Consider the following 57,030-nt stretch of genomic DNA (forward strand, 5'->3'; position numbering starts at 1 on the left):
TGTTCAAATCCTGGCCGAAGCCAAGCGGGCCCTGATTCTTGTGACGCAGGATTAGGGCAGCTGGCAACCCCGGGGTTCGAGTTCCATGCGTCCCTCATACCCAAGGTGCTGCTGCCAACTGACAACGGGGCCCCGAATACCGGAAGTCCGCCACTTTCATGATCGCCGCCGGAAAGCGGGGTGAACGCCGTGACAAGAAACCACCGTTCCGCAAAAACAGCCGATCGAGACGGCCCAGACCCCGCGCTGCCGGCAACGGGCACTCTCGTTATCCGCACCTGGTACGAACCGGACCAGGCCACCGGGTTCCGAGCCAGGATAACGTATGGCCTGACACGGGGACATGAACAGTACACTTTGTCCACTGCTGATCCTGGCGAAGTGCTACGGGTTGTGCGGGAGTGGCTGGCGGCCCAGCCAAGCGGGCCCGGCAAGAACTAGGCGCTCATTGGCGGTATGGGTCCTGCCGCCATGAACATCAGCGACGAGCCGCCGGAGCGTTTCCGAAGGCTCAATGCCCATGTCCTGCCTAAGTTGTCTCTGATACCTTTCGAAAGCCAGAAGGGCGGATGCGGTGTTCCCTTGGTGCATTTCGGCCTGAATGTAGAGTCCGACCGCAGTTTCGTAGAGGGGCTCGATTTCCACTGCTGCTACTGCCGCTTCCACGGCGGCCTCATAATCACAGCGATTGAGCGACTCGCGGGAGATCAAGGTGAAAGCGTGGAGCCTATCCTGGCGCAACCGGATCTGTTCAAACAGAACCCAGTCCTCATACCAGCCCGGAAGCAGTTCCGCACCGCGTAAGTCATACAGCCACGGGGCGAATTTCCCGTTGGGACGAATCCTGTCAAGGTCCCGGATTTGCGCCCGGACTCGGTGCAGGTCAACGTGGACCTCCTTGCTGAGTGACAGCACGTTCCCGTCCTTGACCAACAAACCAGGTACCTGCCTCGAGACCAGATGCACGCTCACGCGCAGGCTTTCCAATGCTCTGGTTTCGGGATACTCGGGCCACAACAAACCCACGAGATAACTTCGGAGGCTCGGCCCCCGGATCGCCAATACCGCGATGAGCCGCTGCTGGCGTGCAGCAACGTGCACAAGGTCCCTGTCACGCCGAAGTTGCCATGACCCAAGCAAATCTACCTGAAGATCTCCATAGCCGTCGTTGCCCATGGGTGGCCTGATTTCAGCTGGGGTCTGAAGAGATGAACACGTAGCAATGACGATCCTCACCTTGACCCGGCATGTCAATGGTCGCCCATCGTCTCCCGGATTCTCCGGTCAGCAGCCCGCACGGCCTTGGCAACCGTCCAGCATTGACATCAGGGCTTCCAGTTCATGCTGTGACCCCGTTTCCATTCTGCCCAGAACCTTGACCGCTGCAGCAGCTTCTCTTTCCCGGGCGTCCCTCCAGCATCCTAGCGCTGTGCCTTTTGCCCGTCAGGCGTGATTCTATGGAAGCATGACAGCTGCTCCCGACATAGTCAGCCAGGACCTTAGCAGGCTCAGCCCGGCTCTCGATGCCGTCATCGCGCCCAGAACAACATCGAATCTGCTGGTTGCCACATGGAATGTGAGGGCGTTTGGGGACCTCACTCAGAAGTGGCTGGCGATGGCAAAGGACTCACCCAAACGTGACTGGCATGCCGTGGCGTGCATCGCCGAGATCGTCTCTCGTTTTGACGTGGTCGCGCTGCAGGAGATCCGGCGGAGCACCGAGGCCCTTCAATTCCTGCTAGAGCGTCTCGGCCCCGAGTGGCGGGTCATCATCTCGGACGTGACCGAGGGCGCGGCAGGAAACGGTGAGCGCCTCGCGTTCCTGTACCGCGCCGACAGGGTCCAGCCCTCCGGGCTGGTCGGAGAAATCGTGCTCCCTCCCTTCGGTGACGACCCCCAGCGCCAGTTTGCCCGCACACCCTACGTTGCAAGTTTCAGCAGGGCCGGAATCGAGTTCACCTTGGCCTCCGTGCACGTGCTGTGGGGCAAAAACCCGGCCGAACGGCTCCCGGAAGTAACCGCCTTCGCCCAGTGGATGCGTGCATGGGCCGACCGTCGCAACGACTGGAACAAAAACCTCATGGTCCTCGGGGATTTCAACCTGGACCGCATCGGTGACCCCCTCTTTGAGGCCTTCGTCAACACGGGGCTGTGGCCCCCGACAGAACTAAACCACGTCCCGCGGACCATCTTCGACGATGACAACACCCGGCACTTCTACGACCAGATCGCTTGGTTCTCCCAGCCAGACGGTTCATCGCTCCTGCAGGACATGACCTACTCTCAAAAAGCGGGCTCATTCGATTTTATCCCTTACATAATGACCGGACTGACCCGAAACGAGGTCTCCTGGCGGATCTCGGACCACTTCCCCCTATGGTGCGAATTTCGCCTGTCCCCAAAAGCTGCGCCATCGGTATGAACTCATAGGCCAGGTCCGCTTGCCAGTAAATGGGCCCACCGAAGCGATTAACGGCGTCATCGAAACCACCCGCAGAATCGCTCGCGGCTTCCGCAACTTCACCAACTACCGACTCAGATGCCTACTCGTTGATTGTGGCCACCGGCCGTACCGGAGTAAACAGACCAACCTCACTTTCGTATCAAGCCATCTCTTCCGGGCTCCACTGGCAGCGCGCTTGGCAGCGGTCAAAGCGATGGCCGGGTACGGGCCGAGGTGGCCGGAGCAGCAGAATGGCACCCGGAATTTACCCGCCAGGTCCCCGGCATAGTCCCGCCACTCAGCTGACCCCGCCCGGCCGAAGGCACCGTGGATGGCCGCGGCATCGACGACGGCTGCACAGCCGTAGCCTTGGACCTCTGCCAGGGCGATGGGTCCGGTAACGCGGGAACGGTCGTTCCAGCAGCGAAGCAGCAGGGCCGCCAGCCTGAGCATTGTCCATTTGAGTTAGGTTAGGTTTACCTACTAAAGTGCTTCGGTGACCATTAAGCCAGTTTTGGCGGGTGTCTCGTTTGCCGCTCGCCTGGCTGCATTCGGAGACCGGACCGCTGTACACGTCCAGGGCGAATCTGTGAGTTACGGCGAACTCGCCGACCGGGTGGACGCTGCCGCCCGGTCCTTGGGGACGGTACGCCGCCTGGTGGCCCTCCAGGCAGACAATTCCCTGCCCTCACTTGTGGTGTATCTGGCGGCCCTGTCATCCGGACATCCGCTGCTTATTCTGCCGACCGGTGGCGGCCAGGCTTCTGAATCGCTTGTTTCTGCGTACGACCCGGACGTTCTGGTACGCGTTCAGGGTGGCGAAGCCATGTTTGAGGTGCGGCGAGAAGGGTCCCGCCACGCCTTGCACCCGGAACTGGCGCTCCTGGTGAGTACCTCCGGTTCTACGGGCTCGCCGAAGCTTGTCCGTCTCTCCGCCGAGGCTGTCCAGGCCAACGCGGCCGCGATAGCCGAGTACCTGCAGTTGCGCCCCGATGACCGGGCCGCCACCACTCTTCCCTTGTCCTACTGCTACGGCATGTCGGTCGTGAACAGTCACTTTTACGCTGGGGCCTCCGTGGTGCTCACCGACCTTTCGGTAGTTGACCCGTGCTTCTGGGAGCTGTTCCGCAGAGAGCAGGTGACTTCCTTCGCCGCAGTGCCCTACACATTCGATCTGTTGGAGCGGGTGGGCTTCGCGGACAAGGACCTGCCAAGCCTGCGCTACATCACCCAAGCGGGTGGCCGCCTGGACCCGGACCGGGTACGTGGCTACGCGCAGTTGGGCCGGCGCCGGGGCTGGGACCTGTTCGTCATGTACGGGCAGACGGAAGCCACGGCCCGGATGGCTTATCTGCCTCCTGACGTCGCGGCAGAACACCCACACGCTGTTGGCATCCCGATTCCGGGCGGCCGGTTCCGCCTGGCCCCGGTCCCTGGGCTGGATGATCGCGAACTTGTCTATTCCGGACCCAATGTCATGCTCGGCTATGCAGAAAAGCCCGAGGATTTGGTGCTGGGACGCACGGTCGCCGAACTTCACACAGGCGACTTGGCCCGCCGGACCGCCGAGGGTCTCTATGAGATTGTTGGCCGCCGCAGCCGATTCGTGAAGATCGCCGGTCTTCGGGTGGACCTTGGCCAGATCGAGCGGATCCTCAAAGACTTGGGTCTTTCCGCGGCGGTCGCGGGCACAGACGGCCAGGTGATCGCCGCCGTCGAGTCCGGGCATGACCTTTCCCTGATTGCCAAATCGGTCGCTCAGGACGTGGGTTTGCCGCGCGCGGCCATTTATCTTCACTCCGTGGCGGCTATCCCGCGATTGAGCAGCGGGAAGCCGGACTATCCCGCGATCCTGGCCCTGTACGCGGAAGGTGAAGAAGAAAGGGCAAAGGGCCGGGACGACGACCCGGAGGGGGCCTCCCAAAATGCGCGGGGCATTTTCGCGGAGGTCCTCGAACGGGACGACATCCGTGAGACGGACACGTTCGTTTCGCTGGGTGGCGATTCGCTGTCCTATGTTGCCGCATCAGTCCGGCTCGAGCGTGCGCTTGGAGGCGTTCCCCTTGATTGGCATCTGACGCCGGTGGGTGAGTTTGAACGGGCCGGCGTCATCGATGCAGATACCGACGCTGCAGGTCGCGTAGGGGCGGTCTTCCAGAAGTGGGGGAGGCGCCTGTTCGCACCCATGGACACAGGAATCGTGCTGCGCGCCCTGGGTATCATCTTCATCATCTCTACCCATATCCGGTGGTTCTCATGGGAAGGAATGGCGCACGTGCTGGTGGCCGTCGCTGGATTCAACTTTGCCCGGTTCCAGCTAAGTGGCCCGCCCCGTGTGCGGTTACGGCGGCAGTTGCGGACAGTCGCCCGGATCGTGGTGCCAAGCGTCGCGGTGATTGGCTTCGCGTTTGCGGTGACTGACACGTACAGCTGGGCAAATGTGTTCCTCCTCAACTCCCTTCTCGGCCCGGAAGGATGGACGGACTTCTCCCGTTTTTGGTTCGTGGAGGCGCTGGTGCACATCCTGCTCGGCGTGACTGTTCTCTTGGCGATACCCGCAGTCGGGCGCGCGGAACGCCGGTGGCCATGGGCCGTCCCGCTGGCTCTTCTCGGCGCGGACCTCCTGCTGCGTTTTCGCGTCGTCGACCTCCCGTACCCGGGCCAGGGTCCGGTGCTGTGGCTGTTTGCGCTTGGTTGGGCAGCAGCCGCGTCCCGAACACTGCCGAAGCGGACCCTCGTGACCGTCCTCGCCGTGCTGACCATCCCCGGGGTGTTCGACGACGAACTCCGAAACGCCACGGTCCTCGCCGGATTCCTCATCCTTCTCTGGCTCCAGACAATGCCAGTGCCCCGCGTGCTCCACTCGATCACAGGCCTCCTGGCCAGCGCCTCGCTCTACACCTACGTGACGCACTGGCTCGTTTTTCCACTTTTTGATCAAGCCAGCAAGGGCCTGGCGGTCGTAGCCTCCCTGGCGGTCGGCATCGCCTACTGGGCAGTGGCTACCCGGGTCATGGGCGCCTCCGAGCGCTGGCTTCGGAAACGGCTGGCCACCCGCCGTCACCGAAGGCAAGCAGCCCCCGGAGCCGCCCTTGAAGACCGGGACCGATCACCAGCGGCATCGATGCGTGAATAGTCCCCGCGGCTTCCGGCTTTCTTACAGGCCGATCCGTGATTGACAAGCTGGAGCTCAAACTGGCTGAGTGGATCTTGGGAGTCGCCGCATGCCCGCTGTCACCGGCGAACGCGGCGGAGATGACAGATACTCAGCATGCGCCAACACCGGCAAAGTTCCCGGGGCCAGTGCTGGGCCGGCCCCCGGGTCGAGTGTGGACGTGTCCCCGTATCAGCGTTGGTCGGGTGCCGAGGTGGTCTAGGACGGCCCGGGCGACGGCCGCCGGTGAATCTTCGGTGGGGATGTGTTTGCCGTCCACTTCGACGAGGTCCGATCCACCAATTTCTCTGACGTCGCGGCGGGCGAAGCTGATTTTTTGGAAGTCGTCCTCCCGGCACCAGACAAGACGGGTCGGTATTTGAACCTCCTGCAGCAGCGGGACGAGGCTCACGGTGTACCGGGCGTCGGTGTAGGCGGCCATCGCCATCCAGGACCTGTGCCGTGCCGGTTCTTTCCAGGGCGAAATATAGTCGGCCAGTTCTTCCTCGCCGAGGATGCGCTTAACGGCCCGCTGCGTGGAGACAGCGCGGGGCTTGTGCCCGTTTGGCAGTGGGGTGAGTTGCAGCCAGGAGACCAGGTTCAGGGCCAGGGCGGCGATGGTGGCCCAGGCCTGGTTGGCGGGGAAATCGAAGAACGGCAGCTTCCCGAGCCTGGTGTTCTTCAGGGTTTTGATCGGTTCTCGCACCGTCCCCGGGCCCGGTGCCGGGCATCCAGGGTGGGTCCGTGCCAGCGCGGGGAGTTCGTTCAGAACGCGGTGATGCGGTGCCCGTCCGCGTCCAGCAAGGTCGGCTGCGCCCCGGGGTGGGGGGTTCGGCACGCAGGTGCAGGTTTGTGTCCGCCGGGTAGTCGGTGAGCCCGAGGATCTCGGTGGCGTTGATAACCCACGCGTCGGTGCGTTCCTTGCCGTTCTGGTTTAGGGCGCGTTGCCAGTACTTTTTGTCGTTGTTTCAGCCGATCATGTGGGCCTTGAGCGCCGGTACCGGGTAGGACACCGTGAACTGCACACGGAGGGATGCGAGGTGGTGCAGGAATTTCCGGGACGCCCCGGCACTGTCGGTCCGGACCAGCACCTTCTCACCGATCAGCTGTCCCTGCTGGTCGTAGAAGGCATCGGGGAGCTGTTCGATGGCCCGGGTGAACACTTTGATGTGGTCCTCGGCGCTGTTGGCCCCGGCATTGCCCGGACGCATCACCGCAGCCAGGATCTCCCCGGTCCCGTTGCCCGCGCCGTAATCGACGCTGGCGATGAAAGGGGCGAAGCCATACCCGCCCTTGTACGTGCCGACGGCATGATCCTTGTCGCTGTGGGAGGTCACGAGCGTGGCGTCCAGATCCACGATGAGCGGATCCAGGGCGGTGGCCTTCAAGGCCGGGTTCCGGTCCCCGCCCGCTTCCCACGCCCGTGAACGCAGCTCCCGCGTCAAGGTGGAGAAACCGTAGCTGAAGACATCCGGGTTGGTCACGGTCCGTTCAAAGAACCGCGAGATCGTCGCGTTCGAGGTAACGTTCCCGAAAACCCCGGCACCGGTCCGCAGGATGTCCAGGTTGGAGACGTGTTCCCCGCCGCCGACGAGCATGACCGCCAACGACCCTAGGATCGTGCCGGGCCAATGCCCGGCCCCGGAGGGGCGAACTGGCCCAAACGGTCCTCGCACAAGTCCCGGAACCCCAGCGCATCCACAAAAGAGCTCACCACGTTCAGCCCGGCAAAGGAGTGGTCCTAGTGGTCAGCAGTAGCTGTCCGCGAGGTCCCGCCATCAGATGATTATGCCGGGGGCGGGCCGAGGCGGAGGTGTTCCCACGCGGGAGACGACTCCGGGACGGATGTACCGGACTTGTGCCGGTCGTAGTCGACGTCCAGCGAGCGGTAGCTCAGGGCTCCATGTCGGGTGCGTCTGATACTTCTGGATCTCCTTAGTACCCTCGATTTCCCGTTCGGGCTGGCCTCCGGAGCGAGGTCCTTGTGCACCGAAAATAGTGTGCCTTCGAGTGCCGTTTCGCCGGGCCGACGAGATGGGCTCCTATCGAGCAGGAACCCCGACTTCGCTACAGGGACCCTGCGCGACGTCCCGTTACGACGGAGCGCGCTGATGGAACGCTACTCCGACTCCCGGCCAGCGGTCACGCCGATACCGCGGGTGGGCCGATTCGCCACGAGCGGGTGGGGGCCGGTGAACCCATCACGGACGGCGGCGATTTCCATGATGCGGTCCCGGCAGAGGCGCCAGCCGAGCATCAGGAGCGGCACGATGACTACCAGGGACGCGATGGTCCACGTTCCCACAGGGGAGTCGAATGCCATCAGGATCAGCACCGCCAGGAGGAAGGCGAGCGTGACCCAGCCCGTGACGGGCGCGCCGGGCATCCGGAAAGTGGGCCGGCGCAGTTCCCCGCGGGCCGCGAGCCGGGCAAGCTGCATCTGGCACAGGACGATCATGGCCCAGGTGCTGATGATGCCCAGCGATGCCACGTTCAGAACGATCTCGAAGGCCTCGGCCGGGACGAGGGCATTCAGGATGACGCCCAGGACGGCCACGGAGGCGGTGAGGGCGATGCCGCCGTAGGGGACACCGGCCTTGTTCATCCGGGCTGCGAATTTCGGCGCAGAGCCTGAAATGGACATGGAACGCATGATCCAGCCGGTGGAGTAGAGGCCGGCGTTGAGAGAGGACAGGGCCGCTGTCAGGACCACGAGGTTCATGATGGCGTCCACGCCGTCGACCCCGGTGGAGCCGAAGAACGTCACGAACGGGCTTTCGCCGGCCTTGTAAGAGCTGTAGGGCAGCAAAACGGAGAGCAGTACGAGTGAGCCAACGTAGAACACCGCGATCCGGACGATGACCGTGTTGATGGCCCGGGGCATGATTTTTTCCGGGTTTTCCGTCTCGCCCGCCGCGGTACCGATCAACTCGATCGAGGCGTAGGCGAACACGACACCCTGCATCACCACGATCGCCGGCAGCAGGCCGTTCGGGAACATGCCGCCGTTGTCCGCGATGAGGCTGAAGCCGACTTCCTGGCCGTCGACGGGGGTGCCGAAGATGACGAAGTAGATGCCGACGAGCAGGAAGGACGTGAGCGCCACCACCTTAATCAGCGCAAACCAGAATTCGAGCTCACCGAAAACCTTGACGCTGACGAGGTTCAGGCCCAGGACCAGGACCAGGGCGGCCAGGGCCCAAGCCCACTGCGGTACGTCCGCGATCGGCGCCCAGTACTTCTTGAAGAAGTTCATGTAGAGCGCAACGGCGGTGATATCAACGATCGCTGTCATGGCCCAGTTCAGCCAGTACAGCCAGCCTGTGACGAACGCGGCCTTCTCTCCGAAGAATTCGCGGGCGTAGGAGACGAACGAGCCCTATGACGGCCGGTGCATCACGAGTTCGCCGAGGGCACGCAGAATTATGAAAGCGAAGAATCCGCAGACGGCATAGCTGATCGTCAGGGCCGGGCCCGCCGTGGCAAGACGGCCGCCGGCACCCATGAACAGGCCGGTGCCGATCGCGCCTCCGATCGCGATCATCTGCACCTGCCGCGGTTTCAGGCCCTTGTGGTAGCCCTGGTCCTCGGCGTGGAGCGCTGTTAACGCCAACCGAAAATAGGGCCAGAAACGCCAACTGAAAATAGGGCCACCGACCATCATGGAAGGTGATCAATTTGGATGATTGGGCGGGGATACGCCACCTGTTTTCGACGGGCAAGCACTCGAAGCGTGAGATCGGCAGGATCGTGGGGGTTTCCCGCGGAACGGTTGACCGGGCGCTGGAGTCGGACCGGGCTCCGAAGTACCAGCGGGCGGCCGGAGTATCGAGTTTTGATGCGTTTGCTCCCAGGGTGCGGGAGCTGTTGGTGAAGACGCCGACGATGCCGGCCGCAACGCTCGCGGAGCGGGTGGGCTGGTCCGGTTCCGCGTCGCTGTTCCGGGCGAAGGTCGCCGCGATCCGGCCTGAATATGCGCCGCCGGACCCGGCTGACCGTCTGGTCCACGAGCCGGGGTTCCAGGTCCAGTGCGATCTCTGGTTCCCGCACGAGCCGCTGCCCGTCGGTGCAGGCCAGAACGACACGCCACCGGTGCTGGTGATGACTTCGGCGTTCTCGGGATTCGTCCAGGCACGGATGCTGCCCTCACGGACGACGCCGGACCTTTTGGGCGGAATGTGGACTCTTCTCCAGGACGCGCAGGCTGTTCCGTCCCGGCTGCTGTGGGACAACGAGTCCGGCATCGGCCGGCGCCGGCCCACCCAGCCGGTGGCCGCGTTCGCCGGGTCCCTCGGGCTGGAGATCAAGCTGCTCCCACCTAGGGATCCGGAGTCCAAGGGCATGGTCGAGCGGATGAACAGGTTCTTCCGGCAACGCTTCATGCCGGGCCGGGACTTCCGCTCACCAGCGGATTTCAACGACCAGCTGGAGGACTGGCTGCCCAAGGCCAACCACCGGTACTCCCGGTCCCGCCACGGCCGCCCTGACGAGCTGATCGTCCTGGACCGGGAAAGGATGCGGGAACTGCCGCCGGTAAGCCCGGAAACGGCGTTCCGCAACGCGGTGCGGCTGCCACGGGATTACTACGTGCGGGTGTTCTCCAACGACTATTCCGTGGACCCGTCGTTCATTGGGCGGATCGTTGATGTCATCGCTGATCTGGACACTGTCTGGGTCACCCATGACGGCGTCATCATCGCCACGCACGTCCGGGCCTGGGCCCGGCATCTGGTGGTGACCGACCCGGCCCACGTGGCCCGCGCGGCGGTGATGCGCCGGGACTTCCGGACCCAGCGGGTGCGCCGTCCCGAACCGCCAGAATCTGTGGAGGTGCGGGATCTGGCCGCCTATGACGAGATCTTCGGCATCGACCTCGGCCAGCAGCCGAACCTGGTCCTGGAGGTGGTCTCATGACCGGGACACCGTCACAGATCGACTACTACGCCCGGGCCCTGCGCGCGCCACGGATCAGCGATGGGTTCCGCCGTCTCGGGGACCAGGCCCGGGACGCCGGCTGGTCGCACGAGGAGTACCTGGCCGCCGTGCTCTCCCGTGAAGTCTCCGAACGCGAAGCCTCCGCAGCGGCGACCCGGATCAAAGCCGCGAGGTTCCCGGCACACAAGGACCTCGAGGAGTTCAACTTCGACCACCAGCCCTCCGCGGACCGGAACCTCATCGCGCATCTGGGCACCGGCGTCTTCCTTGCCGAGGCCAAAAACGTGGTCCTCCTCGGGCCTCCCGGCACCGGCAAAACCCATCTCGCGGTCGGAATCGGCATCAAGGCAGCCAAGGCCGGGCACAGGGTCCTCTTCGACTCCGCGACCGGCTGGGTCGCCCGGCTGCAGGAGGCTCATTCCCGCGGGAAACTCGCCCAGGAACTGGTGAAACTACGCCGCTACGGGCTCCTCATAATCGACGAAGTAGGCTATATCCCGTTTGACCAGGACGCCGCCAACCTGTTCTTCCAGCTGGTCTCCAGCCGCTACGAACACGCCTCCATGATCCTGACGTCCAACCTACCCTTCGCCCGCTGGGGCGACGTCTTCGGGGACCTGACCATCGCCTCGGCCATGATCGACCGGATCGTCCACCACGCCGACGTCATCAGCCTCAAAGGCAACAGCTACCGACTCAAAAAACACCAACCCACCGCCGGTACGGCACAATAGAACGAACAACAAGTGGCCCTGTTTTCAAATGGCACTAATGGCCCTGTTTTGGGTTGGCGTTAACACACGCGCAGCCGGGGTCCAATTTCCATGGGATCCCTGACCGGTCCAGATCGATCAGTTTTGTGCCGTCCATGCCAAGAGCGGTGACAGCGGCAAGGCGCTTGTCCAGCCGCATGAGGACGGAAAAGTGGGTGTAGGGGAGCAGGACGGACTCGACGCCGTCCACGGCCGGAATGCCAACCGGGACACCCAAGAACTGTTCGTCGAACCCGGGACGTCCGGAAAGATCCTCAACATTCAACACATGCTGAACTGCGGGGGTTCATCCATCGGCAGACCGTATCAGTGCCCGGCGACAGAAGCACGGGCGCATCCTGATTTTGCTTCCGGCGTCCCGGCTCAGCAGCCTGCGTTGTCTTGGGGGCAACCTCCAGGGCAGTCAGGATTCCGCGGATCCGGAATAGTGGGGGAGCTGTCAGTTTGGGTAGTCGCCTGCTGCATGTTTTAGCTCTGCCGATGAGGGTTGGGGTATGCGGGGGACAGCGCTGGACCCGTTGCCGGTCAGTCGTGGGTGGGTTCGCCGGTGACTTTATGGTCGGCATGGTTCAGGCCTTCGTTTATTAAACGGGTCAGGTGCCCGTCCGTGAGGCTATAAATGACTCGGCGGCTGTCCTTTTGGGTGGTGACGAGGCCGCTGAAGCGCAGTTTGGCCAAATGTTGGCTGACCGAGGTGCGGGAGGCTCCGGTCTGCTCCACCAGCGTGCCGACGTCGGAGGGTTCCTGGGCCAGGAGCCAAAGCAGGTGTAATCGGGTGGTGTCCGAGAGCATCCGGAACGTGGCTGTGGCCGCGTCCAGTCGGCGGGAATCCGGCGCGGCGGGGTGGTGAAGGCTGGCGGCCGGAAGGGGTTGTGCGTTTTCCACCGGCTCAGCCTTTCATGGTCTCCGGTACGGGGCCGGTCCTTGTTCCTGCGGGCCAGAATCGGAACGCGGCAAGTGTACTGATTGTAGCTACGACGGCCAGAACGGCGGCTGCCACCGGCTGGCCTGCCGTGGCACCAACCCAGCCCGCTATCGGGTAAGTGATGATGAAACAGGCGTGGGAGAGGGAGAACTGGGCGGTGAAGATGTAGGAGCGGGTGCTGTCGGTTGCCGCCCGGCGCAGGAGACGGGCTGAGGGGGTGTTGATCATCGAGGTCCCGGCCCCAAGTACCACCCACAGGCCCAGCAATACCGGCCAGGTCCCCGGCACGGCCAGCAGGGCGAACGCCCCGGCCAGGCCGGCGGAGAGCAGCACCGCGCCGGCACGCATGAGGACCCGGTCCGACACCCGGTCCAGGATCCTGGGGGCGGTCAGCGCGACGAGCATCGACCCCGCACCGAAGCAGGCCAGGGCGACCGCGACGTCGGCGTTGGAACCGCCGAACATATCTCGGGCGTAGACGACGGTGTTCACCAGCACCAGGGCGGTCGCGGCAGCGACCGCAAGATTCAGGGCCATCAGGGCCCGAAGTTCAGGATGGCGGGCAAAGATCCGTGTGCCCAGGGTAGTCCGGTGCCACAACGTCCCTTCCTGCTTCGCAACCGGCGCCGCAGGAAGACGGGTGGTGACCACGAGGGCTGCGGAGAGCAGGAACCCGGCTACGGTCCCGAGGAACAGATCATGGAAGGACAGCACGGCCAGCAGCGCTGCGGCCAGGGCGGGGCTGACCAACGACTCCAGGTCGTACGCCAAACGCGAGAGGGAAAGGGCCCGGGTGTACTGGCGCTCATCAGGGAGGATGACCGGAATCAGGGACTGGAACGCCGGGGTAAACGTAGCCGAGGCGCTCTGCAGCAAGAACACCAGGACATAGATCTGCCACGCCTGGTCCACCAGTGGCAGCATCAATGCGATACCGGCGCGGATCAGGTCCGCCCCGACCAGTACCGCCTTTTTCGGCAGCCGCTCCACGAGCGCCGCCATCAACGGAGCAACGAACACATAGGCGAGCATCTTGATCGTCAGTGCCGTCCCCAGAACCGCACCGGCCTGCCCACCGGCCAAATCAAAAGCCAGCAGACCCAGCGCAACCGTCAGCAGCCCGGTGCCCAGCAGGGCCACGACCTGGGCCGAAAACAGCTTTCGGTAGGCCGGAACGGCCAGAACTTCAATCAAAATGACTCCTCGGGTCCATCACAGATGCATCAACAGGTGCGTACATGCGCACTTATTAGATTAGTAGACGTCCCCTCTGATCGGAAACGGCGCACAATCCGGGCCGCAATGCACGGTGAGGGCTCGTTCCCATGGCGAGATCGGGTGAACGGTGTCGTGATACAGAATTGCTTGAATACATCGGGCGCTGTACTTTGAAGGTATGGAAACGCTCACGCATGCTCCGGTGCTGGCGCGGTTCGGCTACGCAGTCTCTGACCACACCCGCGCCCGGATCCTCTTGGTCTTGGCGGAAGCGCCCGCTTACCCGTCGGATTTGGCTGATTCCCTGGGCGTGTCCCGGCAGAGCATCTCCAACCACTTGACGTGTCTTCGCGGCTGCGGCCTCGTCGTGGCTGTTCCGGACGGACGGCGGACGCGGTACGAGCTCGCCGATGCCCGGCTGGGCCATGCGATCGGTGACCTGCTCGGCGTCGTGCTGGCGGTGGACCCGGACTGCTGCGCGCCGGACGGGACGTGTCTGGTATGAGTACCTCCCAGCTCGCGCCCGCCCCGGTCCGGCGCGCCGTTCTGAGCCGCCGGATCCGGCTTTTCGCTGCCGCGACCATCAGCTACAACGTTATCGAGGCGGTAGTCGCGCTGTGGGCGGGCGGAGTGGCCGACTCCTCAGCCCTGATCGGTTTCGGACTGGACTCGGTGATCGAGATTGCGTCCGCCGTCGCACTGTCCTGGCAGTTCGCCAGCAAGGACCCGGAACGGCGCGAGCACCTGACCTTGCGGCTCATCGCGATCTCCTTCTTCGCCCTCGCCGCCTTCCTCACCTTCGACTCCGTGACCTCACTGGCGGGCGGCCGCGAAGCGCAGCACTCCACACCGGGCATCATCATCGCGGCACTGAGCCTGGCCATCATGCCTGTGCTGTCCTGGCTGCAGCGCCGCGCCGGACGGGAGCTCGGATCCCGGACCGCCGTTGCGGACTCCAAACAGACACTGCTCTGCACCTACCTCTCCGCCGTACTGCTGCTCGGGCTGGTATTGAACAGCATGCTGGGCTGGTGGTGGGCCGACGCCGGCGCGGCACTGGTCATCGCCGTGATCGCCGTCCGCGAAGGCATCAGCGCGTGGAGAGGCGACGTGTGCTGCACCGTCCCGCACGCCGCCGAGGCGAACGGCGCCGCAGCTACGGCCCCGGCGGCAACTCCCGCCGACAGCTGCTGCGAGGGCTGTGCTCACGTTCCAGAACTGACAGTCGTGACTCTCGGTCCGGAGCAGGGCCGCAGGAACTCCTGAACCATGGACTTTGAACTACGCACAATCCCGGGCTGCCCAAACAGCGATCCGGCTTTGGAGCTGTTCCGGGAGGTTCTTGCCGCAGAAGGAAAGGACAAGGAACCCCTGAGCGTGCGTGAGGTGGTCTCGGATACCGAGGCCGAAGACCTCCGGTTCCACGGTTCCCCCTCCTTCACCGCGAACGGGGGCGACCTGTTTCCGGCGGAAACCGCCCCGGCCCTGAGCTGCCGCCTCTACGACACCGGGCGCGATGTGGCGGGACTGCCCGTCCTCGAGTCCCTGCGCGCAGCGATCCGCAGCCTAGATTCCCAAAAGTGACCTCTCAGCGCCGCCATCCCACCGACCCACACACCCCGGAGACACACCCATGAGCGGTCACGACCACGACCTCGGCACGGCCGCGGCGGGCAATCGGCGCAAATTGATTCTAGTGTTCGCCATCACCTTCACCGTGATGGTCGCGGAGATCGTCGGCTCGGTTCTCACCGGCAGCCTGGCGCTTCTGGCCGATGCCGGCCACATGTTCACGGACTCGACCGGGCTGCTGATCGCCCTGATCGCCGCCTCACTGGCCCTGAAACCGGCCACGGCCAAACGGACGTGGGGGTACAAGCGCGCAGAGATCATCGCCGCGGCCGGGCAGGCTGCCCTGCTGCTGGGCGTCGGCGGCTTCGTCATCATCGAGGGCATCCGCCGCCTGATCGAGCCCCCCGAAGTCGGCGGGTCAACGATGCTGTGGTTCGGCATCATCGGCCTGGCCGGCAACGCCGTCGGGCTGATCGTTCTGGCCTCGGGCCGGAACCATAACTTCAACATGAAGGCCGCCTTCCTGGAGGTGCTCAACGACGCCCTCGGCTCCGTCGCCGTCATCGTGGCCGCCATCATCATCGCCTTCACCGGATGGGTCCAGGCCGACGCCGTCGTGTCCATCCTGATCGGCGTCCTGATCATCCCCCGCACGCTGAAGCTGCTCCGGGACACCGTGAACGTGCTGATGGAAAATGCCCCCCAAGGCTTGGACATGGCCCAGGTTCGCGAGCACATCCTTGCCGTGCCGCACGTCATCGACGTCCATGACCTGCACGCGTCCCTGGTCGCCTCGGGCACAGCTGTCCTTTCCGCCCACGTCACCGTCGAAGATACCTGCATGACCGACGGCCACGCTGCCGCCCTCCTGGCTGACCTGCAGAAATGCGTGGCCGAGCACTTCGACGTCAGCGTCGAACACTCCACCTTCCAGCTCGAACCAGCCGCCCATCGCGACCAGGAAAGCATCCACCACTGATGACACAAACCACGACAGCCCCCGCACCAGCGGACCCGGCCAAAAAGATCCGCTTGGTCCTCTGGATCCTCCTGGGCGTCATCGTTGCCGCCGGCCTGATCTGGTACGCCGTCTTCACCGCCACCAAAGTCGCCCAACCCCCGCCCCAACCGGTCGCCGACGCGCAGCTGGTCCGCGAGGACAGCCACCGCGTTACCGCGCCCGTGACGGAGAAAGCCCAACTGGTCGAGTTCCTGGACTTCGAATGTGAATCCTGTCTGGCAGCGCAGCCGCTCGTGGAGGACCTGAAGAAGGAATTCGGTGACCGGATCACCTTCGTCACCCGCTATTTCCCGCTTCCCGGTCACCGGAACTCCGGAACGGCGGCCTTGGCCGTGGAAGCCGCCGCGCAGCAGGGCAAGTACGAGCAGATGTACACCAAAATGTTCGACACCCAGCCGCAATGGGGCGAAAAGCAGGATTCCCAGGCACCTCTATTCAGAACCTACGCGCAGGAACTGGGCCTGGACTTGGCCAAGTACGACGCGGCCGTGGCGGACGAAAAAACTATTGACCGGATCCGTAAAGACGTCGCCGACGGCAAAGCGCTCGGAGTGACCGGTACTCCGACCTTCTTCCTCGATGGCAGAAAACTGACACTCAGTACCGAGGCGGACTTCCGGCAGAAACTCACCGACGCCGCCAAGTAGGCGTCGTTCCCGGCCAAGCGGCAGCCCGAGCCGACCTGCAAGAGCCGGTACCTGTGATGCGGATCTGCAGCCCAGTCCCACCTCTTTCGTGAAAGAACAACACCCTATGCGCGCACGATTCTCTTTCAAGACCCGCCTCCGCCTGGCAGCCATCGCGGCGATCCTGATCCCCGTTGCCACGGCCGCCTCCCCGGCCCTGGCGCACGACTCGCTCTCAGCAACCAGCCCGGCCTCGGACGCAGTGCTCATCCACACCCCGGAATCCGTGTCCCTGACACTGTCCGAGCCGCCGGCCGACTCCAAGAACCTGAACTTCAGCATCATCACCGTCACCGACGGCGCCGGCAAGACCGTCGGTGACGGCACCGTGACCGTCTCCGGCCCGACGCTGTCGACCAAGCTTGCCGGGGGAGACCCCGGAACCTATAAGGTGCTGTGGCGGACGGTCTCCTCCGACGGGCACCCGATCGAGGGAAACTACACCTTCACCGTCCAGACTCCGGCCGGACAAACGACCACCCCTTACCGGCCGCTGGCCCCGGCCGGGAACCGCTAAGCCACCGCCGCCATGGACCTCCGCCTCATCTCCCGGGTGCTGTTCCTGCGGGCCGTATGGCGGAGACGGGACCACTGGGACGCGGCCCGGATCACGGCTCATCAGGACCAAGCCTCGCGGGAGCTGCGCCACGCAGCCTACGCTGGCTCCGAGTTCTACCGGCGCCATCACGCCGGCCTGCACGATGCCCCTGCGGACCAGCTGCCGGCCGTGACAAAAGCAGACCTGATGGCCCACTTCGACAAAGCTGCCACGACAGCGGGGTGCGTATTGGATGGCGGTCCAGTGCAACTCACATAACGAAGTGATCGCCAATTTCTGCACACCATGGGCAGAGCGTCTCCAGCGCCGGAATTGCACCTGCTCGATTCGGCAAAAACGAGGGAACCGGTCATGCGGCCAGGGGCAGATCGGACCATGAAGGGATGAAGGGAGGTGGATTCGGTATGCAGAGCCTGGAGACTCAATGCGACGTGCGGGCGTGCCGAACGTCCGTACCGAGCGCGTGCAGAAGCCCCTTGCAGCCGAGATTAAAATTCACCAGCAGGTCAGGTCTTTCAGGGCAAAGAAGCACCGCACCCTGTCTATGCGGGTGCGGCAGTTTGGGGGCTCTGGCGGGGAGAACTGGGGGTGTGGACAGTGTCCACACTTTGGGTCTCGGATTGGGCCGTACCGGTGCCGGACTGGCCCGGATTCCGTATGTTTCGGCGGGAGTCCAGTGTTTGCAAGGGCTGGAACCCGGTTCGAGTCCCACCTCGGGCACAGTGTTTCCGCAGGTCAGGGGTATTTTTGATGTTTTTTCGTGTGCACATTGTGCACACTCTCGCCTCTGATCTGACGTTCCGGGTGTGTGGGGTCCCGGATTGACCTATTTGGTTATGTGGGGGAGCGGCTCTCTACGGCGGACCGAGTACCGTCCTGCGGGGCTTCGTCTGGAAGTTCATCATTGTTCTTCTTTTTGTTGGGTTTTCGCGTTCACTACTTCATGGTGGCCAGGGCCGCGTACAACATGATTTCTGATTATTCTTTTTACCGACCCAAGGGTTGCGGCCGGTCCGGAATTTCCGCTCTGATACCTGTTCAAGCAGGAGTGCGGGGGCAACGGCATGACATGGCAACTGATCCGGAGCTGACCATGAGCTCGCTGAGCCTGGCAAGCCGGTAGGCGGGGCCGGCTTCGAGGGCGAGTTGCAGGAACTGGTGGGCTTTGCTGGCATGGCCTTCCCAGCCTCGAAGCCCTGCGCCGCGGGATGCCCCGGTTGTCTGGAAACTCGACCGGCTCGGCCGGGACCTTCGGCATCTGGTTAGCATCGTCCGCGACCTGACCGAACGCGGCGTCGGACTCAGGGTCCTCACGGGCCAGTGCGCCGCCATCGACACCACCACTGCCTCCGGCAAGCTCGTCTTCGGAATCTTCGCAGCCCTCGCCGAATTCGAACGCGAACTCATCTCGGAGCGCACCACCGCAGGCCTCACCGCCGCCCGCGTCCGCGGTCGCCACGGTGGACGCCCCTGCAAGATGCCCCCGCCAATCTCCGGCTTGCCATGGCCTCCATGGGCAAGCCCGGAACAAAAGTCAGCGACGTCTGCACCGAACTCGGTATCACTCGACAGACCCTCTGCCTGCACGTCTTACCCACCGGGGGAGCTGCGCCCTGACGCTAAAAGCTCATCTCCCGATGAACGGATAGGGAAGGGCGCAGATGGCGTCCTCAAGAGCGCAGCACGAACAACAGACCCGCTGAGGCCACGGCGAAGGTGGAGTGGCGGCAGGATTAGGACATCGCCCGGTGACAGGATAATTGCATGACTATGGCCCGGTCAGGCCTGTTGATTGCGCTGGTGGCGGTCGCCGAGATATGCGGTGCCTGGCTGGTGTGGCAGGCGGTCCTGGAGGACAAGGCGTGGCGGTGGGCCGGGGTGGGGGTCATCACGCTGGGAATCTATGGTTTCGTCGCGGCCCTGCAGGCGGACGCGCATTTCGGCCGCATCCTCGCGGCATACGGCGGGGTGTTTGTCGCTGGGTCTCTTGCGTGGGGCATAATCTTTGACGGCTTCCGATCGGACCGCTGGGACATCATCGGATCGGGGATATGTCTGGCCGGCGTGGTTGTCATCATGTTCGGGCCTCGGGGCCTCGGGGCCTCGGATGACCGTTGTCCACCGGGGAGCCAGCCAGCGGTTTCAGGGCCGGCCCCGGCTCTCCGGGTACCGGATATTCAGCTGCTTGGCATGGAAGTCGAAGTGCAGAGTGGGGTAGGCGTAGACCTCCTGAAGCGTCATGACGGGCTTGAAGAACGGGTCCCACCTGTCGGGGAACGGCATTGAGCGGGCGAGGGATCGGGAGCTCTCTCTTTCCAGGGTCCCTGACAGGGCATTGATGGTTCGTTCCATTTTCCGGCCCATTCTCCGCCGGTTGTAGACGAGGGCTGCGGCCCGGGAGCCCCAGTAATTCACAGCATCGAACGGGCGGGTCCCCGCGTTCAGCGCGGCGGCAAATGCTTTTCCGGCAGGCCTGGGGAGTCGGCTGACGACCCGAACAAGGGGAAGCAGGGCGCGGACAACCATGTAGCCGAAGACCATGTGGAACAGCAGCTCTTCATTGGTCCACCGCGTGCCGTCGCTTTTGCGGTGGAGTTCAGCCGAGGTTGTGCTCGCGAGCCAGGTGTCGAGGAGGTGGGAAGTACGGCAGTACCCGAACGTGATCTCGTCCCTTGTTGGCTCCATGGCGTTCTCACCGCGCCTCAGGTTGGCGGCCCCACCCGAGGCCCGGCACCGCGGATTGCTGCGCGTAGGGGTTCCAGGTCTGGTTGTCCTACGAATCCGCGTCGGCTTGGATACACCCGGCATGTGAGGGCCGGCGCCGCGTTGGATGGGAAAAGATCTGTCCCGTCAATGATGAAGGAGGGAGATCCTCGAAATGACACTGCTGTCGCATCAGCGTCTGTGGTGATCTCCGTGACGGTGAGTGTCGCCGGATCGATGCCTTCCAGCTCCAACGCGTTGGCGAACAGTTCCCGGGCCGAGCGGCTGTGGGGGCAACCCGGAATGGTCAGTAGTTCAATGTGCATGGCCTCATTATGACCCCTGAGATCAACGAAGGGGGCGGAGGTCCCTCGACTGATCGTGGGCCATCTGATCTGCCGCCTATCCTGTCCTAGACAGGAGACCCGAAAGGGTTAGCTGACGGTGAGCTGGGTATACATGCCGGCGGCGTAGTGGCCCGGGAGATTGCAGGCCAGTTCATACCGACCTGGCGGCAGCGTGACGGTGACCCAGCCTGACGCGCCGGGAAGGATTCCTTGCCCGGAGCCTTCGGCGCAGGTGTTGGACGCTTCCCCGAGACTGCCGGCCTCATCGATTTTGGCGTCCCCGCCGATCGGGCGCGTGCCGGGGACCTGGTTCTCGGGAAGGGGAAGGATGATGAGTTCATGGCTGATGGTGCCCGCGTTGGTGACCAGGAAGGACACCGTGCCGTGGGCCACGGTGCTTCGGTCTGCGGTCATGCGCATGGCCCCGCCCATGGTGCCGTTTCGTGGGCCCATCATGGGCCCGCCCATGTTGGTCAGTGAAACACTGACAACCGGACCGGGAAGATTCGGTGCCACGCAGCGGGTCCGGGACAGAAAACCGGTGCCCCCGGGATTCACAAGACCGCCCACGACGCCGACTGCCACGAGGGACAGCGCGGTCAGAAGGACCACGGATGCGATCCCGAGGATAACCTGTCCTCGGCGGCTCAACTGCTTCACTCCTGGCGCCTGAGCGCCGTGCGCCGGGCGGTGAACTCCTGTTCGTCGATTTCCCCGCGGGCGAAGCGCTCAGTAAGAATACGCTCAGCGTCGTGGTGCGGCGGCCGCTGTGGGGCCGGTCCCTCACCCGGATGTGGGCGCCGGACCAGGAGCACAACGACAGTGACTACTCCGCCCCAGAAAATCAGCATCAACACGGCCATGGCTACCCACGCGCCGATACCCCAGCCATTCCAGTCCCAGCCATACATCATGATCAGACCTCCTCTGGCGAAACTACGTCGGTCCCGCTTCCCGGAACAGTGCCCAAAGGCCCGGCGGGTGTATGGCGGGTGTATACAGTCTGCTTCAGGGGCCGGCGGCGGCAGCCATGCTCCGATGCGCATGCGGACACAATGATCTCTTTTTCGCGTCCCATGAGCCGCCGGTCCGGAGGCCGGCCGGGTCTCAGGCGGTTTGAAGCTCTTTCAATGCGGCCCGGAGCCGGTCATCGGCTTCGCCGGCGACCAGGGCGACGGCAGGGGCGTCACTGAGCTTGACCATTGTCTCCGGGTCGATCGTTTGGATGACGGTCGCGTTGGCGTCGCTGCCGCGCCGGATGACGACGTTGCACGGAAGGAGCAGGCCCATGTCCGGTTCCGCGGTGAGAGCGCGCTGGGCCAGGGCGGGATTGCAGACGCCCAGGATGAGGTAGTCGCCCAGGGCCTTTCCGCTCTCCTCCCCGAGCTTGGCCTCAAAGGTTGAGCGGACATCGATCTCGGAGAGGACCCCGAAGCCCTGGCCCAGGAGCGCCTCCCTGGTCCGGCGCACCGCTTCCTCGTACGGCAGGGCGACGGTGATGGTGTGTGCGTAGCTCATGGATATGCTCCTTTATTGGGTTTCACGGTGAGTCATTGACGCCGCATCGCCGTGTCACCGGGATTCGATGAGGCCCATCATGCCGCTGTCCTCGTGGTCGAGGATATGGCAGTGGTAGACGGTCTTGCCGGTGAAATCATCGAACGCGATCCGGACTCGCACGCTGCTGCGGGCCGGGACGTTGACCACATCCTGCCACTCGGGGTCGGATACGGGCCGGCCGGCCTGTTCGATGATCTGCATGGGCCATACGTGCAGATGAAAAGGGTGGTCCATTGGGCTGGTGTTCGTCAGCGTCCACTCCTCGAGGGCCCCGTCCGGGACGGTGGTGTCAATCCGGTCCGGGTCGAAAGGTTTGCCGTTAAAGGTGAAGCTCATTCCCGACCCCATGCCCATGCCCATTCCCATTCCCATTGCGAAGGTCAGTTCCCGCCGTGCCGTGACCGCAGCTGACCGCAGGTCCCGGGGTGCAGGCTGGGCCGGGAGCGGCTCCGCGGACGGGGCCGGTCCGCCGCTGACGGCATAGGTGGCCAGGACGGTGCCGTTGGGGTCGGTCTGGGCCTGTTGGCCTCCGGTGCTGGCGCCCATCATGGATCCTGCGGTTCCCCTGTCCACCGCCAGGGTGCGCAGCACGGCCGTGCCGGTGGCCGCGGTGACGAGGAGGTCGGCCCGGTTGCCTGGAGCCAGCACCACCTCATCAACGTCCCGGGGGTTCTGATAGCGGCCGGAGTCGAGTCCAAGCAGCTGCAGGCGCTGGCCGTCGAGGCGCAGTTTCAAGTACCGGGCGGTGCAGGCGTTGATGATCCTCCACCGCTCGCGTTCTGCCGGTTTGGCCGAAAGTTGCGGGTTTAACTGGCCGTTGACCAGAACGAGGCTGCCTTCCCGGCCCATCATTTTCTCCATCGCCGACACCGCAGCGACGCTTCCGTCGCTGTTCAGCGAGATGTCCGAGATGACCATGACCCGGTCTCGTGCGACCGGGACAGGGTGCGGGTCCTCGACGATGATGGCACCGTACAGTCCGCCGAAGACCTGGTCGGCGACCGTGCCATGGTGGTGGGGGTGGTACCAGTACACGCCCGGAGGGTGGTCCGCGGGGAGGCGGTATTCGTAATCGAAGGATGTTCCGGGGTCAACGGAGAGGAGCACGTTGTCGCTGTTGCCCTGGGGGGAGACGTGCAGGCCGTGGACGTGCAGGTTGGTCGGATCCCGCAGGCCGTTCTCCAATGTTAGGTTCACCCGGTCACCGGGCCTCAGGAACATCGTCGGGCCGGGCACTGACCCGTTGTAGGTCAACACGGTGGCGTTCGTGCCGGCGATCCGTGCCTGAGCCTGTACCGCTCTCAGGCGCACCTGGAGCATCCCGTTGCTGCTGCGGAGGACCTCGGGTTCACTGAAGTCCTGTCCGCCCGTCGACCGGTACCCGGCTCCGGAGCCCCACAACAGGCCTGCCGCGCCCGTCAGTGCGGCTGCGGTTCCGGCGCCCCCCAGGATGAGGGCGGTGCGTCGGCGGACAGGCCGCATCAGCTGTCGCCCTTGAGGATTTTGAGACGTTCCTGGTATTCCTCCGCGGTCAGCTCGCCCCTGGCAAAGCGTTCATCCAGGATCTCCCGGGGTGTGCCTCCACTGCCCGCAGGCCCGGCGCCCCTGCCGTCAAGGGAGCCTGTGGGTCCGCCGCGGCGCCTCCCGGCCGAGAGAAACCAAATCCCGAGACCGGCAAGCAGCAGGACCCCGACGATCAGCAGCAGCCAGAACATCCCCGTCCAGCCCATGCCTGATCCGTATCCACCCATCACTACCGTCTCCTTACCCCGCAAAACCGGTACTGACCGGCCTGCGATGATCACTTTCGAGACTACACCCTCATACCCATGGGGGTATATGGCGGGGGCGCGGGCGGGCGTTTGATGCTCGCGGCTTCAATCCGGGAATTCGGTCCTCGACCGGCCAGCAGGCCTTCGCCCAATCAAGATACGACCGAAGCCCGGCCGGAGGATTCCCGTTAGCCCTCCGGCGCGCATGCCGGGGATGGCATGGCATGGTCCGCATGCCGAACCAGGCGTGCAGCGAGGCGGCCACCGCCGACGCCGGGGTGGAATGCCACCGAGGCCGCGCGTCCGGCGGCGTTAGGGTGGGTGCATGGGTGTCGAACCAGCGGTAATGAAGCGAATGTCGAGAATGCGTCCTCAGGCTCCAGCCAGCGTGCCCCGGGAGGTGGAGGGCGAACCGGATCTGGTAGCGGTGGACACGACATGGGGAGAGCTGCAGCCACTGCAGTGCGCACCCGGGGTGGTCACCCTCGGCGAACTCGAACTCCTGGAGCAGATCAGCGGCGGCGCCGTCCTGATCGACAGCCGCGTACCTGACTCCAGGTCCGGGGTCACGATTCCAGGCGCAGTCAACATCCCGCACGACCGGATTATTGGATTCAGGGATCAACTCGACGTTTCGAGGCTGAGTGTGTTCTTCTGTAACGGCCCGCAATGCCCGCAGTCACCGGCGGCCATCCGTGCGCTGCTGGAAACCGGGTATCCGGCATCCGGACTGGCCTACTACCGGGGAGGACTGCACGACTGGGTCACCCTGGCCATGCCCACGGAACAGATCACCTGACTTGGCCGGCGCCTGGACCATCGGGCGGTGCTTGATCTACCGCGGACTTGGCCGACCCCCGAAGCGCCGGGCCAAAGCGGGCCGGTCGGGGGAACTGATGACGTTGACGGACCGAGAATGAACTCCGATGTGACGGATCAGAAGCTGCCGCTGCCGCCGGAGTCATCGTCCCGGCCGGCGCCGCTATCAGCGTCGCCGCCGCGCAGGATCGAATCGATCAGGATCCCGCCCAGCACGGCTCCGCCGAGGCCCCCGCCGCATCCTCGGCTCCCGAACATCCCGCCGCCGTAGCCGCGGTTGGCCAGGCCGCCGAAGCCCTGCACATCGGACCGGGCGAGCTCTGCCGCCCGGGACGCCAGAGCCCCGGCCTGCTGCGCGTAGGCCAGGGAAGATCCAGGATTCGTCTGCTGGAGGGAGAGCGCGGTGTCCAGAATGCGTTGCGCTTCGGCCAGTCGTGTCCTGGCCCCTGGTCCCACACCGCCGCGCCGGGCGGCGATGTAGTCCGAGGCAACCGAGATCCGGGCCTGTGCATGCATGATGGTCTGCTGGAGAGCCTCCCCGGCGCGCCGCGCCTGATCTTGCTGGTTCCGCACCCCGGAGAGGGCCCGATCCAGGCCTTGGCGCGCCGCTTCAATGCGCTGCAACGCGGCGATCGGGTCGATCCTTCCTGACTGCAGCTGCTGTTGCACCTGGTTCAGGACCGCCTCGGCGCTTGCGGCGGGGCCCGCGAGGTCGGTGTGCTGCCCGGCCGCCATGGTGGCCGTGGCCTGGGCGAGGTCTTGGGCGGCGTCCGCCACTGCGCGGTCGAGACTAGTCCGGGCAGAGTCAAGGTCATGCCGGACCTTGCCGATGGCGTCAACCAGCACGTTGGTCTGATGCAGGCTTTCTTCGCCAGCGCGGACAGCGACGGCCGCGGCGCCCGGGTCGGCCTCAGAGAGCTTCTGCTGTGCAGCCTGCGCGGCGGTGTCCAGAAATATCAGTCGCTCCCGGGCTTGGGCGATATTGTCCGAGACCGGAGCCACCGCTGCATCGGAGTACCGTACGCACAGCTCGGTCATGTGGTGCTCCGCATCCGCTATCTTGGCCGCTGCCTCGGCTTGTCCGGCCCGGAGCAGTTCGAGTGCCCGTGGTGCGTTCTTTTCGAGTTCACGCAGGGAGTCGAAGGAGACTTTCTGTTCGGCCAGAGCCTGGCTGGCCGACTCGCAGCGACTGATGATCTCGGTATACGAGGCCTGCTGTTGCTCCTCGGTGGCCGGGATCGCGTCGTCCAGCTTCTGCTGGAGTTTGAAGGACTCACCCAGGTCTGACCTGGCATCGGCGAGGGCTTTCACAAAGGGCGCAACGGAAACGTCCCCGAACTGGGCCTGCGCGAATCCTGCTTCCTGCTCGCCGGAGCGCACGGCGTCGTCGGCTGCTATCAGAAGCGACACGGCCCGTTGCTTCAGCTCCGGAAGGCTCAACGCCACTGGCTGATCGCTCCGGCCGCCGCCGCGTGGATTTACCCCCGGCCCTTCCGGCTGGGTCCCCGGGCCGGTAAGCACCGCCAACCGGTCCCGGTATTCCTCCGTGCCCAGCTCACCGCCGGCGTATCGCTTATCGAGGATCCGACGTGCGTTGCTCCTGCCCGCGGCGGCGTTACGGTTCTGCCCCGGCGCTGATCCCGTTCCCCTTCGGCGGGCGCTACCGGACAATGCCCGGGCCGCGAGAGCCGCCACTAGAACGAGGACCGCGACCGGGAGTAACCAGAACAACCAGGACACGTCTACGCCGGACCCGTACCCACCCATCATGGGGTGACTCCTTCCACCGGCCCTACGACGCAGCCGTCTGATTCCAGACTACGCCAACATACCCCCGGGGGTGTGTCACGGACTCTGGCTCCGTCGGCGCCATGATCGGATCTGCGTGCATATATGACTGCTGCGCCCGGCCATGCCGCCGCCCCCAAGGAGTATTCCCGGCGCTCTATCCAGGCAAGGGACGAGAGTTGCACCAGCAACGGCCCGGACCGACCCTGTCAGGTCCGGGACGCGGCGCTGAGGCCCGCGGGCTACGGCGCCAGAGCTACTCAGGGGAGTGGGGTGGCGGGGATGGCGGCGGACAAGCATCCTTCGAGGCCACTACCCGAAGGTCAGCCTCGGAGGCTGACCCTGAGGCAGAACGTCACGGTTCTCCACCACGGCCAGCGGATCCCGCGGCGCTTGGCGGCGCTGTCCTGCCGGGAGGAGAGGACTGCGGCGTTGGTTTCGGGCTCCGTCAGCGGTCGGTTTCTCGTGTTTCATGGACGTCCTTCGAGTGGGTCAGATGCGCTTAGCCGTCGGTTCCGCCGGTGCAGGCGGCGCCGGGCTCGGGGGCTTTCGGGGACTGGGCGTAGCCGCGGATGAAGGCGGAGATACGCGGGTCCCCTGCATCCTGGACTGCCAGCTGCGTGCCCCAGGCGGTGGCGGTGACGGGGGCGGTTTGGTTCTTGTCCGGGCTGAGCAGGACATACGGCTTGGCTTTTGCAAGATCGGTGAGTCTGGCGACGTCGGCCGCCGGCAGGACAGGGCTGTAGGTGATCCAGACGGCGCCGTGTTCCAGGGAATGGACGGCGCGTTGTTCGTTGACCGGTTCTGTGTAGATGCCGCAGTTCGTCCAGACGGGGGAGTGCTCTCCTCCGACACCGGGTTCCTGGGGGTAGGCGACGGCGTCCTGGACGTGGTTGCGTGAGAGGCCGGTGAAGGTCTGGATCCCGTCGATGGGTTTCCTCGCTGCCTCGGCGGCGGTGTTCCGGTCCTGGACGGACCCGGTGACTGCGAGGGCGATTGCGGTGATGATGGCAGCCACGACCAGGCCGAAGCCGCCATAGACGAAGATGTTGAACCTGCGTTTTTTGGCCATTTGCCGGCTGCGGATGGCGGCGAGGATGGTCCGGTGTTCCTCGCGCGGCTTTCGGGTGTTGCTCATGCGGGGACTCATTGGCCGTGCGCGTCAGAGTCCTGGATGACGACTGGTGCGGGTGGGACGGCGGAGCGGGGACGGGACCTGAGCCGCTGGAAGAGGGCCAGGCCGGCGAGGAAGAGCAGACCTGAGACCCAGGTGTTGACCCGCAACCCCAGGATCGTGTTGGCGGGGTCCGAGCGCATCAGTTCGAAGACGAAACGCCCGGCGGTGTAGAGAACGATGTAGAGGGCGAACACGGACCCCGCGCCGAGCGTGTACCGGCGGTCCAGGAACATCAGCAGCGATGCAGCGGCCAGGCACCACAGGGATTCATAGAGGAAGGTGGGCTGGAAGTAGCCGAGTATTTCCGGGGTGCCGTCGGCGGCGGTCAGGGCCTGGCCGGTGGCCATGTCCATTTTGTGGATCTGGAGTTTCCAGGGCAGGTCCGTGGGTTCGCCGTAGAGTTCGTTGTTGAACCAGTTGCCCCAGCGGCCCAGACCCTGGGCCAGGAGCAGCCCCGGGGCGGCCGCGTCCGCGAACGCGGCGAAGGGGACACCGGCGCGGCGGGCGCCGATCCCGGCGCCGACGAGCCCGAGGGCGACGGCTCCCCAGATCCCGAGACCGCCCTCCCAGATCCGCAGCGCGCCCCAGGGGTCTGTGCCGGGTCCGAAGTAGAGCTGGTTGTCGGTGATGACGTGGTAGAGCCGGCCCCCGACGATGCCGAAGGGGACCGCCCAGGCCACGATGTCCAGGGTCTGGGCGGTTGTGCCGCCCCGGGACCGGAGGCGGCGGGCGGTGAGCCAGACCCCGACAAGGATGCCGGCCAGGATGGCAAGGGCGTAAAAGCGTATGGTCAACGGCCCGAGCTGGAAGGCGCTCACGGCCGGGGAGGGGAAGAACAGTTCTGTCGCGACAGGGGGGTTCATGGTCGGGGTCCCTTATTTGATGTAGGAGAAGACGCCCATCATGCCGCGTTCGGCATGGTAGGCGTTGTGGCAGTGGGTGAGCCACTGGCCGGGGTTGTCGGCGTCGAAGATCACTGTGACGGTTTGTTTGGCACGGACGATGACGGTGTCTTTGCGGGCCCCGCCGGCACCGATCTGGAACGTGTGGCCGTGCAGGTGCATGGGGTGCCACATGTCGGTGTCGTTGATGAATTTCACCTCGACGCGTTCGCCGGCCTTGATCTCAAAAGCGTTCTCGAATGGCTTGGTCATGTCGAAGCGGTGGCCGTTGATGCCCCAGTCGTATTTGGCCATGCCGCCGGTGAGGTGTACTTCGTGGGTACGGTCCGGGCTCTTGCTTAGCAGGGTGACCTTCGGGTCGGCTTTGAGCTGCCCGCCGTCCACGACGGTCCCCTCTAACGTGCCCGGCAGGGTGGCGGCAAGGGGCTGTTTGCCGGTGCCGGTGCTGATGAATCCGAGTGCCTGGCCGGGTTTTCCTTCCGGCAGTGCCATGGCGGGGGTGAAGCCTTCCTTGACGGTGAGGAGGGCGTCGATGCGTTCACCCATGCCGAGCACGACGGCGTCGACGTCCTGGTGGACGACGGGGAACCCGTCGGTGTGGGTGAGGGTGAGTTTCTGGCCGGGGATGCCGACGCGGTACGCGGTGTCGCCGGCGGCGTTGATGATCCGGAGCCGGATGACCTGCCCGGCCGTGGCGGTCAGGATTTCGGCCTCATCCGGGGCTTTTGAGTTGAACAGGTGGTACGGGTAGCTGACGTCGCCGGCGTCGCCGCCGAGGAAGTCGCTGCGGGAGCCCATGAGCATGTGCTTCATGCCCATCCCCATTGATCCCCCGGACATGCCGCCGGAAAGTTCCTTGAGGACCTCGTCCGGGGTCCCGGTGATACCGTCCATCCAGTCATCCAAGACGATCACCCAGTCCCGGTCATAGATGAGTTGTTCGGCCGGGTCCTCGATGATCAGTGCCCCGTAGAGGGCGCGTTCGCGCTGCATTTCGACGTGGGAGTGGTACCAGTAGGTGCCGGGGTGGGGGAGACGGAAATCGTAGGTGAACCCGGTGCCGGCGGAGACCGGGTCCTGGGTGACGTCCGGGACGCCGTCCTGATCGTTCCGCAGCGCGAGGCCGTGCCAGTGGATGCTGGTGGGATCCTTCAGCTGGTTAGACAGTGTTATCTGGAGCCGGTCCCCGGCCATGGCCCGGAGTGCCGGCGCGGTGAGAGCGCCGTTGTAGCCCCAGGTGGTGACTGGTTTCCCTGCAACAGTTCCCTGGAAGGATGCGGCGGTCAGGTTCTGGGTGACGGTCTTGCCGCTGAATGCCCGGCGGGCTTCGTAGTCGGCGACGAGAGGGTCAGTTGGCAGGACCCTCTCCGTGAGGCCTGGGGCGCCCTGGGTGTTGGTGCACGCGGCGAGGGCCGCCGCGGCGGCCGTTGCTACCGACAGGCCCAGGAAGCGGCGCCGGCCCAGGTGGTGATCGGGGTGGTGATTCATGTGAAGTCCTTCGCGGTGGGGCCCAGTGTCGGGCCGCGGTGTCAGATGGGTGTGAGAAAGGTTCCGGAGAGGTTCTGGAGCTGATAGATCCACGTCACCCAGACCCCGGAAACCATGAGCACGCCCAGGATGATGAGCATGGAGGCTCCGGCGATGTTGACGACCCGGATGTGACGGCGGACGAATGTCAGGGCTGTGCTGACCCTGTTCAGGCCCAGGGCGGTCAGGGCGAAGGGGATGCCCAGGCCCAGGCAGTAGGCGAATGCCAGCAGCGCTCCGCGTCCTGCACTGCCGGTGGTGACGCTCAGGGACAGGACAGCGCTCAGCGTCGGACCCATGCAGGGCGTCCAGCCGAGTCCAAAGACGACCCCGAGCAGGGGTGCCCCCGCGAGGCCTGTCTTGCGGCCGGGGGTGAGCTTTCGGGTCTGTTGCAGCCAGGGGACCAGCCCGAGCAGGGCTGCGCCCATCAGGATCACCACGATGCCGAGGCCGCGCATCAGGGCATCCTGCCAGCGCAGCAGCCAGGACCCGATGGCGCCGAAGGCGGCCCCGTAGAGGGTGAACACGGCGGCGAACCCCAGCACGAAGAGTCCGACCCCGGCCAGGACTCGGCGGCGGTTATGTGGCTGGGTCGGGTCGGTCAGCCCGGAGACGAAGCCCAGATAGCCGGGCACCAAAGGAAGGATGCACGGCGAGAGGAAGGACACCAGTCCTGCAGTCATGGCCAGCGGGATGGCGATGACCAGCGCGCCGGAAGTCACCATGGACGCAAAGTATCCGCCGATGTCCATCGGTTCAGTCGGCGTCGGAGGGCCGGAAAGTGGCCCCGCCGTCCGTGGAGACCACCACTCCGGTGGAGGTGGCGGCCCAAACCCTCGGGTTCCCGTCGGAGCCCTCCGTCGCGGCGACGGCCTGGACCGCACCGCTGATCTGGCCCTTCCTGGTCCAGGTTGCTCCGCCGTCTGCGGAGTAGTGGACGGTGCCGCCGGGTTCGACGCCGACGGCTTCCGTGGCGCTGGCGAAGGCGGCGAACTGGATCACCGGCGCGGCCTTGTCCAGCGCCCAGGTGGCACCGCCGTCGGTCGAACGCTGCACGCCGTCCTGGGTGGTGGCGAGGACGGTGTCGCTGGTGGGGATTCCGGCGAGGATGGCAGGGACGAAATCCGCGGGTACCGTGTTCCAGGTCTTTCCGTCCGGGCTGGTGCGCAGTGAGCCGTCAAAGCCGACGATTCCGGATTTGGTCGCAGTGAGCGCATGGAAGTCGGATTCACCCTGACGGGAAAGCTGCTCCCACGTTTTACCGCCGTCGCTGGTTTTGACCAGACCGAGAGGACTGGGAAGGGCTGAGCCAGCGCCGGGGTGTCCGGAAGCGTAGAACACGCCGTCGTCCATGGCAGCCGTGAAGCCCATGAGGTCATTGGTGGGTCCGATTTTCACGGCCAGCTTTTTGGACACGTCGAACAGGCCATCATGGGTGGCCAGGAGCACCTGGCCGGTTTCGCTGCTGACGCTCAAACCGTGAACATGCGCGTCAGGCATGGCGCTTCCGGTGTTTCCTGTAGGGGCGGGGCCTGCCGTGCCGGAGGACGGACTGCATGCCGAGAGGGCGAGGATGAGGCCGGCGCCGGCAGCCAGGACGGCTGCGGCGCGGCGCCGGGGACGGGAGGGGTTGGGCATGGGGACTCCAAGGATTCAGGTGGGGCATGGCAAGAGGGAATGGCGCCGGCCCCTCACGGGCCGGCGCCGGAGGACACCGGTCAGAGGCTCGCCAGCAGGCCCTTCATCTCTTGAATTTCGGTTGTCTGTGAGGTCACGATTGCCTTGCTGAGCTGGATCGCGTCGGGGTTTTTGCCTTGGCTGATTTCAGTCTGTGCCGTTGCGACGGCGCCCTGGTGGTGGGCGATCATCCCGGTCAGGAACAGCTTGGCCGCTTCGGCGCCCTGGGCGGCATCGAGCGTCTTCAGATCGTCATCGCCCATCATCCCGTCGCCCATGCCATGGCCGGAAGCCATCTGCGCAGGTTCGTTCCAGGTCTTGAGCCAGCCCGTCATCTGTTCGATTTCGGGTGCCTGCGCGGCCTTGATCTTGGTTGCAAGGGCCGTGATCCGGGCATCCATGCCCTGCTTCTTGAGCATCATGTCGGACATTTCCACGGCCTGGGCGTGGTGCGGGATCATCCCTTGGGTGAACATGGTGTCTGCCGCGTTGTGGTCCGCGGCGGCCGGGGCTGAGCTGGGGGACATCCCCATCCCGGTATGGCCCGTCCCCGGCATGGAGCTGGCAGGTGTACTTCCGGAGGTCCCCGCGCAGCCCGCGAGGGCTATGACGGAGGCAACGCCAAGGGCAGAAATGGTCAGAGTTTTCTTCATGGAGTTCAAGTCCTTCAATCATCAAATCGTCGTTGTCGCACGACTGCGGGGAACACGCCCATAACCGGCCTGAACGGCCGGCAGGTGCGTATCGGGTAAGCGGGGCGCGCCGGGCTGGACACGGCGCAGCGTGGCCGTTTACGTCCGGCTGATGGAAAGTTGGCCCGGAGAAAGGCTTCGCGGAATGAACCCGTACCCGGTATCGGGAACGCCGGTGATGGTCCCGCCGCTGGAAGTCAGGGCCGTGGCGCCCGGTGGCGGTGCTGTCAGGGTCGTGGTCCCGGGAGACGGGACGCAGTCCCCGCCCATTGTGGAGATCATCGTGCACCCGCCAGTATCGGCGCACGACGGCCCTGGTTCGGCCGTGATACCCGGAGTTGCGGTGGTGCCCGCGACCGCGGCTGCGACCGGGGTGGTGCCCTGGATCTTGGTGATGTCCGCGACGTGGGCGGGGTGCTCAGGTGCCGGCATGGCATGCGGTGCCCTGGTGTCATGACCGGTGGCCGCCGCCGTCGGCATGGCGTGCGTGCCGGTCATGATGTGCATGCCCAAAATGCCGGCGACGATCGCGAGCAATCCCGTCAGAAGGGCACCCCGGAGGAGAAGCGCCGTGGCACGCCGGGCTGAGATGGCGGTCATGGTGTTCCTCCTTCCGTGCGGTCTGGATGGTTTCTAGGTTACCGGCCCGGGACGGGCCCGGGCGGCGCCGGGTTCAGCGGACCTGGGCCGGGCTGAGTTTGAGCCGTCGCAGGAGCTGGGCGTTCAGGGCGACGACGATGGTGGAGATGGACATCAGCACCGCTCCCGCGGCGGGTGAGAGGACGATCCCTGCGAAGGCCAGCACACCGGCGGCCAGCGGGACGGAGATGATGTTGTAGCCGGTGGCCCAGATGAGGTTTTGCCACATTTTCCGGTAGCTGGCGCGGGAGAGGTCCACCATCGACAGCACTGCCCGGGGGTCATTGCCGGCCAGGACCACGCCGGCCGATTCCATCGCGACGTCGGTGCCGGCGCCGATCGCGATGCCGACCTCGGCGCGGGCCAGTGCCGGGGAATCGTTGACACCGTCACCCACCATGGCCACCTTCAGGCCCCGGGCCTGGAGCTCGGCCACCTTTTTGTCCTTGTCCGCCGGGAGGACCTCGGCGAAAACCTCGTAGATGTTCAATTCGGTGGCAACCGCGTGGGCCACCTGCCGGGCATCGCCGGTGATCATGGCAACCTTGATGCCCCGGTTTTGCAGGGCGGCCACAGCCTGTCGGGATTCCTCGCGGACGGCGTCTTCGAGGCTCAGGGCGCCCAGGACCTGGCGGCCCTCGACCACGTGGAGGACGGCGGCGCCGCGGTCCATCCAGGCCTTGGTAGTGGTGGCCAGTGCCGGCGGTTCTTCTGCTTCGAGGTCCCGGAGCAGGGCAGGGCCGCCGACCTGGATGGTTCTGCCGTCGACCGTGGCGCGGACACCGCGGCCGGTCATGGACGAAAATTCAGTAGCCGCCGGAATCTGCATGCCCTGCTCCTGCGCGGCACGGACGATGGCCCGGGCCACCGGGTGCTCGCTGTCGGCTTCGACGGCTGCTGCCAGCCCGAGGAGGCTGTTCCGGTCCACGCCCTCGGCGGTCGCGACGTCCTTGAGGGCGGGTTCGCCCTTGGTGAGGGTCCCGGTCTTGTCGAAGAGGACGACGTCGATGGTCCGCATCCGTTCCAGTGCCATTCGGTTCTTGATCAGGACTCCGGCCCGGGCGGCCTGTTCGGTGGAGATGGCGATGACCAGGGGGATGGCCAGGCCCAGGGCGTGCGGGCAGGCGATTACGAGCACGGTGACGGTGCGGGTGACGGCGTCGGGAATGCTCCCCAGCAGTGACCAGACGATGAAGGTGATGACGCCGGCGCCGGCGGCGAAGTAGAACAGGAACGCGGCGGCCCGGTCGGCCAGGGCCTGGGCCTTGGAGGAGGAGGCCTGCGCCTCGGCGACCAGCCGCTGGATCCCGGCCAGGGCCGTCTCATCCCCGACGGCGGTGACCTGCACGCGGACGGTGTTGTCGGTGGCGACTGTTCCGGCGATGACTTTATCCCCGGGTGAGCGGAGGACGGTTTTGGATTCGCCGGTGATCATCGATTCGTCGAATTCGGCCTGGCCGTCGACGACCATGCCGTCGGCGGGCATCCGGGCCCCGGAGCGGACCAGGACGGTGTCCCCTGCGACGAGGTCGCTGACTTTGACGGTTTCCGTGCCTTCGGCGGTGATCCGGTCCGCCTCGTCCGGCAGCAGTGCGGCGAGAGCGTCGAGCGCGCCCCGGGCGGAGCCGAGGGCTCGCATCTCGATCCAGTGCCCCAGCAACATGATCGCCACCAGCAGGGCCAGCTCCCACCAGAAGTCCAGGTCAAAACCGCCGATCCCCAGGCTCGTGACCCAGGAGGCGATGAAGGCGACGCTGATGGCCATGGCGATCAGCAGCATCATGGCCGGTTTCCGGCTCTTCAGTTCATCCAGGCCACCTTTGAGGAAGGGCTGGCCGCCGTAGAAGAAGATCACGGTTCCCAGCACCGGCGGGATCCAGGCCGAGCCGGGGAAAACCGGGGGCATGTAGCCGAGCAGATCCGCGAACATGGGGCTGAAGTAGACCACCGGCACAGACAGGGCCAGCGTGAGCCAGAACCTGTTCTTGAACATCGCAACGCTGTGGCCTGCGTGCTGGCCATGGCTGTGCACCATGTGCTCATCGTCCATGCCGCGGGCATGGCCGGCGTGCGTATCAGGTGCGTGTGCGACGGCGGACCCGCTGCGGGGAGCGGTTGGCTCCCCTTGCGCGGCTGTGGGTCCGTTGTGGTGGTCGTGGTCCATTGCTGTGCTCCTTAAGAATTGTTCCGGTGCCGGGCGGCCCTGGGAGCCCTCCCTTCACGGTACGCCGCCGGGATTACCGGCCGGGCGCGACGCTGTATCCGGCGCCGGTCACAGCGTCGCGGACCGCGTCTGCGCTGGCGTTCCCGGCTACCGTCAGTCGGGATGTGCCCCTGGCGACGAGCTCCACGGTTGCGGATTCCACTCCGTCCACGGAGGCGACGGCCTTTTCGACGGTCTGGACGCAGTGCCCGCAGGTGAGTCCCTCGATCGAGTACACGGGGCCGTCGGCCGCGGGCGGCGCCGTTGTTTGGGCCCCGGTCGAGCAGCAGCCGCAGCCGGACTGCTCCGGCGTGGCGAGGGGAAGTTCGGTCCTGGTGTTTGTTCCGCACATGTCAGTTTGGTCCTTTTCGAGAAGGAGTAATGGGGTGCTGGGGTTGAACGGCTGTGACGGCCCGCGAATTCCGCGGAGCCTGGACAAACCACTTCACTGACAACACACCCAACATACCCCTAGGGGGTATATCTGGCAAGCAGGATCGGACGTGATCTTGCCCTTATTCGATGCACCGAAACAGGGCGCCGGGTGAAATCACGGCGACGGTGTGGTCACCGTTCCGCGCTCCCCCCTGGCATCTCACCGAAGAGTGCCCGCTAGTTTCCGCCGCCCATGCCGGGCATTGAGTGGTCCATGGTTTGTGCTTCGAACCATGTATGCAGGGCGGCCACGAGGGCCGTATCACCGGAAGTGAAGGTGATCTTTGCACCCGTGGGTAGCTGCTCGTAGTGGCTCTGCATCCGGGACGCGCCGGCTTGCAGTTCCTGCAGGCCGGGCATGGCGGTCCCGTGGATAGCCACTGGGTCGCTGTAGTTACCCTGCGCGAACTGGTCGGCTTCCCTGCTTAGATGCTGCTGGATCAGGGTGACGTTGTGCTCGTCGCCGGAGCTGTGGGCGACGATCTGTTCGACCCCTCCATCGGGGGTCTTCGTGAAGGTGTGTGTGGTGGCGTTCAAATCGAACGGCATGACCTGGACGGCGTGGGCCACCATTGCCTGTGCCTCTCCGTTGGCGGCCTGATGCCCTGTGGCCATGCCGTAGCCGATGCTACCGGCCGCCAGGACCAACGCGGCGACGACGCCCGCAAGCCACCAGCGGTGACCCTTCCGGCGAAGGGGACGGCTGCTATCAGTGCTGGTCGGGGTATTCATGTGCTGCTTCCACGAGGAGGGTCAGGGCGTCTACTACGGTCTGGCGACGGTCAGCCGGGATGGCCTCCAGAAGGCTGGAGAAGCGTGCAGCCCGGGCGGCGGCCAGCTCGCCCGCGGCTTGGCGTCCAGCGTCGGTCACTTCCAGCCACACGAGGCGTCCGTCACCATCGCGTCTGCGGCGCTGCACCCAGCCGCGGGCTGTCAACTGGTCGACCAGACGGCTGACCGTACTCTTCGTCAGCCGTAGCCGCCCGGCGAGGTCGACTTGAGTGAGTGGACCGTCACGGTCCACCTCAGTCACCGCATGGGCCTCGGAAATCGATAAGGGCTGACCGCAGGGGGTTTGGTCCGGTTGATACAACCCGAACGCGCGCACGAAAGCGAAAATCCGCGCCTGCAGCACCACCGCATCCGACTCGCTATCCTCCCGCATGGTTGCATGATACAACCAACTCGTTCGATGGTACAACCATCTACCCGGAGTGGCCATCGAAGTAATCAGCCACAACTTATCGAGCGAAAGACCGCCTTGAAAGCGCGGGTCATAGTTTTGTCTAACAGCACGGTCCCTTACTGGTCCCGGCGCAGGCGACTTCTGACGGTGATGGTGGTAGTAGGCCGTGGGGCGGCGTGACTCTACTTCTGACTGACGCTTCTTGAAGCTGTCTTGTGAATGATCCGTCCGCCGTGCCACGGCCTGTAACAGACGCATCGGCCAGGCGGACATGACTTCATAGGAGCTTGACGAGAAGTCCCATCACCGTCTTGTCTGCCCACCTGGTCGACGCGAGCCCATCACTACGCTGCTGCGCGGAAGTCGAGGAGCCAGTCCCATCATGACAAATGAAATCATCAAAGTCATCGCCGGTATCAATACTCATGCCGATACCCATCATGTCGCCTGATTAGTCAGCGAGGGAAACATCTGGCCGACGAGAAATTCGCGGCCACCGGACCCGGCTATCGGGCCATCGTTGGGTACATCACCCAGTTCGGGCCAGTCATCGCCGTCGGAATCGAAGGCACCGGCAGTTACGGTGCCGGGCTGGCTCGCGTCCTGGCTACAGAGGGCTTTGAAATCGTGGAGGTCAACCGGCCCAACCGGCAGTCCCGCCGGTTGCGCGGGAAGTCCGACCCGCTCGACGCTTACCAAGCCGCCGAATCCGTGTTGGCCGGACGAGGCACATCAACACCAAAGACGCGGGACGGATATGTCGAGGCTTTGCGGGTTCTGCGGACAGCAAGGACAAGCGCGATCAAGGCCCGGACTGCTGTGCTGACCCAGATCAGTGGCATCCTGGTGTCCGCGCCGGAGGCCATACGTGCCAGATACCGGGGCCAAACAACACCTGCACGGCTGAAAGCGATGGCCGCCTTGCGCCCGGACAGCGATACAGCTGACCCGGGCGTGGCAACAGCGATCACGCTCAAGAGATTGGCCCGGCGCCACCAGCACCTCACCACCGAAATCGAAGACTGCCACACGGATCTGGCCCGGATCATCAACGAGAATGCGCCGGCTCTTACCCACGTCACCGGCATCGGCACTGCCGTGGCCAGCCAGCTACTTGTCACCATCGGCGACAACCCCGAACGCCTCGGCAGCGAAGCCCAATTCGCAGCCCTTACCGGCGTTGCCCCAATCCCCGCCTCGTCCGGGAAAACAACCCGGCATCGGCACCCCCGGGGCGGTGATAGAGCCGCGAACTCCGCGATCCATCACATCGTGCTGGCGCGCATGTCCACCGACCAGCGCACCAAGGACTACGTCGCCAAACGCACAAAGGACGGCAAGAGCAAGCGCGAGATCATGCGCTGCCTTAAGCGCTACATCGCCCGGGAAATCTATCGGGTGCTACACACCCCCCGGCCTGCTCCCCTCACGAATGACCTGCGACCACGGCGGTTGGCGCTTCACATCACCCAAGCCGCAGCCGCCCAGCACTTCAGCGTTTGGCCGACAGCCATCTCACGCATAGAACGCGGCTTATCCCGGGAACACGACCTTGCCAGCCGTTACCGCACGTGGCTGGACGAACAACCGCAAACCAGCGCGTGACAACCATAGGAGCATCAATGACACCGTATCCGTGGAGTGCCGCGTAACCTGGCCGTCCGTTAAGTTGGCCCAAAAGTCCCGCCTTATTCACCCTGCGGAACGACGGTTTGTCCAGGATCGACTCGCTGCGGGCGTTGATCAGCCTCGCGCCGATTTTGATGTCCCTGGCCCAGGGCGGAACCAGGCCCCAGCGGGCAATCAATATCCGGCGATCCACTGTGTCCTCGTACAGGCGCTTACCCGGGTGCGGCAACATGCGCTGCACTGCGGTTGGACGATCCGCGGATCAGCTCTTACAGTCTTGCGGTATCGAATGCAGGCAGACAGACACGACGTCCGGGAAGGGGGGCGCACATCACCGCTGACCAACGCCACCAACCCAATGTTTCATCCGCGAAAGCCCCTCCCTGAGGGGCTTTTTTATGTGCCGCGAGTCCCGCGGCGGGGCGGCGTTTACAGGCCGCCTGATCATGGGTCCCGGCGCGCCCCCGGCGACCCTCATCGAGGTGCCTGCCGTCAGCTGGCAGCAGCGGGCGCCCCGACTACGGTTCCCAGCGCCGGACCTATGCTTAAGTTAGCGCTTATCCGTTCCGCCGAAGGAGCAATCGAATGTCTCGCATCATTTCCACCGGCTTGGCCAAGACCGGTCTCCTGCTCGGCTACAAGGTCGCCCGCGATACAGGCAACCGGCAGGCAGGCGGCGCCATTTTGGCAGCCTGCGGCTTGGCCGCCTTCGCGGTTTGGAAAAACGACGCCGGCGCGGCCCGGGCTGCCGCCCTCACGGGCACGTATGTTACGGCCTTTGGCGCGTCCCACCCCTTGGCGAAGAAGATCGGCGCGTGGCCGGCAGTATTCACCGTCACCGGTGTCATGGCGCTGGCCTCGATGATCTTTGGCGGGCGCCGCAAGGAGTCCTAGTACTACAGGCGCGCCAGCTGTACCTAGCCAGCAGGTTGGTTACATCTGCTGATGGGCGGTCCTCCTCCGAGGGCGCTGACTTGTGGTCCTGGAGGCGGCGGGCTCCGCTGCACCGTTGGTGGTCCGTGGTCACCTCCTGGAGGCCGGCCGGGCCGTCGGTCGGTCATGCAGGTTGCTGTTTTCTTCTCCATGAAACGTTCGGAAAGGAGGAACCCGCAGCCATGATGGTCAGCGATTTTCAGCAGGAGGGCCGCCCAGTGCGGTGCTTGTACGCGGCCGGCTCGTTTCCTGAGGCCGGCCTTTCCTATCGGAGCGAAATCGAGCGCAATGCACAACCGACCCGCCCGGACGGCCGTTTAAGCAGCTTGGTTGGGGGCGGCGAAGCGGGCAAGAAGGAGGGTGTGCACAATGTGCACACCCTGGGCTTCGGACTGGGTCGTACTGGTGCCGGACTGGGCCGGATTCGGGATGTTTGGGCGGGAGGCCAGTGTTTGCAGGGGCTGGAGTCCGGTTCGAGTCCCACCTCGGGCACAGTCTTTCCGCAGGTCAGCGGTTTTTTGGTGCTTTTACCGTGTGGACAGTGTCCACACTCTTGCCTCTGATCTGATGTTCCGGGTGTGTGGGGTCCCGGAAACGGCCTATTCAGTTATGCGGGGGAGCGGTCCCCTACGGCGGACCGGGTACCGCCCTCTGGGGTCTCTTCTGGGTGTTCATCCTCGTTCGTCCTTCCCGTTGGATTTTCGCGTTCACCACTTCATGGTGGCTAGGGTCGCCTACAACGTGACGTGCTGATTATTCTTTAGATGGACCTGGGTTTGCGGCTGGTCCGGGTTTTCCGCTCTGGTACTTGTTCATGCAGGAATGCGGTGGGAACGGCATGACATGGCAACTGATCCGGAGGTGATCATGAGCTCGCTGAGCCTGGTCAGCGGGCGGGCCCCAAGGGCGATCTGCAGGAACTCCTGGGCCTTGTGGTCCTGGGCCTTTCCACGAGTTGCGGACGGTCGCGTGGGCGTCGTGACGTGTGCCAGAGTCCGACTGGCAAAACGACTATGTCGACTGCAAGCGGGTGTGAACCGTTCGATCAAACGAACGAGGGAATCCGCAATGGCCTGCAACAAGTATCCGTACCCGAGCCCATTCACCGCCCTGGACGCAATCGTGGCAGTGGGGGAGCCGGGGCAGGCATTCCGCCCGGGCCTACCCGTGCGAGCACTACCACCGCCGGCACCTGACCTCCAAGAAAGTCGCAGGCAGGAAGCTCCCGGAGTGGGAACGTTGCCAGGTCTCGCTGCCCGCGCCGTAAACGATCCCAGTCGCTTGTGCCTCCTCGTCCCGACATCGAATGTCCTCCGGTTGACGGCGGCCCGAAGCTTGTGATCGAACGGCACGACTCTCCGGGGAGCAAGTAGCGCGGCCGCGAGCGGGCGGATACGCCACTTCGGTCGGGGAGCCGCAGGTGTCAGACGCTCAGAGGTACTTCTCGGCGTCGTCCGCGGCGTAGTCTTCGTCGCCGTTCGTCATGTCGATGGCGCGGTCGAGGTTTTTGTTCGACTCGATGCCGGAGCGGACGCAGTTGCCGGACTGCGAGTAGGGCTGGCCGGCGCGGCCCCATCTTGCTTATAGTGCTCTCTTGCCCATTTTTCAGGAGAGGATTTCCATGGCCGCTGAGGACTACTTCGTCCACCGTCACCAGGACACCTTCATCGCGGAGGACCACCTCGATGTCTGGCGTCCCATTCCACACGGAGATAGGAACGCTGTGATCCAGATAGACCAGGCGGACGGGGTTACGGCGGCAGTCGACTACCGGGCCGAAGACGCGCCAGCCCTGGCCCGCGCGATCCTCGAAGCAGTCGGCCTGGACTCCCGGACTGAGTTCCTCGGCGAGCTGCCGGACCTGAACGCTGGGTAGTCCCTCATGACGCTGAGTGATGTCCGGTTCTTCCACAAAGTACTGCAGGTAGGAAAGCCCGAGGGCTACAGGCTGACCAGGAAACACACATGCGCCGTCCTCGCCTTGCGTTCTCAGTCCCCACGACAGACCTAGGCCTGGCTCAAGCCTGTTCCAGCTTCGCGAGAGGCTCGGCAATCGGGCTGCCGTCCCGGTACTGCTTTGGGCACGGCGCCAGCGACCCCTTCAGGACCGCGATCTCCTCATCGCACTGGCTAAACTTCCAATGGACGATGGTGGCCTGATCCGTGTATCCAGGGGCCGGTATGTCGCCCGTCGCATCCCCTTCGGCGCCTTGAATGGCTTTTGTAGCAGAGGACGAGCGCCCCTTTCGAGCTTGCCTTCGCGTTTGAACTGCTTGATGGGCTCAATGAACTTTAGGTAGTGGACGCCGTCAACCACGCCCCGCTTGAACTGGGCCGCCCGTTCACCGCCGCCGGCCAGGATCCTCCACGTAGCCGCATGTCACTTCCGCAGGAGCGAAGTCCTCTCAGTTATCCCTGTCTGAGATTTCCTTCGCTGTTCGCCGCAATCTGATAGCGGCAAGCCCGATGACGCTGCCTGCTGCGGCCAGGAAGAAGAACAGCACCAGCAGCGGACCAGACATCCCAGGAAAAAGCGGGTTCCGGCCGGTAAGGAAGATCGAAGCCAAGAGGCCCGCCATCGACACGCAAAACGCCAGCCCTAGTACCTTCTGCTTGCGGCCCTGGCGCATCATCGGCGATCTAGTTGAAGTAGCCATGAATATATTCTATCGTATTGAACGAACCCAATTTGACAGGGTTTGTAAATAATATGGGGGAAAATAACATGAAAGCTCGGAAGATTGTCACAATTTTGTCCACAGGGCTTCTCGTTGCCGGTGGCATCGTTGGCACCTCACTAGTGGGGCCGGAAGAGGCGAAGGCTTCGGTATGTGGTTACTCGCAAGAAATCCACACCTACAGTTCCATCCTCAGTCTGAACTTGCTTGGTCAGACCCTAGACCCCTTTGGCGGCCAGAAAGTCGTGTCTGTCTACGGTCACTGCGGTCCCACAAACGTTAGGATCGTCACCGAATCACCCAATGGCAACCGTTACGCATGCGTACCCCCGGGTGACAGCTGGCTCGGATTCGTGAACCAGGGCGACAGGATCACTGGCGCCTACTACGTCGGCCTCTGCTAAGGGGCAGGTCCAATGAGTCAGCTAAACGGTTTCAAGCGAGTTTGCGCCGCAATAACGACTGGGGCGGCTCTGGTAGTCTCCGGACTGGTAGTCACCGCCGCGCCGGCATCTGCAGCCGTGTGCGGTTTTCAGGGTGTTGTCACGTCGAACATCGGCGGCAACATACCGCCCTGGGAAGAAGCGATCTATAACCACTGCGGTCCAGGTAACGTCAAGATCAGAGTCCAGTACTACTACGCCGAACGCGACCTATGCGTGACCCCTGGAGAAACCCGCCTCTATGCAAACCCGAACTTGGGCGGCCTCAACTTTGCATATTACATTGGCGGCTGCTGACCAATACGAATCAGCCGATTCTCTGTAGGGCAAATATTTACTGTGTTACACAGAAAGTATTTATAACCTACTTCTAAATGAAAACTGAAGTGCTTCATCCCCACCGGGATACCCATCGCTCGTGGGTTTGCATTATGATGTTCCGGGTGTGTGGGTCCCGGAAACGTCCTATTCGGTTGTGTAGGGGGGGCGGCTGCCTACGGCGGACCGTGTACCGCCCTGTGGGGCCTCTTCCGGGTGTTCATCGTCGTTCGTCCTTCCCTTGGGTTTTGGCGTTCACTACTTCATAGTGGCCAGGGCCGCTCACAACATAATTTGCTGAATATTCTCTAGTTAGATCGACCCAGAGATGCGGCCGGTCCGGAGTTTCTGCTCTGATACGTGTTCATGCAGGAATCCGTCGGGAACGGCATGACATGGCCACTGATCTGGAGCTGACCATGAGCTCAGGGTGCGAACGGGAAGTCAGTCTGTACGTGATGCGGCCGAGGTCAGCTACCTCGAGCAGGCTGGGCAGGGTCGCCAGGCTGACGGACATGGCTCCGTCGTAATAGAACGGCCGCAATATGGACTGCCTCTTAACTCCCAGCGCCGTTAGCGCGCTGAGGGCCAGATCCTTATCGATGAGCATCGTCAGCAGGATCCTAAAGTCGATGTAAGGCACGAAACCGCCCGCGTGGGCCAGGATGAACTTGATTCCCGAGAACTTCTCCAACGCACCGGACGGGACCAAGCTGATAGCAGTGCCAGTGGTGTGGAGCAAGAAATCTGGAGCGAGAAATCTGTGGCACAGGTGGGTATGCCCGGCACCGCCGGGGCCGGCAGTTCACCGGGGTGGATGACTACCACGGCCCGTCGGTGGTGAAGGAACTGCAGCAGTGGCTCAAACCCCGGATCGCCGAGATAGCGGCCGTGGCTGTTGGCCAGCATCACGATCTCGTCCGCGAGCAGGATGTCCAGAGCGTACTGGGCCTCCGCCAGGCCGACTTGCACGCCCGGCAGCGTGACAGTCGCGAAGAACCTGAACCGCTCAAGCCGGGCCGCCACCACCTCTGCACTGTATTCGTTGACCTCCACGCGCGCCGCCGCGCCTCAGCAGCGTATTCGAAGTACACGCCGAGCGCTCGGACCCCGACGGCAGGCCAATGGCGCCCGAGCGGATGCCCTTTTCATGCATCCAGCGCGCATACCCAGGCGGAACGATGTGCTGGGGAGTGTCAATGCGGTACGGCAAACCCATCCGGATCCTTGTCTATGTGCTCGTTTCGCTTCTACGCCGGACCCTCAGTGGATGTGAACAATCTACTCGCAAATCCGACCCGTGAGCAGACCGCCGGACGGGGCCAGGGACTGAGCTAGACCGGTCCCTGGTTGGTCCGATTTTCGGAGGGCCAGGGTGGGATGCGAGGACCCTTCCGGGGCTGCGGCAGGCTTCCGTGGGTAAAACCGGGCGCGGGAGTTGAAGCTGTAGCGCCGTGCATCTACTGACAACGTCGGCCGACGTTGTCAGTATCCGGGTCCCGATCCGGTTGGCGGCTGTCGGTGATGGTCGAAAAGTGAGCCACTTTGACCACGAATGGCTCACTTCTTGACCAGCGCCGACAAATGTGCGGCGATGGCGCCTGCACGCTGACCAAATGACCGGTGGCACCGGGGATTGCCTTCCCCTCGAAGCCATGCATTTTCTAAGATGAAGTTAGGAAGTCGAAGGCGAACGGCAGTTGTGACCGGGCGGGTGTGACCATGATGGCGAAGAAGGCACTCAGGGAGGGCCGAGTTGGGGCGGAACGCTCGGTAGGCTCCACAAGCGCGCAATCGATGGGACTGTCCGCCGTTGTCCGTTCCATGAAAATCACTGAGGAGCAGATGGGCCTGATCCGCGCCTCTAAGGCCCCGCCTGCCCTCAACGAGGTCCAGGGTTCTAATTTTCTGGGGTGCTCTCTGCCTGAACCGGATAAGCGTACGGCGGGGCAGTTTGGCGGAAACAGCTCCCAGGGACTTAAGAAAGCGACGCGGGGGTGTGGCGGCGTCAGTCGTTGCCAGGCGATTCGCGGTGGAACTGCGAACGAAGGACGAATTCTGGCTTGGCCTGCGGCGCCGATCGTGTTGCCCGCTAACGGGTGCGCTAGTGCCGCTGTATCCCCCGGCGGATGTGAAAGGGACCTCGGCGTGAGATTTGGTGCCTGCGCGTTTCTAAGCCGTTCGCTGCGCAGGCCGTGGTGGCCTGAATTCCCACCAGGAGTAGATCACTTTCGGGGCTGCCACCTGAGGCCCCTCCCTGCGCCCAGCGTCCGGTCGGAAGGAATTGCGTGGTGACCGGGACGGGGCCTGTGGAGGGAGCCGCCGCAACGGGTGCGGTTCCCGCATCATCAAAACCAGGGCGGTACGGCCTGAGCCCCTACTTTATCGCGCTGGTCATGATGGGTGGAGGAGTCGGCGTCTTATCGCGTTATGGCCTTGGGCAAGCGTTGCCCTCCCCGTCGGGATGGCCGCTCGCTACGCTGCTCATCAATTTGTCTGGAGCCTGGGCTCTCGGGGCGTTGCTGGAAGGACTCCAGCGTCGCGGACCGGACGTAGGGATTCGACGTGCCCTTCGGCTTTTGCTCGGCACGGGTTTCCTCGGCGGTTTCACAACCTACAGTGCTCTGGCGCTCGACTCGGTGCTGCTCCTGGCGCTTGCAAATGATGCAGGTGCAGTGGCGTACCTGGCGCTAAGCCTGTTCGGCGGGGCTCTCGCCAGTTGGTCGGGGATCTGGTGCGGCGCGGCATACGAGAGAAGTTCCCTCGCGCGCCGCGTCGCCGCCGAAAAGCCGAATCCGGGGAATCGACCCCTCCTAAAGGAGGAGGAGCCATGATCATGTTTTTGTTGACTCTGGCCGGGGCTGCCGGGGCAGCCACGCGATTCATTGTTGACAGTTTGGTGAGGCCTAAAGTACCCACTCCATTGCCGTTGTCCACGATGGCCATCAACGTTAGCGGCTCACTATTGCTTGGCGTGCTCGCCGGCGCGATGTTGGCGGCCAGAGGTCCGGCAGAGTGGCAGACCATTATCGGCACGGGGTTTCTGGGAGGATTCACTACGTTCAGCACCGCCAGCGTCGAAACCATTCGACTGATTCAATCCCGGCGCAGCGGTCTGGCCGCTGTCTACAGTCTGGGAACACTGGTCCTGTCTTTAACGGCTGCAGCGACCGGCATGGCCCTGGGCCGGATCCTGTAGAACCGGGGTTGCCCGCCGGCTACCGGTTGTATCACACGGCGGTGTCATAGCCTCGAAGCAACACGTTGAATAGAGGGATTGCCGGTGGCGCGCAGGGCGTTAAGTCTCTCGGATCGCGCGGATATCGCGCTTAGAAGGGCCGAAAGTCCTTAGACCGCGGCGTAGGCGACGGCTAGCCTTTAGGTGAATACCAGCCACGGGGCCAGTTCGGCCAATGGGTCCCGTCACCCGGATCCACTTCGGGGAATTCCAATACTGCACCGCTTTTTCATATGTCGATGGAGTTGACATGGGTAGCGTGGGTTTGCTTTACGTAGGTGCTGTTCTGTTTGTCAATGGCCTGATGCTCGTGGGGGTCATCCCGGGAAAATCCGCCGCCATCCTTAACTTCTTTGTGGGAACCATGCAGGTGGTTTTCCCCACCATCATCATTCTCCAAGCCAACGGCAACCCCTCGGTCATTTTCGGTGCCGCGGGGCTGTATCTATTCGGTTTTACCTACCTCTACGTAGGAATTCTCCAGATGACCGGCATCAGCGGCGAAGGCCTCGGATGGTTTTCCTTGTTCGTCGCCGCCTGCGCTCTCGTCATCGGGGTGCTGCAGTTCACCCAGGTAGCCGACCCGGTCTTCGGCGTCATCTGGTTTGTGTGGGCTGTGCTCTGGTTCATGTTCTTCCTACTACTGGGGCTCAACCGGACGTCATTGACGAAGATGACGGGCTGGTTCACGGTCTTCATCAGTCACCTGACGGGCACCATTCCGGCGTTCTTCCTGCTGCTCGGCCGCTACGAGACGAACACGACCTATGCAGCCCTGGTCGCGGTGTTGGCCGCGATCTCGCTGACGGCTGCATACTTCCTAGGTCGTAAGTCAATGCGGAGCAGCACCCAGCCCCAACCCGGGCCAGCCGCGAACGTGGTCCGGCCCGCCTGACCCTGCCGCCTAAGCAGAGAGGACCCCTCCGTGGCCATCTATGAATACTGCTGCCCCGACGGCTCAGCCTTCGAAGCATCCCACCCGATCGGGGAGGCACCGGATGCACTGGCGTGTCCTTCCTGCGGGAAACCATCCCGCAGGAAGATCAGTGCTCCCCATCTGTCAAAGGCAGGTTCCCCAGCGTTCCGCCTCATTGACTCGACTCAGCGCAGTGCATCCGAACCTGAGATCGTGAACTCCCGGATTCCGGGCACCCCCCGGCGTGCCCAGCCGTATTCATCAAACCCGTTACATCGGAAACTGCCGCGGCCCTGACAACTTGGAAGCGGCACCTTCAAAGGAGATGAAATGCCAGCAAAGATATTTGCCCTGGACTCCAGCAAGAAGTTCGAGGATCAGGAAAAGATCGGCCATAACCGGTGGCACCCTGAGATTCCGCCAGTCTCAACGGTCAAACCCGGAGAATCCTTCCGGGTAGACTGCCGGGAATGGTTCGACGGGGCAATCGTGAATGATGACTCCGCAGAAGATATCCTCAACGCCCCGCTATTGACGGTTCACAAACTCAGCGGCCCCTTCGCTGTCGAAGGCGCCAAACCCGGCGATCTACTGGTAGTCGACATCCTGGACGTCGGCCCGATCCCGCAGGAGGATTCCGGCCCGCTGGCCGGACAGGGCTGGGGCTACACCGGCATTTTCGCCACCAACAATGGAGGCGGCTTCCTTACCGAACAATTCCCGGACGCGTACAAGGCGATCTGGGATTTCAACGGACAAATCGCTACCTCCCGGCACGTCCCGGGCGTTGCCTTTACCGGGCTGATCCATCCGGGGCTGATGGGTACCGCCCCCTCAGCCCAGCTGCTGGCGAAGTGGAACAAGCGCGAAGGGGACCTCATAGCTACCAACCCCAACCGCGTGCCGCCCCTGGCGCTTCCGCCCGAAGCCGGGCACGCGGTTCTTGGACACCTTGCACAGTCCGAATTCGACAGAGTGGCAGGCGAAGCGGCCAGGACTGCCCCCCCACGGGAAAACGGCGGAAACCAGGACATCAAGAACATGTCCAAAGGCACCCGCATCTTCTACCCGGTATTCGTAGACGGAGCCAACCTGTCCATGGGGGACCTGCACTTCTCACAGGGCGACGGTGAGATCACATTCTGCGGCGCCATCGAGATGGGCGGCTTCATTGATCTCAGGGTGGACCTGATCAAGGGCGGAATGGAGACTTACGGGGTGAGCGAAAACGCCATCTTCATGCCCGGCATCGTCGATCCACAGTTCAGTCAGTGGCTGGCGTTTTCCGGCACCTCGGTGACCCTGGACGGCGAACAGCGGTACCTCGACTCGCACCTCTCGTACCAGCGGGCATGCCTCCACGCCATCGACTACCTGAACAAATTCGGATACAGCAAGGAGCAGGCGTACGTCATCCTCGGTGCCGTCCCCATCGAAGGGCGCCTTTCCGGCGTGGTGGACATCCCCAACTCATGTTCCACGGTTTACCTTCCGACAGCGGTCTTCGATTTCGATGTACGACCGTCCGCCGCAGGACCCCACCAAATCGACCCGGGAATGGGAGTGCCAAAGGCCAACAACCGATGACCTTTTGATCCATTGCCCTGCAGAGGGCGCCCGGCCAACACGGCGCTGGCTGGGCGCCATCCTGAAATAACCGTTTCAAACCAAGTTGGGAATGCTCAAGGCTTTCAGGGCAAAGAAGCGCCGCACCCTGTCGATGCGGGGTGCGGCAGTTTGGGGGAGGCCTCTGGTGGGGAGAAATGGGGGTGTGGACAGTGTCCACACTTTGGGTGCCGGACTGGGCCGTACCGGTGCCGGACTGGGCCGGATAGCGGATGTTTCGGCGGGAGGCCAGTGTTTGCAAGGGCTGGAACCCGGTTCGAGTCCCACCTCGGGCACAGTGTTTCCGCAGGTCAAAGACGTTTTGGTGCTTTTTTCGTGTGGACAGTGTCCACACTCTTGCCTCTGATCTGATGTTCCGGGTGTGTGGGGTCCCGGAACGGGCTATTCGGTTGTGTGGGGGGAGCGGCTCTCTACTGCAGTCCGGGTACCGCCCTGCGGGGTCTCTGCTGGGTGTTCATCCTCGTTCGTCCTTCCGTTGGGTTTTCGCGTTCACTACTTCATGGTGGCTGGGGCCGCGTACAACATGACTTGCTGAATACTTTTTGATCGCTCTGGGGTTGCGGCCGGTCAAGGATTTCCGCTCTGATACCAGTTCATGCTGGAATGCGTCGGGAACGGCATGACATGGTCACTGATCCGGAGCAGGTCATGGGCTCGCTGAGCCTGGCCAGGTGGTAGCCGGGGTCGGCCTCCAGGGCGAGGTGTAGGAACTGGTGGGCTTTGCTGCCCTGGCCTTCCCGCCAGTTGATGAAGGCGATGGCGGTCAGGATGAGGGCGGAGTGTCCGGTGCTGCTGTGCGTGTAAGCGTGTAGCAGCAGGTGTTCAGCCCATTCGAGCAGGACCATTGGGGCTTGCTGCTCGTCTGGGCCAGGAGGACACGGTCCGGGTTCCAGGATTCCGGGAATGTCAGCCATGAGTTGATCCCGAATGGTGGGGAACTGGAGGCCCGCGATCAGGCCGATGATTTGTTCCTCGTTCGGGAAGGATTTTGCGTCCAGCACTCCTGTCCAGAGTGTCCGGGCCCTGTCAAGAGCATCTCAGATGTTCATGCACTGCATTGATTTCACGCCACTTTCGACGGCGCCCGCGGTCTGGACAAACAGCGAAGGTGCTTCTGGTCATTCATGGATGGATTTCGGTGACGCGGCGCGAGGGTACCACTCACGGTCATAACGCCAGCGACCAGCTACTGGATGGGACTGCTGAAGTCTTGGCTGACAAATGGTCAGGGATATCTTCAGCAAGGCGAGGCTTAGAACCATTTCCGACCTTGCGGTTGCGGTCGCCGTCTTCCACGGCGCCGGCACAGACCACAGACTCGCTGAAGCTGTGGCTGCCGTCAAGACGGAGGATGAGTGGAGTCTTCGGGCGGGCGGTGGCGATCGAACTACGGGTAGGGGAGACACCAACGTTCGTCGCGTTCGAGACCGGTACCAGGCCACAGGCATATGATTTCGCGGCACACGGTAGCTTTAGCCGTGTTTGATCCATTTCACCGTGCTCGTTTTTTGCGTGGATTACTCGGCGATGTCCTCTGCCCATAGTTCAGGGTGTTCGTCCTGGAAGGTGCGCATCATCTCGACGCATCGAGTGTCATTCAACACCACCACTTCGACGCCGCGTGAGCGGAGGAGTTCGAATTCGCCGGGGAACGTGTCGGCCTCGCCCACCACTACGCGCGGAATCTTGAATTGGATGATGGTCCCGGTACACATCGCGCACGGCGCCAGGGTGGTGTAGAGGGTTGTGTCCCGGTAGCTCTTCTGGCGTCCGGCGGCCCGCAGCGCAGACATCTCGCCGTGGGCGATTGGATCGCCATGCTGGACACGTTGGTTGTGGCCGCTGGCAATGACGGCCCCGCCACGGGCCAAGGCGGCACCGATCGGGATGCCGCCCTCTCGGAGGCTTTTTTGTGCGGCCTCGTAGGCAGCCTCGAAGGCCGGGTCTGTGATGGTTCGTTCAGTTTCGGACACGGGTGCAGTCTAATCCGCGAGCATCGAAGAATTGTTGGTACCCGCTGACGGCGGTGACATCGAGGCTATTCGGCCGGTGCCTGGCCAGCGGCCGCTTGCGCTGAAAGCCGTTTCACTGAGTTGCTCTGCTTCATCCCCGGTTTCAGCGTCTCTGGGGGGCGGGGTGGCAGGCGAAGGTGGGCGGCAGAGGCGCGTTGGTTCAACCACGATAGTCCGGGCGATCCGTATTCCTTTACTGGCAACAGCACGTGCGCTGCGCGTTCGATCGCAGAGGACGCCCTTGGGCGGAGATCCAGCCCTGCCGGCCGCATGTCGAAGCTCGTGGCAAATGTTCCCGGTCGATACTTGCTCCGGCGTTGCAACCAGCGCTCAGTTAGCTCGCCGGCTGCAGGGATGATGCCCGCCTGCCGCCAGACCTCGCGATCGGCCAGGAGCCTCACATTGGGGTCCGTTCGGTGGTGTACCTGTCTTGTGTCGTCGAATCTACGCCTCCTTGGCGTTGGTGCGGGTGGTGCTGATCATGGAATGCTGCCGCAGCAGTAGGGCGAGACGCTCGCAGCTCAGGCGCATGGCCTCCAGCTCACGCCGGCTGTACTCGTCAACAACGCGGTGGACCAACTCCGACAGTCCCCGGCCTCCGCGTCTAACTCGTGGTTGAGTGTGACCTGCGACTTGAAGATCCCGGAGCCGACGAACACGCCGTCGGGCGCCGAGCTGTACCGAAACTGCTAGCGCAGTACGACGGTCCTGCTGCCCTGAAGGAAAACGCGTCCCTCGCAGTGCCAGCGGACAGCGTTGGACAGTGCTTTCCGCTCGGTGTCCCGTCCGGCCGCCACGAGATCGTCGGCACCGAAGGTGTGGTCCACCTCCACCACCTGTTGGGAGATGATCGGGCCCTCATCGAGCTCTGCATTGACGTAGTGGGCGGTGGCGCCGACGGTCTTGACGCCGCGGGCGTGCGCCTGGTGGTACGGCTTGGCGCCCTTGAAGCTGGGCAGGAAGGAGTGGTGGATGTTGATGGCGCGGCCGTCCAGCCGGCGGGTCAGGTCGTCGCTGAGGACTTGCATATAACGGGCCAAAACCACCAGTTCGACGTCGAGCCGGTCGACGAGCTCCATCAGGTTCGCTTCGGCCGCGGGTTTGGTGTCCGCCGTAACGGGCACGTGGAAGAAGGGGATGCCGTGCCACTCCACGATCCCGCGGTGGTCCGGATGGTTGGAGACGACGCCGACTATTTCGATGGGCAGCTCGCCGATGCGGGCACGGAACAGCAGGTCGTTGAGGCAGTGCTCGAATTTGGAGACCATGATCAGGACCCGGCGTTTCGCCGCGTGTTCGCGCAGTTGCCACTGCATGCCGAATTTGTTGGCGACGGGCACGAAGGCTTCCCGGAGCGAATCAAGGGTGGCCGGTCTGTCGGGGGAGTCCCCGGCCGATGCGAAGTGGAGCCGCATGAAGAAGTGTCCGTCGTCCTGGGAATCGAATTGCTTACTCTCCAGGATGTCGCAGCCCTGTTCGAGCAGGAATCCGGACACAGCGTGGACGATGCCCCGTGTTTCCGGGCAATCGAGGGTCAGAACGTATTCAGCGGCGTCGCTAGTCAAGGTGTCCACAGTTCAGCACTCGATCACGTTCACGGCGAGGCCTCCGCGGGAGGTTTCCTTGTACTTGGATTTCATGTCTGCTCCTGTTTCGCGCATGGTCTTGATGGCTTTGTCCAGCGACACTTTGTGGCTGCCGTCGCCGTGCAGGCACAGGCGGGCGGCGTTGATGGCCTTGACGCTGGCAATGGCATTGCGTTCGATGCAGGGGATCTGCACCAGTCCGCCGACGGGGTCGCAGGTCAGCCCGAGGTTGTGTTCAATCCCGACTTCGGCGGCGTTTTCAACCTGCGCGGGGGTGCCGCCCAGGACTTCGCACAGCCCGGCCGCCGCCATGGAGCAGGCCGATCCGACTTCGCCCTGGCAGCCGACTTCCGCCCCCGAGATGGAGGCATTGATCTTGAACAGGATCCCGACGGCAGCGGCCGTCAGCAGGAAGCGGACGACACCGTCGTCGTCGGCGCCGGGGACGAACTTGACGTAGTAGTGCAGAACCGCCGGCACGATCCCGGCGGCACCGTTGGTGGGGGCAGTGACGATCCGGCCCCCGGCGGCATTTTCCTCATTGACGGCCAGGGCGAACAGGTTCACCCACTCCATGGCGAGCAGCGGGTCGGCAGGCACCTGGACCGGAGACGGGTTCCGGGCTTCCGCCTCGGCGCTGACCGCGGATGCTGCAAGCGTCCGGAACAGGGCCGGGGCGCGCCGCTTGACGTTCAGCCCGCCGGGCAGGATCCCATCGGCCGCGCAGCCGTTCTCCACGCACTGGCGCATGACCGCCCACAGCGTCAGGAGCTTCTCCCGGAGTTCGGCTTCGCCGTGCCAGACGAGTTCATTGGCGAGCATCACGTCGGAGATGGACATGCCCTCCCGCTGGCAGATGTCCAGGAGCTCGTCGGCTGTCGTGAAGGGGTAGGGCAGCACGGTGTCGTCGGCCACCACCTTGTCGCCGGCGTTGGCATCGCCGTCAACGACGAAGCCGCCGCCGATCGAGTAGTAGCTGCGCTCCTTGAGCACTGCCCCGGTGTGGTCCAGGGCCCGGAAGGTCATGCCGTTCGGGTGGGCCGGAAGGGACTTGCGGCGGTGCAGCACCACGTCCTCGTCCCAGTTGAAATCCACCCGGTGGTCTCCGCCGATCCGGAGTTCGGCGTCCAGGGCAGCGGCCGCGACCTGGTCATTGGCGGTTCCGGTGTCCACCGTCTCGGGGTCCTGGCCCTGCAGTCCCAGGACCACGGCTTTGTCCGAGCCGTGACCCCGGCCGGTGGCGCCCAGCGAACCGAACAGTTCGGCCTGCACCCTGGTCGTGGTGCTCAGCTGTCCGTCGCTTTTGAGTCCGTCGGCGAACCGTTTGGCTGCCCGCATCGGGCCGACCGTGTGGGATGAGGACGGCCCGATGCCAACAGAAAACAGGTCCAAGACGCTGAGCGCCATCAGGGGACCTCGGGGGAGGCGTATTCGCGCATGGCGTCGAGGAGCCAGCGGCCCAGGAACTCCGCGAACGAGGCCCGGGGGAAGAGCCGGAAGCTGTCCTCTGCGGTCTTTTGCAGCACCACCGGGATATTGCCGACCTCGGTGGTCAGCGCCATTCCCGGGGTGAAGCTGCGGGGGTGCAGGTCAAGGGCGCAGCCCTTTTCCAGGACTGCCCGGGCGCGCGGGCCGGTGAGCTCGAATGTGGTGCGGTTGGCGGAGAGGTCCACCACCTGGCCCGGGGCGTCGCCCAGGGCCTCCACGAGGGAGCCGATGAGGTTGCCCCCCAGGGAATCGTGGGCAGTTTCCGGTGCCACGGCCAGGAACTCGGAGGGTCCGAGCCAGAGGACGCTGATGCTGTCCGTGCCGGTGACTTCCCCGCAGCGTGCCGGTAGTCCGCCGGTCACGGCGGCGATCCGTGCTCCTGCCTCGGAGCGGGGGTCCACGCGGACGCCGGCCATGGTCTGGAACGGGCCCTCGTGGAGGACGACCTTGCCCGGGACGGAGCCGGCGGCCAGCGCTTCGGTTAGGTGGGAGGCGGGGCTGCGCCGGATGTCCCGGAGTCCATTGATACCTGTCGGTGCTGCTGTCTTAGCCATCTTTGCGGGTCCCTTCGGGGTCAAAAAGTACGGTTTCTGCGATAACGACATCAACGAACCGGTCGCCGGCGGCGGCCACGAGGGTTTCACCGATGCGGTTGCGGCCGTTCTTGATTAGTGCCAGCCCAAAGGAACGGCCCAGGGCGGCGCTGTGGTAGCTCGAGGTCACGAAGCCCTGCATGGGGACGGGGCCGTAGGCGGGGCTGGTGGGGATGCCCTTTTCCACGAGCTGGGTGCCTTCGGGCAGCCGGATCGTTCCGTCCACGGGAAGGACGCTGACCAGGTGCTTCCGGTCGGTGCGGCCGGCGTCCTTTCGGGCGTAGGAGCGCTTGCCGATGAACTCTTTGGCCTTGGACACGACCCATTCCATGCCCGCGTCCTGCGGGGTGACGGTGCCGTCGGTGTCCTGTCCGACGATCGGGTAGCCCTTTTCGGCGCGGAGCACGTGCATGGTTTCGGTGCCGTAGGGGGTGATGTTGAACTCCGCCCCTGCCGCGGCCACGGCTTCCCAGGTGTTCAGCCCGTACCAGGCCGGGATGTTGATTTCGTAGGCCAGTTCGCCGGAGAACGAGATCCGGCAGATCCGGGCCCGGACGCCGGAGGCGAGGGTGGTTTCCTTGAACGTCATGAACGGGAACGCCTCGGCGTCCAGGCCGTCGTCGGCAGCCAGTTCGGGGGCCAGCTTCGCGACGACGGCGCGGGATTTGGGTCCGACGACGGCGATCGTGGACCACTGTTCGGTCACCGAGGTGCAGTGCACGTCCAGTTCAGGCCATTCGGTCTGCAGCCATTCCTCCAGCCAGTCGAGGACCTTGGCGGCGCCGCCGGTGGTGGTGGTCATGAAGTAGCGATCCTCGTCGAGGCGCAGGGTCACGCCGTCGTCGAAAATCATGCCGTCGGCCATGCACATCACCCCGTAGCGGGCGGAACCCGGGGCGAGCTTCTTGAACGCGTTGGTGTAGATCCGGTTGAGGAACTCACCGGCGTCCTTGCCACGGATTTCGATCTTCCCCAGCGTGGTGGCGTCCATAAAGCCCACGGAGTCGCGGACGGCTGCGCATTCGCGTAGCACTGCGGCGTCCATGTCCTCACCGTCCTGCGGGTAGTACCAGGGGCGCTTCCACTGCCCGACGTCCTCGAACAGGGCACCCTTGGCGACGTGCCACGGCTGGATAGAGGTGAGACGTGCGGGGTCGAACAGTTCGCCGCGCTGGCGTCCGGCGAGTGCCGCGAACGCCACCGGGGTGAACGGGGCCCGGTAGGTGGTGGTGCCGATGTCGCCGATCCCGCGGGAGGCTTCCCCTGCCTGGCGGAGCGCGGCGGCGATGACCCCGATGGCGTTGACGCCGGAGGTTTTGCCCTGGTCGTTGGCGGTGCTGATCGAGGTGTAGCGCTTGATGTGCTCCACCGAGCGCATGCCGGCCCCGGTGGAGCGGAGCACGTCGGCTACGGACTGGTCGCGCTGGAAGTCGACGAAGTGGTGGTGCCAGTCATCAGCCGTGCCGGTCTGCCCGGGGACCAGCCACAGCTGGCGGGTGGTGGCGGAGGCCTTCGGATCCCGGAGTGGAGAAGGTGCGACGTTGGAGGGGAAGCCTGCGGCGATGGCGGCTGAGGCTCCGGCGGAGGTGCCCTCGGCCAGGCAGTCCTGGAGTTCGAAGCTGCCGCGGCCGGAGCCGATGGTCTGCTGGTTCGGGACCAGGGTGCTCGGCACGAAAGCGGCGAGCTCGTCGTTCCAGCGCAGCTTGCCCTGCCGCTGGGAGTGGAGGTGGACCAGCGGGCTCCAGCCACCGGAAACTGCCAGCAGATCACAGGCGATCTCTTCGACGCCGGAGGTGAGTTCGCCGTCGTCGTTGATGCTGCGGACGGTGACGGCGTTGAGCCGGCCGTCGCCGGAGTCCGGGGCGGTGGTGTTCGCTACCGCGCTGCCGATCAGCACCCGGGTGCCTGCTTCGACGGCGGCCGCAGCGACCGCGGTCAGCTGCGGGCGGCCGTCAACAACGGCCTCAAGCTTGACGCCGGCGGCGCGCAGGTCCGCAGCCAGGGCGTAGGCGCTGTCGTTGGTGGTGCTGATGACAACGCGCTGGCCCGCGGCAACGGCGTAGCGGTTGAGATAGCTGCGGACCGCCGAGGCGAGCATGATGCCGGGCCGGTCGTTGTTCTCGAAGACCAGCGGGCGTTCGTGGGCGCCGGGGGCAACCACCACCTGCTTGGCGCGGACGTGCCAGATCCGCTGCCGCGACACACCGGGGGCGGCCGGGCTGGACAGGTGGTCGGTGCGGTTCTGGACGGCGATGACGTAGTTGGCGTCGTAGGCACCGAAAGCCGTGGTGCGGTTCAGCACGGTGCTTTCGGCTCCCGAGACGAGCTCTGCCTCCACGTCCGCAACCCATTCCAGGGCCGGCTTGCCTTCGATAGTCTCGGCCAGCTGAGGCGCGGTGGACCCGGAAAGGAGTGATCCGCCCAGTTCGGGCTGGTCATCCATGAGGATCACGCGGGCTCCGGTGCGGACGGCCTCGCGGGCCGCGGCGAGGCCGGCAGGGCCGCCGCCGATCACCAGGACGTCGGTGTGGACGTACTTCTTGTCGTATTCGGCGCGGTCCTCCTCCGGGTCCAGCTTGCCCAGGCCACTGAGGAGTTCTGCTTTCAGGCCGTCCACCAGGGTTACCGTGGTGGCCGGGAGCATGGACTCGGCCACGTCGCCGGGGAAGCGCGCAGCAATTTTGACCATGGCGTTGGATTCCTCCACGCCGGCGGACATGATGCCCCGGGCCCGGTCCTCGTAGAGCGAGTTACCGGCGCCGATCCGGCCGTTCGCAATCAAGGCCGAGGCGAGGGTGTCGCCTGGGTGGCCCGTGAATTCCTCGCCGTCCACGGTGAAACGCCAGGCGATGGTGCG

General features: G+C 64.4%; 52 protein-coding genes and 6 pseudogenes (1 of these 58 running past the window's edge). 24 read left to right on the forward strand and 34 right to left on the reverse strand.

The genetic code is table 11. The annotated features are described in order from the left end of the window. Window positions 1–384: 384 nt before the first annotated feature. Complete coding sequence (locus VUN84_07690; protein ID XAS65512.1) at window positions 385–1,176, reverse strand: BTAD domain-containing putative transcriptional regulator; 792 nt, start codon at window positions 1,174–1,176, stop codon at window positions 385–387. Between the two features lie 289 nt (window positions 1,177–1,465). Here VUN84_07690 and VUN84_07695 point away from each other — a divergent pair, with 289 nt between their 5' ends. The 3 genes and pseudogenes from VUN84_07695 to VUN84_07705 all read left to right on the forward strand — a co-directional run bounded on the left by VUN84_07695 (window position 1,466) and on the right by VUN84_07705 (window position 5,579). Continuing rightward, complete coding sequence (locus VUN84_07695; GenBank protein ID XAS65513.1) at window positions 1,466–2,422, forward strand: endonuclease/exonuclease/phosphatase family protein; 957 nt, start codon at window positions 1,466–1,468, stop codon at window positions 2,420–2,422. A 28-nt stretch (window positions 2,423–2,450) separates the two neighbouring features. Continuing rightward, window positions 2,451–2,549: pseudogene (locus VUN84_07700) on the forward strand (transposase). Between the two features lie 390 nt (window positions 2,550–2,939). Next, window positions 2,940–5,579 (forward strand): non-ribosomal peptide synthetase, encoded by a 2,640-nt coding sequence (locus VUN84_07705; GenBank protein ID XAS65514.1) that lies wholly within the window; start codon window positions 2,940–2,942, stop codon window positions 5,577–5,579. A gap of 571 nt (window positions 5,580–6,150) precedes the next feature. Here the strand turns inward: VUN84_07705 and VUN84_07710 are convergent. Continuing rightward, window positions 6,151–7,326, reverse strand: a pseudogene (locus VUN84_07710) (IS1380 family transposase). Window positions 7,327–7,716: 390 nt separating this feature from the next. Then, a pseudogene (locus VUN84_07715) lies at window positions 7,717–9,258 on the reverse strand (amino acid permease). A gap of 8 nt (window positions 9,259–9,266) precedes the next feature. Between VUN84_07715 and istA the strand changes: the two are divergent. Continuing rightward, on the forward strand, window positions 9,267–10,511 hold the full coding sequence (gene istA, locus VUN84_07720; protein ID XAS65515.1) for an IS21 family transposase: 1,245 nt from the start codon (window positions 9,267–9,269) through the stop codon (window positions 10,509–10,511). After that, window positions 10,508–11,266 (forward strand): IS21-like element helper ATPase IstB, encoded by a 759-nt coding sequence (istB, locus tag VUN84_07725; GenBank protein XAS65516.1) that lies wholly within the window; start codon window positions 10,508–10,510, stop codon window positions 11,264–11,266. Before istA ends, istB begins: the two co-directional genes overlap by 4 nt. 34 nt (window positions 11,267–11,300) lie before the next feature. Here the strand turns inward: istB and VUN84_07730 are convergent, their stop codons facing one another. From VUN84_07730 to VUN84_07740, 3 genes are all read right to left on the reverse strand, one after another. Then, on the reverse strand, window positions 11,301–11,573 hold the full coding sequence (locus tag VUN84_07730) for a hypothetical protein (protein XAS65517.1): 273 nt from the start codon (window positions 11,571–11,573) through the stop codon (window positions 11,301–11,303). 257 nt (window positions 11,574–11,830) lie between these two features. Next, window positions 11,831–12,190: a metalloregulator ArsR/SmtB family transcription factor gene (locus VUN84_07735; protein XAS65518.1), complete on the reverse strand. Its 360-nt coding sequence runs from the start codon at window positions 12,188–12,190 to the stop codon at window positions 11,831–11,833. Between the two features lie 4 nt (window positions 12,191–12,194). Beyond that, window positions 12,195–13,424 carry an MFS transporter gene (locus VUN84_07740; protein ID XAS65519.1) on the reverse strand — a complete coding sequence of 410 codons (1,230 nt, stop codon included), beginning with the start codon at window positions 13,422–13,424 and terminating at the stop codon, window positions 12,195–12,197. A 202-nt stretch (window positions 13,425–13,626) separates the two neighbouring features. On the opposite strand from VUN84_07740, the gene VUN84_07745 reads away from it, so the two are divergent. From VUN84_07745 to VUN84_07785, 9 genes and pseudogenes are all read left to right on the forward strand, one after another. Continuing rightward, window positions 13,627–13,953, forward strand: a complete 327-nt coding sequence (locus VUN84_07745) for a winged helix-turn-helix domain-containing protein (GenBank protein XAS65520.1) — start codon at window positions 13,627–13,629, stop codon at window positions 13,951–13,953. Beyond that, window positions 13,950–14,714, forward strand: coding sequence for a cation transporter (locus tag VUN84_07750; GenBank protein ID XAS65521.1), 765 nt, complete (start codon window positions 13,950–13,952; stop codon window positions 14,712–14,714). Before VUN84_07745 ends, VUN84_07750 begins: the two co-directional genes overlap by 4 nt. Before the next feature lie 3 nt (window positions 14,715–14,717). Continuing rightward, window positions 14,718–15,032 carry a hypothetical protein gene (locus VUN84_07755; protein XAS65522.1) on the forward strand — a complete coding sequence of 105 codons (315 nt, stop codon included), beginning with the start codon at window positions 14,718–14,720 and terminating at the stop codon, window positions 15,030–15,032. Between the two features lie 49 nt (window positions 15,033–15,081). Then, window positions 15,082–15,999 (forward strand): cation diffusion facilitator family transporter, encoded by a 918-nt coding sequence (locus tag VUN84_07760; protein ID XAS65523.1) that lies wholly within the window; start codon window positions 15,082–15,084, stop codon window positions 15,997–15,999. Next, window positions 15,999–16,688: a thioredoxin domain-containing protein gene (locus VUN84_07765; protein XAS65524.1), complete on the forward strand. Its 690-nt coding sequence runs from the start codon at window positions 15,999–16,001 to the stop codon at window positions 16,686–16,688. The genes VUN84_07760 and VUN84_07765 overlap by 1 nt, the downstream gene beginning before the upstream one ends. Before the next feature lie 106 nt (window positions 16,689–16,794). Further along, window positions 16,795–17,244 carry a copper resistance CopC family protein gene (locus tag VUN84_07770; protein XAS65525.1) on the forward strand — a complete coding sequence of 150 codons (450 nt, stop codon included), beginning with the start codon at window positions 16,795–16,797 and terminating at the stop codon, window positions 17,242–17,244. A 12-nt stretch (window positions 17,245–17,256) separates the two neighbouring features. Further along, window positions 17,257–17,544 carry a hypothetical protein gene (locus VUN84_07775; protein ID XAS65526.1) on the forward strand — a complete coding sequence of 96 codons (288 nt, stop codon included), beginning with the start codon at window positions 17,257–17,259 and terminating at the stop codon, window positions 17,542–17,544. 958 nt (window positions 17,545–18,502) lie between these two features. Beyond that, window positions 18,503–18,903 (forward strand): annotated as a pseudogene (locus VUN84_07780) (recombinase family protein). A 147-nt stretch (window positions 18,904–19,050) separates the two neighbouring features. After that, window positions 19,051–19,389: pseudogene (locus VUN84_07785) on the forward strand (YnfA family protein). Between the two features lie 39 nt (window positions 19,390–19,428). Here VUN84_07785 and VUN84_07790 read toward each other — a convergent pair. The 6 genes from VUN84_07790 to VUN84_07815 all read right to left on the reverse strand — a co-directional run bounded on the left by VUN84_07790 (window position 19,429) and on the right by VUN84_07815 (window position 23,647). Continuing rightward, window positions 19,429–19,971, reverse strand: coding sequence for a DinB family protein (locus VUN84_07790; protein ID XAS65527.1), 543 nt, complete (start codon window positions 19,969–19,971; stop codon window positions 19,429–19,431). Between the two features lie 452 nt (window positions 19,972–20,423). After that, window positions 20,424–20,948: a sulfocyanin-like copper-binding protein gene (locus tag VUN84_07795; GenBank protein ID XAS65528.1), complete on the reverse strand. Its 525-nt coding sequence runs from the start codon at window positions 20,946–20,948 to the stop codon at window positions 20,424–20,426. A gap of 44 nt (window positions 20,949–20,992) precedes the next feature. After that, window positions 20,993–21,250, reverse strand: a complete 258-nt coding sequence (locus tag VUN84_07800; protein ID XAS65529.1) for an SHOCT domain-containing protein — start codon at window positions 21,248–21,250, stop codon at window positions 20,993–20,995. A gap of 193 nt (window positions 21,251–21,443) precedes the next feature. Then, window positions 21,444–21,854 (reverse strand): DUF302 domain-containing protein, encoded by a 411-nt coding sequence (locus VUN84_07805; protein XAS65530.1) that lies wholly within the window; start codon window positions 21,852–21,854, stop codon window positions 21,444–21,446. A gap of 54 nt (window positions 21,855–21,908) precedes the next feature. After that, window positions 21,909–23,378: a multicopper oxidase family protein gene (locus VUN84_07810; protein XAS65531.1), complete on the reverse strand. Its 1,470-nt coding sequence runs from the start codon at window positions 23,376–23,378 to the stop codon at window positions 21,909–21,911. Beyond that, entirely contained in the window at window positions 23,378–23,647 is a 270-nt protein-coding gene (locus VUN84_07815; GenBank protein ID XAS65792.1) for an SHOCT domain-containing protein, read from the reverse strand. Before VUN84_07815 ends, VUN84_07810 begins: the two co-directional genes overlap by 1 nt. A gap of 385 nt (window positions 23,648–24,032) precedes the next feature. Between VUN84_07815 and VUN84_07820 the strand changes: the two genes are divergently transcribed. After that, a complete protein-coding gene (locus VUN84_07820; protein XAS65532.1) occupies window positions 24,033–24,467 on the forward strand; it encodes a rhodanese-like domain-containing protein in 435 nt (144 codons plus the stop codon). Window positions 24,468–24,604: 137 nt separating this feature from the next. Here VUN84_07820 and VUN84_07825 read toward each other — a convergent pair whose 3' ends face one another. The 12 genes from VUN84_07825 to VUN84_07880 form a co-directional block, all read right to left on the reverse strand. Further along, window positions 24,605–25,897: a hypothetical protein gene (locus tag VUN84_07825; GenBank protein XAS65533.1), complete on the reverse strand. Its 1,293-nt coding sequence runs from the start codon at window positions 25,895–25,897 to the stop codon at window positions 24,605–24,607. Between the two features lie 880 nt (window positions 25,898–26,777). Continuing rightward, the gene (locus VUN84_07830; protein XAS65534.1) at window positions 26,778–27,413 is read right to left on the reverse strand and encodes a DUF3105 domain-containing protein; all 636 of its coding nucleotides are present in this window, start codon (window positions 27,411–27,413) and stop codon (window positions 26,778–26,780) included. 8 nt (window positions 27,414–27,421) lie between these two features. Then, the gene (gene lgt / locus VUN84_07835) at window positions 27,422–28,315 is read right to left on the reverse strand and encodes a prolipoprotein diacylglyceryl transferase (GenBank protein XAS65535.1); all 894 of its coding nucleotides are present in this window, start codon (window positions 28,313–28,315) and stop codon (window positions 27,422–27,424) included. A 12-nt stretch (window positions 28,316–28,327) separates the two neighbouring features. Next, window positions 28,328–29,842 carry a multicopper oxidase family protein gene (locus VUN84_07840; GenBank protein ID XAS65536.1) on the reverse strand — a complete coding sequence of 505 codons (1,515 nt, stop codon included), beginning with the start codon at window positions 29,840–29,842 and terminating at the stop codon, window positions 28,328–28,330. A gap of 41 nt (window positions 29,843–29,883) precedes the next feature. After that, on the reverse strand, window positions 29,884–30,633 hold the full coding sequence (locus tag VUN84_07845; protein XAS65537.1) for a cytochrome c biogenesis protein CcdA: 750 nt from the start codon (window positions 30,631–30,633) through the stop codon (window positions 29,884–29,886). Window positions 30,634–30,637: 4 nt separating this feature from the next. Beyond that, window positions 30,638–31,519 (reverse strand): exo-alpha-sialidase, encoded by an 882-nt coding sequence (locus tag VUN84_07850; protein ID XAS65538.1) that lies wholly within the window; start codon window positions 31,517–31,519, stop codon window positions 30,638–30,640. 80 nt (window positions 31,520–31,599) lie between these two features. Further along, window positions 31,600–32,211 (reverse strand): DUF305 domain-containing protein, encoded by a 612-nt coding sequence (locus VUN84_07855; GenBank protein ID XAS65539.1) that lies wholly within the window; start codon window positions 32,209–32,211, stop codon window positions 31,600–31,602. Between the two features lie 138 nt (window positions 32,212–32,349). Beyond that, window positions 32,350–32,850: a hypothetical protein gene (locus VUN84_07860; protein XAS65540.1), complete on the reverse strand. Its 501-nt coding sequence runs from the start codon at window positions 32,848–32,850 to the stop codon at window positions 32,350–32,352. Between the two features lie 73 nt (window positions 32,851–32,923). Then, complete coding sequence (locus VUN84_07865) at window positions 32,924–35,053, reverse strand: heavy metal translocating P-type ATPase (protein XAS65541.1); 2,130 nt, start codon at window positions 35,051–35,053, stop codon at window positions 32,924–32,926. Window positions 35,054–35,126: 73 nt separating this feature from the next. Next, a complete protein-coding gene (locus VUN84_07870; protein ID XAS65542.1) occupies window positions 35,127–35,444 on the reverse strand; it encodes a heavy-metal-associated domain-containing protein in 318 nt (105 codons plus the stop codon). 260 nt (window positions 35,445–35,704) lie between these two features. Next, window positions 35,705–36,259 carry a hypothetical protein gene (locus tag VUN84_07875; protein ID XAS65543.1) on the reverse strand — a complete coding sequence of 185 codons (555 nt, stop codon included), beginning with the start codon at window positions 36,257–36,259 and terminating at the stop codon, window positions 35,705–35,707. Beyond that, window positions 36,237–36,692, reverse strand: coding sequence for a MarR family winged helix-turn-helix transcriptional regulator (locus tag VUN84_07880; protein ID XAS65544.1), 456 nt, complete (start codon window positions 36,690–36,692; stop codon window positions 36,237–36,239). Before VUN84_07880 ends, VUN84_07875 begins: the two co-directional genes overlap by 23 nt. A gap of 492 nt (window positions 36,693–37,184) precedes the next feature. On the opposite strand from VUN84_07880, the gene VUN84_07885 reads away from it, so the two are divergent. Further along, window positions 37,185–38,318 (forward strand): IS110 family transposase, encoded by a 1,134-nt coding sequence (locus VUN84_07885; GenBank protein ID XAS65793.1) that lies wholly within the window; start codon window positions 37,185–37,187, stop codon window positions 38,316–38,318. On the opposite strand, the gene VUN84_07890 is transcribed toward VUN84_07885, so the two are convergent. Then, window positions 38,206–38,574 carry an SOS response-associated peptidase family protein gene (locus VUN84_07890; GenBank protein ID XAS65794.1) on the reverse strand — a complete coding sequence of 123 codons (369 nt, stop codon included), beginning with the start codon at window positions 38,572–38,574 and terminating at the stop codon, window positions 38,206–38,208. The two genes, VUN84_07885 and VUN84_07890, sit on opposite strands and share 113 nt — an antisense overlap. Before the next feature lie 353 nt (window positions 38,575–38,927). On the opposite strand from VUN84_07890, the gene VUN84_07895 reads away from it, so the two are divergent. After that, a complete protein-coding gene (locus VUN84_07895) occupies window positions 38,928–39,236 on the forward strand; it encodes a hypothetical protein (GenBank protein XAS65545.1) in 309 nt (102 codons plus the stop codon). 1,633 nt (window positions 39,237–40,869) lie between these two features. Beyond that, complete coding sequence (locus VUN84_07900; protein XAS65546.1) at window positions 40,870–41,151, forward strand: hypothetical protein; 282 nt, start codon at window positions 40,870–40,872, stop codon at window positions 41,149–41,151. A gap of 529 nt (window positions 41,152–41,680) precedes the next feature. On the opposite strand, the gene VUN84_07905 is transcribed toward VUN84_07900, so the two are convergent. Continuing rightward, entirely contained in the window at window positions 41,681–41,932 is a 252-nt protein-coding gene (locus VUN84_07905; protein ID XAS65547.1) for a hypothetical protein, read from the reverse strand. Between the two features lie 437 nt (window positions 41,933–42,369). Here VUN84_07905 and VUN84_07910 point away from each other — a divergent pair, with 437 nt between their 5' ends. Further along, complete coding sequence (locus VUN84_07910; GenBank protein XAS65548.1) at window positions 42,370–42,693, forward strand: DUF6355 family natural product biosynthesis protein; 324 nt, start codon at window positions 42,370–42,372, stop codon at window positions 42,691–42,693. 385 nt (window positions 42,694–43,078) lie between these two features. Here VUN84_07910 and VUN84_07915 read toward each other — a convergent pair whose 3' ends face one another. Next, a complete protein-coding gene (locus VUN84_07915) occupies window positions 43,079–43,426 on the reverse strand; it encodes a hypothetical protein (protein XAS65549.1) in 348 nt (115 codons plus the stop codon). Window positions 43,427–45,113: 1,687 nt separating this feature from the next. Between VUN84_07915 and VUN84_07920 the strand changes: the two genes are divergently transcribed. From VUN84_07920 to fmdA, 5 genes are all read left to right on the forward strand, one after another. Then, a complete protein-coding gene (locus VUN84_07920; GenBank protein XAS65795.1) occupies window positions 45,114–45,548 on the forward strand; it encodes a CrcB family protein in 435 nt (144 codons plus the stop codon). Next, window positions 45,545–45,913: a fluoride efflux transporter CrcB gene (crcB, locus tag VUN84_07925; GenBank protein ID XAS65550.1), complete on the forward strand. Its 369-nt coding sequence runs from the start codon at window positions 45,545–45,547 to the stop codon at window positions 45,911–45,913. Before VUN84_07920 ends, crcB begins: the two co-directional genes overlap by 4 nt. Window positions 45,914–46,202: 289 nt before the next feature. Beyond that, the gene (locus VUN84_07930) at window positions 46,203–46,847 is read left to right on the forward strand and encodes an AmiS/UreI family transporter (GenBank protein XAS65551.1); all 645 of its coding nucleotides are present in this window, start codon (window positions 46,203–46,205) and stop codon (window positions 46,845–46,847) included. Between the two features lie 30 nt (window positions 46,848–46,877). Next, window positions 46,878–47,165, forward strand: coding sequence for a zinc ribbon domain-containing protein (locus VUN84_07935; GenBank protein XAS65552.1), 288 nt, complete (start codon window positions 46,878–46,880; stop codon window positions 47,163–47,165). A 33-nt stretch (window positions 47,166–47,198) separates the two neighbouring features. After that, window positions 47,199–48,455 carry a formamidase gene (fmdA, locus tag VUN84_07940; GenBank protein XAS65553.1) on the forward strand — a complete coding sequence of 419 codons (1,257 nt, stop codon included), beginning with the start codon at window positions 47,199–47,201 and terminating at the stop codon, window positions 48,453–48,455. Between the two features lie 632 nt (window positions 48,456–49,087). Here the strand turns inward: fmdA and VUN84_07945 are convergent. The 7 genes and pseudogenes from VUN84_07945 to VUN84_07975 form a co-directional block, all read right to left on the reverse strand. Next, a pseudogene (locus VUN84_07945) lies at window positions 49,088–49,516 on the reverse strand (DUF4192 family protein). Window positions 49,517–50,011: 495 nt separating this feature from the next. Beyond that, complete coding sequence (locus tag VUN84_07950) at window positions 50,012–50,467, reverse strand: nucleoside deaminase (GenBank protein ID XAS65554.1); 456 nt, start codon at window positions 50,465–50,467, stop codon at window positions 50,012–50,014. A gap of 483 nt (window positions 50,468–50,950) precedes the next feature. Beyond that, window positions 50,951–51,085 carry a hypothetical protein gene (locus VUN84_07955; GenBank protein ID XAS65555.1) on the reverse strand — a complete coding sequence of 45 codons (135 nt, stop codon included), beginning with the start codon at window positions 51,083–51,085 and terminating at the stop codon, window positions 50,951–50,953. Window positions 51,086–51,195: 110 nt separating this feature from the next. After that, window positions 51,196–52,080: a formyltetrahydrofolate deformylase gene (gene purU / locus VUN84_07960; protein XAS65556.1), complete on the reverse strand. Its 885-nt coding sequence runs from the start codon at window positions 52,078–52,080 to the stop codon at window positions 51,196–51,198. Between the two features lie 3 nt (window positions 52,081–52,083). After that, a complete protein-coding gene (locus tag VUN84_07965; protein ID XAS65557.1) occupies window positions 52,084–53,499 on the reverse strand; it encodes an L-serine ammonia-lyase in 1,416 nt (471 codons plus the stop codon). Next, window positions 53,499–54,134: a sarcosine oxidase subunit gamma family protein gene (locus VUN84_07970; GenBank protein XAS65558.1), complete on the reverse strand. Its 636-nt coding sequence runs from the start codon at window positions 54,132–54,134 to the stop codon at window positions 53,499–53,501. Before VUN84_07970 ends, VUN84_07965 begins: the two co-directional genes overlap by 1 nt. Beyond that, window positions 54,127–57,030, reverse strand: partial view of a sarcosine oxidase subunit alpha family protein gene (locus tag VUN84_07975; protein XAS65559.1) — the 3' portion only. It continues 45 nt past the right edge of the window; the window shows 2,904 of its 2,949 coding nt (coding positions 46–2,949); its start codon lies off the right edge, out of view; the stop codon is at window positions 54,127–54,129. Before VUN84_07975 ends, VUN84_07970 begins: the two co-directional genes overlap by 8 nt.

It is taken from the genome of Micrococcaceae bacterium Sec5.8 (assembly GCA_039636775.1).
Classification (GTDB): domain Bacteria; phylum Actinomycetota; class Actinomycetes; order Actinomycetales; family Micrococcaceae; genus Arthrobacter.

Bases quoted from the DNA above. Each gene is read 5' to 3' on its own strand.
- VUN84_07690 (XAS65512.1), bottom strand. From the start codon at position 1,176: ATGGGCAACGACGGCTATGGAGATCTTCAGGTAGATTTGCTTGGGTCA.
- VUN84_07695 (XAS65513.1), top strand. From the start codon at position 1,466: ATGACAGCTGCTCCCGACATAGTCAGCCAGGACCTTAGCAGGCTCAGC.
- istB (XAS65516.1), top strand. From the start codon at position 10,508: ATGACCGGGACACCGTCACAGATCGACTACTACGCCCGGGCCCTGCGC.
- VUN84_07745 (XAS65520.1), top strand. From the start codon at position 13,627: ATGGAAACGCTCACGCATGCTCCGGTGCTGGCGCGGTTCGGCTACGCA.
- VUN84_07750 (XAS65521.1), top strand. From the start codon at position 13,950: ATGAGTACCTCCCAGCTCGCGCCCGCCCCGGTCCGGCGCGCCGTTCTG.
- VUN84_07755 (XAS65522.1), top strand. From the start codon at position 14,718: ATGGACTTTGAACTACGCACAATCCCGGGCTGCCCAAACAGCGATCCG.
- VUN84_07760 (XAS65523.1), top strand. From the start codon at position 15,082: ATGAGCGGTCACGACCACGACCTCGGCACGGCCGCGGCGGGCAATCGG.
- VUN84_07765 (XAS65524.1), top strand. From the start codon at position 15,999: ATGACACAAACCACGACAGCCCCCGCACCAGCGGACCCGGCCAAAAAG.
- VUN84_07770 (XAS65525.1), top strand. From the start codon at position 16,795: ATGCGCGCACGATTCTCTTTCAAGACCCGCCTCCGCCTGGCAGCCATC.
- VUN84_07775 (XAS65526.1), top strand. From the start codon at position 17,257: ATGGACCTCCGCCTCATCTCCCGGGTGCTGTTCCTGCGGGCCGTATGG.
- VUN84_07790 (XAS65527.1), bottom strand. From the start codon at position 19,971: ATGGAGCCAACAAGGGACGAGATCACGTTCGGGTACTGCCGTACTTCC.
- VUN84_07800 (XAS65529.1), bottom strand. From the start codon at position 21,250: ATGATGTATGGCTGGGACTGGAATGGCTGGGGTATCGGCGCGTGGGTA.
- VUN84_07805 (XAS65530.1), bottom strand. From the start codon at position 21,854: ATGAGCTACGCACACACCATCACCGTCGCCCTGCCGTACGAGGAAGCG.
- VUN84_07810 (XAS65531.1), bottom strand. From the start codon at position 23,378: ATGCGGCCTGTCCGCCGACGCACCGCCCTCATCCTGGGGGGCGCCGGA.
- VUN84_07815 (XAS65792.1), bottom strand. From the start codon at position 23,647: ATGGGTGGATACGGATCAGGCATGGGCTGGACGGGGATGTTCTGGCTG.
- VUN84_07820 (XAS65532.1), top strand. From the start codon at position 24,033: ATGCGTCCTCAGGCTCCAGCCAGCGTGCCCCGGGAGGTGGAGGGCGAA.
- VUN84_07830 (XAS65534.1), bottom strand. From the start codon at position 27,413: ATGAGCAACACCCGAAAGCCGCGCGAGGAACACCGGACCATCCTCGCC.
- lgt (XAS65535.1), bottom strand. From the start codon at position 28,315: ATGAACCCCCCTGTCGCGACAGAACTGTTCTTCCCCTCCCCGGCCGTG.
- VUN84_07840 (XAS65536.1), bottom strand. From the start codon at position 29,842: ATGAATCACCACCCCGATCACCACCTGGGCCGGCGCCGCTTCCTGGGC.
- VUN84_07845 (XAS65537.1), bottom strand. From the start codon at position 30,633: ATGGACATCGGCGGATACTTTGCGTCCATGGTGACTTCCGGCGCGCTG.
- VUN84_07850 (XAS65538.1), bottom strand. From the start codon at position 31,519: ATGCCCAACCCCTCCCGTCCCCGGCGCCGCGCCGCAGCCGTCCTGGCT.
- VUN84_07855 (XAS65539.1), bottom strand. From the start codon at position 32,211: ATGAAGAAAACTCTGACCATTTCTGCCCTTGGCGTTGCCTCCGTCATA.
- VUN84_07860 (XAS65540.1), bottom strand. From the start codon at position 32,850: ATGACCGCCATCTCAGCCCGGCGTGCCACGGCGCTTCTCCTCCGGGGT.
- VUN84_07865 (XAS65541.1), bottom strand. From the start codon at position 35,053: ATGGACCACGACCACCACAACGGACCCACAGCCGCGCAAGGGGAGCCA.
- VUN84_07870 (XAS65542.1), bottom strand. From the start codon at position 35,444: ATGTGCGGAACAAACACCAGGACCGAACTTCCCCTCGCCACGCCGGAG.
- VUN84_07875 (XAS65543.1), bottom strand. From the start codon at position 36,259: ATGAATACCCCGACCAGCACTGATAGCAGCCGTCCCCTTCGCCGGAAG.
- VUN84_07880 (XAS65544.1), bottom strand. From the start codon at position 36,692: ATGCGGGAGGATAGCGAGTCGGATGCGGTGGTGCTGCAGGCGCGGATT.
- VUN84_07890 (XAS65794.1), bottom strand. From the start codon at position 38,574: ATGTTGCCGCACCCGGGTAAGCGCCTGTACGAGGACACAGTGGATCGC.
- VUN84_07895 (XAS65545.1), top strand. From the start codon at position 38,928: ATGTCTCGCATCATTTCCACCGGCTTGGCCAAGACCGGTCTCCTGCTC.
- VUN84_07905 (XAS65547.1), bottom strand. From the start codon at position 41,932: ATGGCTACTTCAACTAGATCGCCGATGATGCGCCAGGGCCGCAAGCAG.
- VUN84_07910 (XAS65548.1), top strand. From the start codon at position 42,370: ATGAGTCAGCTAAACGGTTTCAAGCGAGTTTGCGCCGCAATAACGACT.
- VUN84_07920 (XAS65795.1), top strand. From the start codon at position 45,114: ATGGGTGGAGGAGTCGGCGTCTTATCGCGTTATGGCCTTGGGCAAGCG.
- crcB (XAS65550.1), top strand. From the start codon at position 45,545: ATGATCATGTTTTTGTTGACTCTGGCCGGGGCTGCCGGGGCAGCCACG.
- VUN84_07930 (XAS65551.1), top strand. From the start codon at position 46,203: ATGGGTAGCGTGGGTTTGCTTTACGTAGGTGCTGTTCTGTTTGTCAAT.
- fmdA (XAS65553.1), top strand. From the start codon at position 47,199: ATGCCAGCAAAGATATTTGCCCTGGACTCCAGCAAGAAGTTCGAGGAT.
- VUN84_07965 (XAS65557.1), bottom strand. From the start codon at position 53,499: ATGGCGCTCAGCGTCTTGGACCTGTTTTCTGTTGGCATCGGGCCGTCC.
- VUN84_07970 (XAS65558.1), bottom strand. From the start codon at position 54,134: ATGGCTAAGACAGCAGCACCGACAGGTATCAATGGACTCCGGGACATC.